We start from the raw sequence: 56,603 nt of genomic DNA, 5'->3' as shown, positions 1-56,603 counted from the left end.
GACCGAGTTCCCTAAGGTGGTGAAGAAATTAGAAAATAGTTTTGACGAATTAATGGTGATTTACCAGCTCCCAGAGGAGCTAAGGAAGCGTCTCCGGACGAATAATACAATTGAGTGGGTTAATCAAGAAACCCGTCGTCGTGATCGTGTAATCCGGATATTCCCGAATGATCTAAGCGTCTTGCGACTAATGAGAGCACTACTGATTGAACAGAATGAAAAATGGGCTGCTGGTCTACGGTACTTAAACATGACCATTTACCACGGGATTGAAAAAGATGACAATTTAGAAGAAGCCGGTATGCTTAAGCTTGTGAAATGATAAATTCGCGGAATTTAATTTACACCAACATTTTGGACTTGACCCAAATTTTATTTAATGACAGTGATGTTGCTACTATTTGATATAGTGTATAATGCACATTAGATAATTAAGAGATAGAGGAAAAGTGAAAAAGAATGCATGATATACAAACTTATTTTGAACGGCATCAGTATGCTGGGAGAGTTGGAACTGCTTTTATTTATGGGATTATGGTATCAATTGCGTTAAATTTTTTTTGGACACCAGGGCATATTTATTCATCTGGATTTACAGGGTTAGCGCAATTGTTCGATACCTTGTCAAAAGGAATTTTAGGATTTAATGTGCCGGTATATGTCTTTTATTTTTTATTCAATGTACCACTAATTATTGCTGCTTGGCGTAAAATTGGACATCGTTTTGCGATATTTACAATGATTGCTGTATTTTTAGCTTCTTTAATGATTAGAGTAATTAATACACCAACGGCTTTAACGCATGACCCTTTAATTGATGCTATTTTTGGTGGCTTGGTTAACGGCTTTGCAACTGGATTAGCATTGCGGAATGGCATATCAACTGGTGGACTAGATATTATAGGTATTTTAGTTAGGCAAAAGACGGGTATGCGAATGGGGGTAGTTAATATGATATTTAACGCTTTTATTATGTTAGCTGCTGGTGTGGTTTTTGGTTGGCAATATGCTTTTTATTCTGCAATTGGCGTTTTTGTAAATGCTCGTATGATTGATACTGTGTACACGCGACAGCAAAAAATGCAAGTTATGATTATTACTGATCGGCCGAAAACGGTGGTCGATTCAATTCAAAATCATTTAAGACGAGGAATCACGATTATTCATGGTGCCGAAGGAGCGTATAAACATGATAAAAAAGAGGTTTTATTTACAGTAATTTCACAGTATGAACAATATGAGGTACGTGAAGCACTTAATGAGGCTGATCCACACGCTTTTATGTCAATATGGCGAATTGAACGCATTATGGGTAATTTTTACGAACCTAAGTTATGATAAGGTTGATAGAAAATACGAATTAAAAGGAGTTAGTAATGGTTTTAAGACTAGGATCACATGTTGGAATGAGCGGTAAAGCGATGTTGTTAGGTGCAGCACAAGAAGCAGCAAGTTATGGGGCAACAACTTTTATGATTTATACTGGTGCGCCACAAAATACGCGGCGGAAAGCAGTTGAAGAAATGAATATTGCTACTGGTCAAGCTTTTATGCAAACGCATAATTTAGGTGATATTGTGGTACATGCACCATATATTATTAATCTTGGTAATACATTAAAAGCAGACAAATTTGCATTTGGTGTAGAATTTTTACGAGCAGAAATAGTCCGTGCAGAGGCCTTGGGAGCAACGCAAATGACATTACATCCCGGTGCACATGTTGGTGCAGGGGCAAAAGCCGCAATTACTTCAATTGCTAATGGCTTAAATGAGGTGATTGAACCTGATCAAAAAATATCGATTGCAATTGAAACAATGGCTGGTAAAGGGACCGAAGTTGGACGTACTTTTGAAGAAATTGCAGAGATGCTCGACCAAATTAAAGAAAATGAACATGTTAGTGTTACGATGGATACGTGTCATATGAGTGATGCAGGATACGCAATACGAACAGATTTTGATGGAGTTTTAAATGAATTTGATCATATAATAGGGCTAGACAAATTAGGTGTGGTCCACGTAAATGATTCAAAAAATCCACAAGGTGCACATAAAGATCGCCATGAAAACATTGGCTTCGGCTATATTGGTTATCAAGCTTTACATGATATTGTTTTTCATCCCCAATTAGCAAACGTCTCTAAAATATTAGAAACACCATATGTTGGCTTAGATAAAAAGACAGCTAAAGCACCTTATGGTGTTGAAATAGCAATGCTGAAAGATGGTCACTTTGATAATCAAATGCGTGAAAAGTTAGTTTCGGATTGGCAAGAAGGTCCATTGCCAATATTTGCTAAAAATAATTAAATTATGATTGACCTTTATCATCTGTTTTGGCATAATAGAAGTTGAGCATTCGAACAATAATTAATTTGTAATGATGTTACATATAACCGAGAGGAGGTGTATTTTTCATGGCAAAGACAGTCGTTCGTAAAAACGAATCTCTTGATGATGCACTTCGTCGTTTTAAGCGTGGCGTTTCTAAGGATGGTACTTTACAAGAATTCCGTAAGCGTGAATTCTACGAAAAGCCATCTGTTAAGAAGAAGCTTAAATCAGAAGCTGCTCGCAAGCGTAAAAACAAGAAGAGTCGCTTCTAATTATCAAGTAGACTGTAAATAAAAACCAATTGATTAAATCAGTTGGTTTTTATTTTTTTATGCTTATTAGCAGTACTAAAAAATAAAAAAATTAAATTTTACCTTAAATAACGCTGATTACGTAATTATATATAAGGTCCTTCTTAAGAAGAATTGCTTGTATTTTTGAATAAACAATAGTAATATATATTGATAGAATTTTAAAGAAAGTGAGCTGATGCTTGTGTTAAACCGTACAAAACAATGGTTACGTAAGAATGACTTTGGTTACAAGAAAGCCTATATTCGGCCGATGATGGTTCCTGAACACGTTTATGTGTTAAAGTTCGGTCGTGACAAGAAAATCAACTCGCGAGTTATTGTGAAATATCAACATTCACTTTTGGGTCGTTTAAAGATAAAAGAACTTGACTTGCGACTTCATGGGCAGCATAATCCACGTATTTTTAAAAGCGAGGATGAGCTTTTAGTATATCTAGATGATCATCTAGATAAAATTAAGCTTGATGCATATAAACACCCAGAAAGACTTTTAGATGTTCAACCAGATTAATTTTTATCATCTAAAAAAGGGCTATGATGTAGTAATACATACATCATAGCCTTTTTTATTATTTAAAATTTTGTTTTAAGCTAATGTTGCTAGAGTTTTAGTGAGTTCATCTAAATTAAGGTTTGTAAATATGGGCCCCTTATGATAGTTCTTAAATGTTTTAACAAATGGTTTTTCAAAGGCGATCCAGCTAATATCAGTTGGTAGTTCAACTAAGTGGGTTAGACTCTCAAGAGTATAACCGTGATTAAGCAAAATCAAGGCTAATCGTGTTTCAAGAGAAAACTGACTATTTTGTAACGCATGTGATAATGTAACAGAATCAAGCATAAATAAAAATCCTTTACTAATAAGTTATTGTTTTTTTCTAGGCAATAGTGGTTTACGAGGCCGATTATACGTAAAGCCTTCACCAAGTGTTTCTTGGACATTTAAGATAGTAGTAAAGGCTCGTTGATCAATACGTTCGATTAATTGCCGTAATTGATGTAATTCACTTGGAGAAACAACAACATAAACTGTTAAACGAGGTTCACGTGTATATGAACCTTCAGTGTTGAAGTAGCTAGCCCCACGATTCATTTCCTTAAAGACAGCCATAGCAATTTCTTCAGGTTTATCGGTCATAATTAGGACCCCACGAGCAGCATATGCGCCTTCCTGTGTGATTGCAACAAATCGCGAGAAAACATACGAGGCTAATAAAGTATACATCATTTCACGAATATCAATATAGATTAATGATGAAAATAGTACTAGGACATCTAATGCAAATAATGAACGCCCCATTGGGATTCCAAAATTTTTTTCAAAAATCCGTGCAAGGACATCAGTACCACCCGTTGTTCCACCAAAACGATATACTAAACCAGAGCCAGCTCCAGCAATTGTTCCGGCGATAATCCCAGCAATAAACATATCGTGATGTAATCCTAGACTGACGGGGACCTTTTGCCAAATCCATATCCAAACTGACAATGAAATAATGCCATAAATAGTATAAATTAGAGCGCGTTTTCCTAAAATACGCCAACCAATTAAAATGAGCGGTATATTTAATAAAACAGTCGTATAAGCGGGATTTAAGCCAAATAAAGCTCGTAAAATCAAAGTTACACCAGTAATTCCACCTTCAGCTAGGTGATTGGGAATATTGATATTAACTAGGCCCCAACCGTATAAAGCTGTACCAATTGTAAACATCAGTAAATCAATTAGTCGGATTTTTTCATTTTTTTGCACAATGGCTATTCCTCCATAAATAAATCATTAAAATTTATTTTAGCAGTTTTAAGAAAAAATGTCTTAAAAATTTTTTAGGATTAAGGTTTTATCATGAGAAAGCAAATAATAAATGGTCTATTCGTGATGAATGTTCAGGTGTCTAAGCTTAGTAAAATTTAAGTGGTTCTGGTGAAAAAATAATAAAGAGAATTATTTATCACATTTTGATGCTCATTACCATACTAGCTTGCCAATAATTCGTTCAACAATCAACCCAATGTATCACAAAGCCTATTTTATTGATTTTGCATCAGAACCTAATTATCTAGGCAATCCACACCATACGTAAGAAAAGGGCTTATCGCGTTAATACGTAGTCTATTTACAACATTGGCCTAGTAATGCACTTGTTAGCTCAAATCGATTTTGGATAAATGCACCACGGATTAGGGTAGCGTTTAATCACTTAATATTTTTTGAATAGCGGCTTGTTCTGTAGGTGATGCGTACATATAACGTTTCTGTAAATCATAGTTAAATTGGGCCCTTGCCCTAGCTGCACCCAAGCCATTAACATGCTTAGCTTTTTTATATTCTGCAATGTCTACGCTAATATGCTCTGAATTAATTGTTTGTAGCCGAATAGTTGCTAATGCTCGCTCTTCCTGGTATTTCGTATGACCTATGATGATCATAAGATCATTTTCAGACACATCCGGATGAGATATCACTTTTTTCAAACCATATTGCTCTAATAACATAAAGCGCAATTCTCGATTAAAACCTGTTGTTGTATCCATAAAATTCTCCTTGTTTAACGTCACTGGGACATGGGTACAAAAAAACCGCGCTCGGAATACGAACACGGTTAAGTGACGTATATCCGTTTACAGTGGAGCACCTTACTTCATAAAGTAGGTTGCTGCTAGGTCAAAGTGTGTAACCACTCGCTAGCTCTTGATATAACACGTGATTTAATTGCTAAATAAATCATAGCATACAAGGACTCAGATTGCTATAAAGATCGATTATGATACTTAAATTATTAGCTTACATGTCTTATGATTTGGGCGTTTGGGATGGTATAGTCCAACTAAGTATTGTTACACTATAGAGATCTAAATACGCAGTAACATAGGCTCGTTTTTGCATACTTTGAGGGCCCTAGCGAACTTTAGTGACATCAGTAACAATCTTTTGAAATGGGTGGTCAGTTATAAAGCGACGCTTTAATTTGTGCTTAGCGACTGGCCCAACGTGACCTTTGTAAGAGTTGTATGTCCGAGCTTGTTTATCATAAGCAGTATACTGTAAATTATATTCTTGCATAATTCGTTGTACTTTGTTGTGATTAATTTTGATTCCATTGTTGTGTAATGTTAATACGACACGGCGATAGCCGTAATCTTTACATTTCATAATAATATTTTTAATTAACTCAATGATTGTAGCATCAGTTTTCTTGTAAACATGGTTAATTGCATAGTGAAAATTACTACTTGAAATGTGGGCTACTTTCAAGAATATTGCCAATTTAATATTTAATTCCCGCTTTAATTCGACTACTAATTGGGCTTTTTCAAAGTTTGAGATTTCTTCTTTTGAATTAAAGCGTCCAATTTTTCCAAGTAAGCTATCCGTGCCCGTAGGTAATCATTCTCATTTTATAGTTCTTTCTTGGTTTTCTCTGGTTTATTTTGCATTTTGGCAGTACTTCTTTTATTCGGTCTAAGTCGCCTCGTAAATAAATCTTGTTCCCATCACTAAATTTGGGCAGGTGTTCGTATCCGAAACTGCTTAGCAGTTTTAAGAAACGAAGATTTAGTTTTGAGATGCCAATTTAATACTTTACGTTTAAACGAATAATCAAGACGTGTCTTTACTTTTGGACGATTTAAACCAGAAATTCCAAATTGTTCTAATTTACGAAGCCATTCATATATGGTTACCGAACCTTTTATCTGATATTTACGCATTAAGTCTGAAATTAGACCACCATTTTGATATTTAAGAATTGCGTTTAATTTTGTTTTTTGAGAAAAATACATAAGAAAACCCCCTCGATTGGATTTATTCCAATTCGAGGGGGTCAGGGCAAGGCCCGATTTTACTAAGACATGTTTAATTGGACGATGATCTTATTCAATCAAATTATTACGATATTTATAACATTGGTGATTTGCTTTCGCCAATAAGCCATCTTTAACGTAATAAGGGCAGACTACCTGTTAATTTGTTAATCTCCTTTTTTGAGCCATATAAGCCAAACCCTAAGTAAGTTAGATCATCAGTTGTGATTTTTTTGGATTTTTTAATATAGTCTTCATAGGTTTTACATTGTTGAGCCAAATCTGTAAATTCAACTACTTCTACATCGTTATATTTTTCCTGTGTTAGTGTTCTTCGCAATTCTTGTAACTTTTCTTTGGTTGATTTCAGAATGGGCACTGGTATATAAACTATCCCCGCATGTTTAACATTATTTGCATCAATTGTGTTTGCTCCAACTAATTTGTCATTGTTTCTACCTAAGGTGATACCTAAAATCGTTGCTGTATTCGCAATTACTCCTAACGGTAACTCATTGTCAATTAAAATAACACATTTATTTTCCAAAATAATATCCCCATTTCACTTAAAAATTGCTTGATATTGTTTGGGAGTAACACCAATTAACATTTTAAAAACACGTGTAAAATGACTTTGATCAGAAAAACCAACGCTTAATCCTGTTTCGGATAAATTACTTCCTTTAGCTAGTAATTCTTTAGCTGTTTTAATCCGCATTGTTTGAACATATTGATAGGGCGTTAAACCAAATTGCTTGGTGAATGTACGGATTAGAGTATATTTATTTAACCCACTTAAATCGCTTAAAGCTTCAAGAACAATTGTTTGAGAGCAATTTATTTCCAAAAACTTTTTAATCTCGTTTAGCTTGATTTTATACTTATCTGTGATTGAAACTGACGGAATTTCAACTAGATTTGCTAATAATTCACTAATAAAGAAATAGAATAACTCAGTTTTACTTAAAGTAGTTTCTTTCTCTAAAATAGCTGAATGTAAAGCTTGAAAACCAGTGCTTAAAAAATTATCCTGGATAATTGGTTCTGAGAAAATTAAGGATTCTTTTGAACCAGTAATACTTTTAAATAGTTCTTGCATGCGTATTTTAGGAATATTTAAGGTACGATAGATTAGTGGTTCTTCGTTAACCGGTGTACAACCATGGCTACCTCGCTTTTTAGGCTAATTACACTCAAAATAAGTTTAACTGAAAGTTTTTACACCAAAACCATGTAAATATTATCGACATAGTTTTTGGAAATTACTTGGTTATTTAGTATGATAGGTATAGCAAGAAAAGTTCGGGACTAAATGAAATGGAGAGAGCAATGCATATTGAGAGTTTGCCAAGTGAATTTCAAAAAGCACTACCAATTTTAACAACCATTGTGGAGGCAGGTTACGAAGCCTATTTTGTAGGAGGTAGTGTTCGTGACATGCTATTAGGGAAAGCAATACATGATGTGGACATTGCTACAAGTGCTTACCCATCAGAAATTAAAGCATTATTTGAAAAAACAGTTGATACTGGTATCGAGCATGGAACAGTTATGGTTTTAGACCATGGGGCAGGCTATGAAATAACTACTTTTAGAACGGAAAGTGGTTATACGGATTATCGCCGACCTGATGAAGTGATTTTTGTTCGTGATTTACGAGAAGATTTAAAACGTCGTGATTTTACGATCAATGCTTTAGCTATGAATAAAACAGGTGAAATTATTGATTTATTTGACGGACTGCTAGATTTAGATAAAAAGGTAATTAAGGCAGTTGGCAATCCTTCTGAGCGATTTCACGAGGATGCACTTAGAATGATGCGAGCCATTAGGTTTAGTGCTCAATTAGATTTTGTTATTGAAGATAAGACACTACTAGCGATTAACAAAGAAGCACCTTTATTAGAAAAAATAGCAATTGAACGAATTAACGTTGAGTTTACTAAAATGTTAATGGGGCAAGCAGCTGCTAAGGGCTTGTTTGCTTTTACAAAAACAGGTCTATATAAATATCTGCCAAATATTAATATTGAACGTGAATTGGATTTGGTTGCTGCAGGATTAGCTTTAAAACATAAGCAATTAATGACACCAGCAGTTGCATGGACATTTTTAATTGTGCAACTTGGCTTGGATGATAAACGAGCAAAATTATTTTTAAAGCAGTGGAAACATGGTAATGATTTAATTAATATGGTTACTAGTGCTAATCATTTTATTCGTTTGTATAAACGCCAAACAATGGTTACAAATTGGGATTTGTATCAACTAGGTAATAATGTGGCGATAGTAAACGCTGTTTTAGCTGTAATTATGGAAGATTTTGATGAAAATGAATTAAATAAGCGCTATGACATGTTAACAATTAAAACAAAACGAGAATTAGCAATAACCGGGGCAGCTTTGATAAAAAGTGGGGTTGTTAAACCAGGACCATTAATGGGGAAAATATTGTTGCAACTAGAACAAGCGGTAGTTGCCAAGACACTTGATAATAATGCTGCTAAATTATTAGCACAAGCGCAAGTGATTGTAGAAGGAGAAAGTAAATAAATTATGCAACAATTACGTGTAGAAGAGTTAACCAGTACATATGGTGAAAAAACATTGTTTAAAAATATTGAATTTTTAATTAATGAACATGATCGCATTGGTTTAATTGGTGTTAATGGTTCAGGAAAAACATCATTGTTGAATGTGATTGCAGGCTTAGGATCACCTGATAGCGGTAAAATTATTAAACCAAATGATTATCGAATAAGTTATTTACAACAGCAACCAGTTTTGGACGAAAAATTAACAGTGATGGATGCCATTTTTGCTGGTAGCCAACCTGTATTTAAAACTATTCGTAATTATGAAACAGCCTTAACTGCATATAGTGTAGAGCCCACCAACGAAAAACTACTAGAAGAATATACACGTGCAGAAGCGTTAATGAATCAAGAAGATGCGTGGCTTGCAGAAGCAGAGGTAAAAGCAATTTTAACACAGTTACATTTACCAGATTTGCAACAAACGATTAGTGCTTTATCAGGTGGGCAAAAGAAACGGGTGGGGCTAGCACAAGTTTTAATTCAAAAACCGCAATTGCTAATTTTAGATGAACCAACCAATCATTTGGACTTTGACTCGATTACGTGGTTAGAAAAATACTTAGCTAGTTATAAAGGCGCGGTTTTGATAGTAACACATGATCGTTACTTTTTAGATCAAGTTACCACAAGAATTTTCGAATTATCATTCGGCGAGTTACACGAGTATCAAGGTAACTACCAAGCCTTTGTCGAACAAAAAGCTCAAAAGGTGCAAGCAGCAATTGTTGCTGATCATAAACAAGAACAGTTATATAAAAAAGAATTGGCATGGATGCGAACTTCTGCTCGCGCACGAACGACTAAACAAAAAGGCCGAGAAAATGCGTTTGCTAGTTTAGAAGAACAAAGGGGTACTTTACAAATTGCTCAAGATGTTGAGGTTAATTTGGGACAACAACGGCTTGGGAAAAAAGTTATTAATATTCGTCATGCTAATTTGGCTTTTGCTAAGCAAACAATTTTAAAAGACTTTAATTATTTAATTCAATCTCATGATCGTATTGGAATTAGTGGTGCTAATGGTGCTGGTAAGTCAACTTTTTTAAATGCAATTGCTCAACGAATTCCCCTTGATTCTGGGGTAATTGAAATTGGTGAAACTGTTAAACTAGCTTTTTATACACAACAAATGGAAAACATTCCGGAAGATAAGCGAATGATTGCTTATTTAAGTGATGTAGCAGAGTCTATTAAGGATAATGATGGTAATGATATTAGTGTTGCGGATTTATTAGAACAATTCTTATTTCCAAGATTTATGCATGGGACTTTGATTCGTAAATTATCTGGTGGTGAAAAACGACGGTTATATTTATTAAAGTTGCTAATGACACGTCCAAATGTTTTATTTTTAGATGAACCAACTAATGACTTAGATATTGGTACATTAACTGTTTTAGAGGATTATTTAGCAAGCTTTAATGGGACTGTTATCACAGTTTCACATGACCGTTATTTTTTAGATAAAGTCGCTGATAAATTATTAATTTTTGATGGTGAAGGTATCATTGAACAAAAAAATGGTTTATTTACCGATTATTTAGCAACTACTAGTCAAAATATTAAAACGAATAACTTAAAAGATAATAAAGTAGGACATACTAAGAGTGATAATAAACAAAAACTAAATAAGAAAAAGATGACTTATAATGAAAAGAAAGAATGGCAAACGATCGAACAAGATATTGCACTGCTTGAAGAACAACAAACCACAATTCAAACAGCGATGAATGAAAATGCTGCTGATTTTGGAAAACTCTCTGATTTACAACGAAAATTAGAGGATGTTGAAACAGCATTACTTGAAAAAATGGAACGTTGGGATTATTTAGCAGAATTGGTTAATTAAAAAATAAGAAAGTAAGTGAATAATTAGAATGACGAAAGCAGATTTGATTTTTAAACAAAATATTAAAAATATTTTAAATAACGGTGTTATGTCAGAACATGCACGGCCACATTATAAGAATGGTCAACAAGCCAATAGTAAATATATTACTGGTTCTTTTGCTGAATATGATATTAGTAAAGGTGAGTTTCCAATTACTACTTTACGACCAATTGCGATTAAAGCTGCAATTAAAGAAATTTTTTGGATTTATCAAGATCAAAGTAATGAAATTGATGTGCTTGAGAATAAGTACGGTGTTAATTATTGGCGTGATTGGGTAATTGAGGATGGTCACACAATTGGTCAACGTTATGGCGCAACGGTGCGAAAATATCATATAATTGATAATCTTTTAGCAGGATTAGCTAAAAATCCTTGGAATCGGCGCAATATTATTAATTTGTGGCAGTATGAAGATTTAGCTTCAACAGCTGGTCTACTACCGTGTGCTTTCCAAAGCATGTATGATGTGCGTAAAGTGGGTAACGAAATATACCTAGATGCAACGTTGATTCAGCGGTCCAATGATATGCTAGTTGCACATCATATTAATGCTATGCAATATGTAGCCTTACAAATGATGATTGCTAAACATTTTGGTTGGAAAGTTGGTAAATTTTTTTATTTTATTAATAATTTGCATATTTATGATAATCAATTTGACCAAGCTGATGAATTATTAAACCGAGTACCAAGCGATGAACAACCAATGTTAAAGTTAAATGTTCCTGATGGAACAAATTTTTTTGATATTAAGCCAACTGATTTTATATTGGAAAATTATCATCCAGTTAAACCACAACTAAAATTTGAATTAGCAATTTAACTTATTTGGATAGGAGAAAAAATATGATTAATATGGTTTGGGCACAAGCCAATGGACGTGTTTTAGCAAAAAATGGAGGCATTCCATGGTATCTACCAGCTGATTTAGCCTTTTTTAAAGCACAAACAATTGGGCACCCAATCGTTATGGGCCGGAATACTTTTTTATCTTTTAAAGGACGTCCATTACCGCAACGACGGAATATTATTTTGACACATGACCATGATTTTAAAGCACCGGTAGATTTTGAAATTATGTATTCAGTAGCAGAAGTTTTAGCAGAAACCGTAGAGAAAGGCGATGATTTATCAGTAATTGGAGGGAGACCAATTTTTGACTCCTTTATGTCAGTTGCTGATGAACTAGTTGTGACTGAAATAGATGCCGATATTGAAGGTGATGTCTTCATGCCAGAGATTGATACAAATACGTGGCAGTTAGTATCATCTAAGGTAGGGGTGTTGGATGAAAAAAATAAATTACCGCATGTTTTTAACATTTATAAAAGAGCAGCTAAAATTTCGGCTACAGAAATAATGGCTGATTAAGATAATTATTGGGCTAGTTAATAGTATAGAACCGGAAAAAGAGCAGAATTGAAGGGACCCCCGATATCGGATCAAAATCCAATATCGGGGGTCCCTTCAATTCCGTTCTTGCCAATAATAATTATTGTATATATTTTAGTTCTTTACTTGTATGTGTGAAAGTGTCTGCACCATCAGTGGTAACTACAACACAATCTTCAATTCGGACTCCGACTTCACCAGGAATATAGATACCAGGTTCAATAGAAAAAGTCATACCAGACTGTAAAACAAGATTATTTCCTTCCATGATGGAAGGAAATTCATGTTCACTGGTACCCATTCCATGACCAAGTCGATGGATAAAGTACTTACCATAGCCAGCTTTTGTGATAATATCACGAGCTATTTTATCAAGCTGAGCAGCAGTGATACCTGGTTTAACAGCGGCTTGTGCGGTTAATTGTGCTTCTAGAACAACCTGATAGACATCTAATGCTTTTTGATTGGGTTTACCAAAAGCAACTGTTCTTGAAGTATCAGAAATATAACCTTGGTAAAGGGTTCCTAAATCAAATAAGACTAACTCATTACGATGTATTTGCAAGTTAGAAGTGGCCCCATGAGGATCAGCAGCGTGAGCCCCGGCTTGAATTAAAGTATCAAAACTCATACCTGTTACGCCACGTAGTTTTGATTGATATTCTAATTCCGCCGCAATTTGTAGTTCAGTTTTACCTTCAGCAATTGCTTTAAAACCAACTTCCATTGCAAAATCAGCATCTTTACCTGCTTGATGTAATTTGGCAATTTCAGCAGGGGTTTTAATTAAGCGCATATTTTGTATGTATGCAGTCATATCAATGTTATATTGAGCTTGTGGAAAATACTGTCCAAGTGTTTCAAGATGATCAACTGTCAAAGTTTGTTTTTCAATCGCCCATATGTTTGTGTTGTGAGTCCGCTTCTTGATGTAGTCAGCAATCATTGCAAATGGATTTTCATGATCTTGGTAACCATAAACATCATATGGCCAGCCAGTTTGTTTGACAACTTCAACTTCAAGTGCTGGGGCAAAAATAAAGGGTTGAGCATCCTTAAATACAAATAAGGCTAAAACACGTTCAATTGGATCAGAGCCAAAACCAGTTAGGTATTGAATTGATTCAAAGTTAGAGAAGTAAGCTACGTCAGCTTGCTTTTCTTCAAGCCAAGTACGAATTTTATTCAATTGGGAATATTCCATAATAATAGAGCCTCTTTTCACAAAAATAGAATCATTAAATTTAATTTTAACACTATTTCTAAAAAATTTATTTATTTTTTAGATGTAAACGTTTGCAAACATATGGTAATTTCTGTACACTTAGTGTATTATGAAAACAGTATGAAAACAAGCAGTGACAATGTTTGTTAAAAATTTGAGGACTAAATAGAATATGGAAAAAGAAAGTGTAACAATTTATGATGTTGCTCGTGAAGCAGGGGTGTCAATGGCTACCGTTTCACGAGTTGTTAATGGTAATAGTAATGTTAAGCAAGTGACTAAGGATAAGGTTCAAGCTGTTATTGAACGCTTGGACTATCATCCAAACGCAGTAGCACGAGGACTTGCTTCAAAGAAAACAACCACTGTTGGTGTGATCATTCCTGATGTAACTGATGCATATTTTTCAGAACTAGCCCGTGGCATTGATGATGTTGCTAACATGTATCACTACAACATTATTTTGGCTAACTCTGATGAATCTGGCTCGAAAGAGTTAAAAGTATTAGAAAACTTATTAGCTAAACAAGTTGATGGTGTAATTTATATGGGAAACGGATTAAATGCTGAGTTACGAAAAGCTTTTCGACATGCGAATGCGCCAGTCGTTATTGCTGGTTCAGTTGATGATGAGGAAAAGCACCCAGCAGTTAATATTGATTATGTTGCAGCAACGTGTGATGCGGTTAATAAACTAATCAGGACAGGACATGATAAAGTTGCTTTTGTTTCAGGCGATTTAAAACAACCAATTAATTATAAATATCGGCTTAAAGGTTATCAAAAGGCTTTAGCAGAGGCAAATATTACTTTTGATGATTCATTAATTTTTACTAGTGAGTACTTTTATGCAGCTGGCTATGAACTGGCTAAAAAAATTCAAGCAAGTGCAGCAACAGCAGCGATTATTAGTGACGATGAATTAGCAGCTGGATTATTAAATGGGTTAACTGATGCCGGTGTCAATGTCCCAAATGATTTTGAGTTAATTACTGCCAATAATACAAAATTAACACAGATTACACGGCCAGAATTAACATCCATTACGCAACCAATGTATGATATGGGAGCTGTTTCGATGCGGATGTTAACTAAGTTAATGAATAAAGAACAGCTTGATCAAACAACGGTTGTTTTACCGTACGGAATTATTGCGCGAAGTTCCACGAAATAATGTTTACCAACCAAATAAGATATTGATATAACCTGAGCATACGAGTATACTGTTATCGTTATGAGGTTTAATACTTAATACAAAAAAATAAATAAAAAAGGAGTACTGAAGATGTCAGGACACTCAAAATGGCATAATATCCAAGGTCGTAAAAACGCCCAAGACGCAAAGCGTGGTAAGATTTTCCAAAAAATTTCACGGGATCTTTATACAGCAGCAAAAACTGGTGGTGCTGACCCTGATGGTAACCCATCATTACGTTTGGTAATGGATAAAGCAAAGGCTGCTAATATGCCAAAGGATAACATCCAACGGGCACTTGATAAAGCGACAGGTGCTAATGGGGCAAACTATGAAGAAGTTGTCTATGAAGGCTATGGTCCTGCTGGTATTGCCGTATTAGTTGAATCATTGACTGATAATCGTAATCGGACAGCCGCTTCAGTTCGTTCAGCATTTACGCACCATGGTGGTTCGTTAGGAACCAGTGGTTCTGTTGCTTTTATGTTTGACCGTAAAGGTTTCATGGTTGTACCTCAAAATGAAGATGCGCCACTTGATGAAGATACAGTTTTTGAAGCTGCAATCGAGGCAGGTGCGGAAGATATGCAAGCTACTGAAGATGGGTTTGAAATTATTACCGCGCCATCAGATTTTGAAACAGTAAGAGATGCTTTGGTTAAACAAGGCTATGAACTTACTCAAGATGAAGTAACAATGCTTCCTCAAAACACAGTGGAAGTTCCTGAAGATAAAATGAGTCAATTTGCTGGCCTAATTGAAGAATTAGAAGACAATGATGATGTTTCCGCTGTTTACCACTCAGCTGATTAATAAACTATCTTAAATATAAAGTACAGTTAATGACAAATATTAACTGTACTTTTTTACTGAAATAAATAAAACCATGTAATGGCTAACCAGTAAGGTTTATTTTTTATTGCGGATATTTAACGTAAATTAACAAGAGTATTTCAAAGCCCTAACAAACTTGAAATACTACCATCTAGTTTAATGGAGTATGCTACTATTAACATTAACAGTTAATATCGTATATTTTAAAATTAAGCGAAAGAGGGTAATATGAGTATTATAAAATCTTTAATAAAGCATGGCGTAATTGTTTTTACCTTGGTTGGAATATTTTTTGGTAGCCAACAAACAATAAATTATTTGGTCACACCAAAACATCCAATTCAAATCAAAGTATCCAAAGGGCAATTAATAAATATGCAAGCAATAGACATGCTTGGCCACTAGGAAACCTATTATAATAAATAGGTCGTAAAACTAGCTATAGGTAACTAACTGCGATAACAGTTAGCTTTACTGTGCTTAAAAGATTTTAGATAAAAAGCCATATTACACGTAAAAGTGTTATAAGCTATTGCAGTCTATGCTAGATAGCCTTGTAGTAATCCTTAGGATAGAGACTTGTTGTTACGATATTTCCAACGTATACTTAAAGGTATAGGTAAAAGGGGATGTGTAGCATGAATAAAGAAAATTTTAGTTATCCGTTAGATGAAGGGTGGTCAACTAAAGATATTATTAAGGTGACAGATTTGTACTCAGCAATTGCCCAAGCAAATGAAAAAGGTATCGAGCAAGTAAAGTTAATCGCGGCTTATAAAGCGTTTAAAACAGTTGTTCCAATGAAATTTGAAGAAAAACAAATTGATCGTGCTTTTATGCAAGCAAGTGGTTATAGTATTTATCAAACACTTAAACTCGCATATGAGTCAAAGGCAAAAATAATTAAAATTAATAAATTTTAAAGGTCGTTTATGATGATGGAAGAACAAGATTTATTAAGATTTGATAAAACTGTGCAACAGTGGTTAGTGGATATTCGTCAAACTCTTGAAAAGAATCTGTTAGCGAATTTGTTGATAAGTGAAAAAAAGGGACGCCGTGATCTAGTAACAAATGTCGATAAAAATGTTGAAAAAATTTTAACTGAAAAAATTCATATTTTGGACCCAAAAGCACAGATATTAGGTGAAGAAGGATTTGGTGATGCTGTTAGAACAATGCGGGATCATGTTTGGTTTATTGATCCAATTGATGGTACGATGAATTTTATTAAGCAACGTGATGATTTTGCCATTATGCTAGCACTCTATATTGAAGGACAAGGTACATTAGCGTGGATTATGGATGTTGATAAGGGCATTATTTATCATGGAGGTCCTAAAATAGGGATATTTGCTAATCAGCAAAAATTAAAAACACCACAAAATATACGCTTAGAGGATGGATTGATTGAGGTAAGCGGAGGACGCTTACTAAATCAGCAATTAAAATTAGTTGAAATTGGTCGTAAGTCATTAGGTATTAGAATTATTGGTTCTGCGGGGATGTCTTTCATTAAGGTTATTGAAGGAAAAGCCGTTGGATATGTTTCAAAAATGCAGCCATGGGACTTTGCGGCAGCAAAAGTTTTATTAGAAAGTTTAAAAATGCCGTTCACAACAATTGACGGCACCGAAATTGATATGTTATCATCAAATACAGTTTTAACTGCAACTCCGTGTGCGCATCAAGAAATTGTGCATCTTGAGTTGACCTAAGTTCGTATGTCGGGCCTTGGCCCGATTTTTTAATGGATAATTAAATAAAGACGAGCTAACAATAATAAGATAGTAATCTTAGAGGAGAATAGAATTTTGGCAAAACGTGAAGATATTCGTAATATTGCAATTATTGCGCACGTTGACCATGGTAAAACAACTTTGGTTAATGAATTATTAAAACAATCTGATACTCTTGATAGTCGAGTAGAAATCTCAGATCGTGCAATGGATACAAATGATATTGAAAAGGAACGTGGTATCACAATCCTTTCAAAAAACACTGCCGTTAAGGTTGGTGATAAGCAAATTAATATTTTAGACACACCTGGACACGCGGATTTTGGTGGTGAAGTTGAACGAATCATGCGCATGGTGGATGGTGTATTATTAGTTGTGGATGCTTTTGAAGGAACAATGCCACAAACACGATTTGTTTTGAAAAAAGCTTTCGAACAAAACTTGACACCAATTGTTGTGGTAAATAAAATTGATCGCCCTGGTTCACGACCTGAAGAAGTTGTTGATGAAGTTCTTGATTTATTTATTGAATTAGGCGCTGATGAAGAACAACTTGATTTCCCAGTTGTTTTTGCTTCTGCAATGAATGGAACATCTTCATTGGATCCAGATCTTGATACGCAAGAACATACAATGAAACCAGTCTTTGATAAAGTATTTGAAACTATTCCAGCCCCAGAAGATAATGCTGATGAACCATTACAATTCCAAGTTGCAATGTTAGATTACAACGATTTTGTTGGTCGTATTGGAATTGGTCGGGTAGCACGAGGGACAATTAAGATTGGTGACAGTGTTACTGTTATGAAGCTTGATGGTACCAATCAATCATTCCGTGTTACCAAATTATTTGGTTTCATTGGTCTTGATCGTGTTGAAATTGAAGAAGCTAAAGCTGGTGATTTAATTGCTGTTGCTGGGATGGATGAAATTAATGTTGGTGAAACTGTAGTTGCACCAGATACATTAGAAGCATTGCCAGTTCTTCGTATTGATGAACCAACGCTTCAAATGACTTTCCGGACCAATAACTCACCATTTGCTGGCCGTGAAGGTAAATTTGTTACTGCTCGTCAGCTAGAAGATCGGCTTCGTCGTGAATTGCATACTGATGTCTCATTACGTGTTGAAGATACCAATGAAGCAGGTGCTTGGTTAGTATCAGGTCGTGGTGAATTACACTTATCAATTTTAATTGAAACATTACGCCGTGAAGGCTTCGAATTACAAGCTTCACGACCACAAGTTATTTTCCGTGAGATTGAAGGTGTGTTATCAGAACCATTTGAATCTGTTCAAATTGATACACCTGACGAATATACTGGTTCAGTCATTGACTCACTTTCACAACGTAAAGGTGAAATGCAAAATATGGAGTCAGTTGGTAATGGTCAAACACGTTTGACATTCCTTGCTCCTTCACGTGGTTTAATTGGATATTCAACTGAATTCCTTTCATTAACACGTGGTTACGGTATCTATAACCATACTTATGATTCATATGGTCCAGTAATTAAAAATTGGGCGCCAGGCCGTCACAATGGTGCTTTAGTTTCAATCAACCAAGGTTCAACAACAAACTATGCTATCATGGGTGTTGAAGATCGTGGAACGATGTTTACTGGTGCTGGGGTTGAAGTATATGAAGGTATGATTGTTGGAATGAACTCACGTGACAATGACATTTCAGTTAATGTTACTAAGATGAAACCACAATCAAATGTTCGTTCATCAAATAAGGACCAAACTGCTTCAATTAAAACACCACGCGTTATGTCATTGGAAGATTCACTAGAATTCTTGAATGATGATGAATATGTTGAAGTAACACCAGAGAATGTTCGTTTACGGAAACAAATTTTGAATACTAATGAACGTGAAAAAGCTGCTAAACGTAAAAAGCAAGCAGGTAGTATCTAATTACATACTACTAATAATTGGTGATACGATGCGATAAAAGGGTAGAAAATTAAATTTTTCCACTCTTTTTTTGTATCTAATACCCTAAAAATTGGCTCTTTGTCAAATGGTACTGATAGACTAAATAATTAAATTAATTTATTAGGCAACTAATTCATAATTTGGATTAGTTGTTTTTTTTGTAATTTATCGCAAAATATTAACTTTTAAAGCTAATTAAAATACGATGTCTGAAGTTTTCAAAATTTTTAAAACCATATGAAATACGACTAATAACTTTTATTTTATTGTTGATTCCTTCTACAGGGCCATTAGAAAATCCGTATTCAAAACTATTAACAATTTCATTAGGGTTTTTGAAAGTATTATTGATTTTTAAATTTGGGTTTTTTATGTGAGTGATATTTTGAGATAATTATCCATGGAGATTTCCTTTCTGCTTGATGGTGGTGGGTTATCTCTTTTTTTACACCTTTTTTAAAAAATGAAAGAAAAAAAGATACTAATAGACCCAATTTATGAGAATCAGTGCATTATCTTTTTTATGATGTTAGTTATAGCATGACAACTATATGAAGTATATTTCATGGTAGTTAATAACGAAAGTAACGATGATTATCTTGACAAATCCACTCAGTGAGTATATACTCATTTTTATAAGGTGAGTGAGTAATTACTCATTTAATCAAAGGAGGAGACTTTATGCAAACCAATATCTTAGAACTAGAACATTTAGCTAAAAGCTTTGGTAAAAAAAGGGTGTTAGCAGACATCAATTTAACGGTAATACCTGGTGAAATAATTGGGCTAATTGGGCCATCAGGTGCAGGGAAATCAACAGTAATTAAAATTGCATTGGGGATGGAAGTTGCAACGAACGGGACGGCCAAAATTTTTCAAAAAGAAATGCCTAATCGGCAATTGCTTAGTGATATCGGCTATATGGCACAAACGGATGCGCTCTACATGAGCTTAACCGGGTATGAAAATTTGCACTTTTTTGGCGTTATGAAAGGCCTTAAAGCATCCAAATTAGCAAGTGCAATCGAATACGTCGCAGCCGTGGTTAATTTAACGGCAGACTTAAACCGGCGTGTTGTTGAATATTCAGGAGGAATGATGCGGCGTTTATCCTTAGCGATAGCGTTGCTGGGGGACCCACAATTATTAATTTTAGATGAACCAACGGTCGGGATTGACCCGGCCTTACGGCAACAAATTTGGGCCGAATTAGGCCGGATTAAAATGACTGGGCGCAGTATTTTAATCACCACGCACGTGATGGATGAAGCCGAGTTAGTCGATCGGGTGGCTTTATTATTAGATGGAACGGTCATGGCCTTTGATACACCGCAAAAACTAAAACAGCTTTATCAGGTTGATAGTGTTGAAAAAGTCTTTTTAAAAGCTGAGGGGGTTGAAACATGCGAATCATAGCGATTATTGAACGGATTTTAAAAGAACTATTTCGTGATAAGCGGACGTTAGCTTTGATGTTTATCGCGCCCATCTTGGTAATGTTATTAATGAGTGTTATTTTTAATACTAATTCTGTTACTAACGTGACAGTGGGGACGGTTGGGGTGAGTTCCAAGGTAACTAATGAAATCAAAAAAATTAAACATGTACATCTTAAAACCTATCAAACGCAAGAAAAGGCTAAACACGCATTGACTAAGCAAAAAATTGATGCAGTTATTAAGCAAAATGGGCATAATTATCACATCATGTATGCTAATACCGATGCAACGAAAACTGCTAAAGTGAAATTGGCCTTTCAAAATGCGCTAACTATTTCAAATGTTAAAGCGCTCAAACAAGCTTTAAGCAAAAGTACACAAGCTAATACTCAACTAAAAGCTCAAATTTTAGCGCTTGAACAAAAGGTAACCCAGCAAAAGGTTAAGAAGCAGAAAGCAGCACAATCGCCACAAAGTCAAAAGGCAGCCAAAATAAGTAATACCTATGTTTACGGTGATCATAATACTGGTTATTATGACAAAATTTTACCAATTTTAATGAGCTTTTTCGTCTTTTTCTTTGTCTTTTTAATTTCAGGGATGGCGCTATTAAAAGAACGTACCAGTGGTACTTTAAACCGACTATTAGCGACACCGGTCAAGCGCTCAGTAATTATTTTTGGCTATATGTTAAGTTACGGTATCTTAGCAGTAATTCAAACGATCCTGATTGTCTTGATTGTAGTATGGTTATTGGACATTGAAGTAGTTGGAAGTATGATCGCAGTGGTTATTATGAATTTATTATTAGCCTTAGTTGCCCTAGCTTTTGGTATTTTACTTTCAACCTTTGCTAATTCAGAATTTCAAATGATGCAATTTATTCCGTTAGTCATTGTGCCCCAGATTTTCTTCTCCGGGTTAGTTCCGTTAGATACGATGCCTACTTGGATTAAAGCACTGTCATATCTTATTCCGTTGAAGTATTCTGGCGAAGCAATTAATGGGATTATCCTACATGGGACATCAATTTTCGATTTAGGTTTTGAAATTACGATGTTATTATTATTTTTAGTTATTTTGACAAGCTTAAATATTTGGGGCTTACGGCGTTATCGTAAGGTATAAAAAAATTTGATGAAACAGGTGATTACGCATGCAGATTAATAGTATTGAAAAGTTACTGGCACAAACATTAGCTGAGACAGATTTATCTAAAAAGCAACAAGCAGTTCTTAATGCAAGTTTGAGTTTGTTTGCGCAACAAGGATTTGAACATACAACGAGTAGTGAAATTGCACAGCAAGCCGCGGTTTCAGAAGGGACGGTCTTTAAGCAATTTAAAACAAAGCAAGGAATTTTAAACGCTTTGTTAGAACCGTTCATTGAAAATGTTTTTCCGAGAGTACTTAATGAATTCACTAACAAAATTACGGGGCAACAATATCATAACTTTGAGCATTTTTTGTGCTACGTCGTTAAGGATCGGCTAACATTTGCCATGGAAAATCAAAAACAATTAAAAATTTTTTTGCAAGAGATTATTCGTGATGAAACAATGGTAAAGGTGATGTATGATAAGTGGCAAGTTCTTTTGGACGAACACATTACGCCCTTGTTTATTACATTTCAAAAAAATAAGCAACTTATTGATTGGCCAATAAGTCGCATTATGCAATACATTGTTAGTATTCTGGCTGGTTACATTTTACCACGTATTCTAACTAATTCGATGGCAACGTTTGATATTGACCAAAGCAGTCAAGCTGCTAGTGATTTTTTATTACGTAGTCTTACTCCATTAAAAGATTAGTAACTAAGATGGGTCTGAACAAAGTAATCAGTTGGTGTGCTTACTGGCTACTTTAAGAGCTTGCTTGGTGGCTTTAACTTTAGCTAAATGCGCATCATCGACTTTAACGCTTAAATAAATAAGTGCTAATACCACAATACAACTGACACCTAATAATAGGACAGTGAGTGAAAAAGAGGTTAATAAGATGATTGAAAAACCAATGGTGCTAAGGCCGATTAAATAGTAGCGTTTTTTAACGTTCGCGCACCCAGTTGCCAAATATTGGACGAAACTCATGAAAACGGTAAGTTCACTTAAGAAAAGATAATCACCAGTTAAGAAAAGGCAAATCGCTCCAACCGTGGTGAGAATAACAGCCCAAGTCGGCGTGTTAAAGGTTGTCGCTACAATGACTCCAAGAATGGAAATACAAATACTACTAACAAACAGTGGAATACCAATGTGGCCAACAATTTTAGCAAAAATCGTGGCTGCGGGGACAATCGTATTTGGTAATGTTGCACCTAAGACACCAATGGTTATACTTTGGATAATCAAATAGACGCTGATACATGATAGCATTACAAGTGATATCATTTTGGGTAAATTTTTAGTTGGATTATTCATTTTTTCGGCATTAACTGGTAAAAAAGAAAAGCCCGTAAAAAAGAAAAAGACAGTTCCATACGCCACTAAAAATCCTTTCAGGGTAAAATGATGTGTAATATTGGTTAGTGGTTGTTGACTGATAAAGTTGGTAACTTTGGCTAACCAAATACTAGTAACAACAAACACGATCACGATTAGTAACTTTAAGATGGCCGTGATATTATCTAGATTGGCAATTAATGATGAGCCAAAATACGATAAAAACCCTAAGCTTAGTAATAAGCTGACCCCCACGATGGTCGTGGGTAATGTGGGGAAAATCATTTTCAAAGCAGTTAATAAGGCCGATACTTCGGTAGCAAGAGTGACTGTCCCTAGTAACCAAGTCACTATTCCGATAATAAAACACATGAACCGGCCAAAGACACGGCGAGCATAGATGAACGCTCCACCATTTTCGGGATAAAGCTTACTCATGTTAGCATATGAAAAAGCAATCGTGAATAAGGAAAAGCCAGCCAATAAAATGGCTAAAAGGCTCCAATTACCAACATTACGATAAATTTTACCAGCTAGTAAAAAAATTCCAGAGCCGATAATGGAGTTAATACCGAGTAAATAAATAACCAGTGGTGAAAGTAATTTTTTATCTGCCATCTGAATGTCCTCTGATTTATTATCGCTTAATGTAATAAAGACTGGAAAAAACAATGTTAGTTACGTTGTCTTTTCCCAGTCTTTTTTAATTAAATATTCACTTGTGTTTTAAATAGCACTATTCATGAATTTTTTGATCTAAGTCATCTCCAAGCTGATCAATTTTCTTGGCAGCAAAAATGGTGCCAGCAACGAGAATGCCACTAATGATCAAGGTCGAAGCAACTGCAAATTTTAAAACTGGTTTTAAAGTATCCATAATTAATAAACCCCCCATGTTATTTATGTTTGTTACGCTTAAGTTGTTTGAGCTTTTTAAGTTTTTTAACGCCCATTATAATTAACTGAATGAGGGCAATTAGTGATGATATTTTAGCCCAAAGACTAGTTGAATTACGTTTACGAACTTTTTTAAACATATGCTTTCCCCCAAAAGATTAAGATTTAAAAAGGTGCTTGGCATAGCGATAAGCCTTTCTTTAACTATACTATTTTTTGCCCCTAATAGATAACGTAAAGCCCTAAATTTCAAATTTAAGATACGTACGATCATCAAAAGACTGCTGTTTACTGTTAAAGCCCTTGGTTGACTTATAAGTATGAATTAAAAGTGGATCAGTATTTTTTAGCTCACTAAGTGTTGCCTCAGTTTGCACTAAGCTATCTTTTAAAATTGGATAGCCATCACTAGCTAAAATGATGCTGTGAGCATGGGTTGCGTCTAAAACCTTAATTTTGTCAGGACAGTTACCAAGACCATCTAAGACTAAATAACCAAATTCATTATCCGTATTAGCTAGATTAGCCTCTAGTTGTAAAAAGGGCCAAATCGCATTACGACCAATGTCATTATCGCGCGTAATCGTGTTATCGATGGTATCGGCGGCAAACACAAAAGAGCGGACTTCACTTAACAAGTTATCAATTTTTTTGACATTTTGATGATAAGTGTTATCAATTAAACAATGACAGTCACCCATAAACCAGACTTCTTGATGATAGGCACTATAAATGATGGCATTAGCCTGTAAACGTTGTTTAGCATTTTTAGTAAAGTAATTAAGGTTCGGGTATTGTTTGGCTAGTACTTGGTTTAAGTAATGATATGCGTTTGTCACGGTAAATGTGCTAGGCATGGTCCTAAGCGCATCAAGGAGGACGTTTTTAGTGAAAACGCCAGGTGACGGCCGCCAAATACTGTGACTAGCCTTATTAGTAACCCCATCAATCACGGCGACATATGCATCATTATAGAAAATCCCATCCTCATTTAAAGCATGATTATTAATTTTACTTGCAGAAAACGCCTCTATGATTTGCATAAAATTTTTGCCTTTCAACTTAAATTTATTAAAAGTTACTATAAGTTAATTTTAACAAAATTAGGCGTGAAAAAGTAAATTGCAGTTTGGTGCCTTACTGTAAGGTACAACCAATAGTTAGTAAAAATGGTAGTTTTATTAAGAAAATACTCCCTTTAGTGAGAAAATAATGAAAGTAAGGGGACATTAAGTAAAAATAAATTGCCAATTACAAACTAAATTTGATATGCTTTTTAAGTTAATTATAAAAAAAGGAGTTAGTATGTGGATTATCAAGTAAATGAAAAACATAAATTTGGATTAATTGCACTTATTCTATTTGGTATCAACGGCATAATTGGTACAGGGATTTTTTTAATGCCTAATCAAGTGTATAAATTAGTCGGCAATGGGGGAATTATTGTCGCCTTGCTCGATGCAATCTTAGTTTTAACAATTGCCTTATCGTTTGCTGACATGAGTTCACGTTATGGGAACAATGGGGGCGCCTTTTTATATGCTAAGGCTGCTTTCGGTGAGTATATCGGTTATGTAGTTGGTTTTATGACGTACCTAATTAGAATGATTGCCTGGGCGGCGATGATTGCGGGATTAACAACGGCGTTGGGGAGTACGTTCCCCGTACTAAATACGCCGCTTGCTAGTCATAGCACCTCGCTAGTAATTGTTGTCTTACTAACAATTATGAACTTGACCGGCGTTCATCTTGTGAAGGCGGTTAATTCGATTGCAACAGTTGCTAAATTAGTACCACTATTTTTATTTATTTTTATTGGTATTTTCTTTATTAAAAGTGGCAATTTAGTACCAATCATTAATTATAGTACGAATTTTAGTAATTTTGGTTCGGCTGCGGTCATGCTGTTATATGCCTTTACGGGTTTTGAAACCATGACAATTGCTGCTGAAAATTACCGTAATCCGGAAAAAAATTTACCACGGGCAATTATTATTGCGATTAGTATTGTTGCTTTTATCTATGTAATGACAATTGTGGTTAGTAATGGTATCTTAGGAGCCCATGTTGCCAATTCAGTCGTACCCATTCAAGCTGCCTTTCGCCAAATTACCGGTGACATTGGGTATGCGATTATTGCGACTGGGACGCTAATTTCAATGCTAGGAATTGTGATTCATGCCTCCTTTGAAACACCACGAGCTGGCCAAGCGATGGCTCAACAAGGGGCATTACCCCATAAATTAGCACAAGTTAATAAAAAGGGGCTCCCGACCTTGGCGATTATTATTACGGGGATTTTAACATTACTATTAACGTGGTCTGGTCAATTTGCCGTCCTAGCGCAAATGTCAGTTGTCGCTCGTTTTGTCCAATATATTCCCACAATTTTAGCTAGTATCTATTTTTATTTTATCAAAAAAGGCCAACCAGGAACGTTAAAGCTCCCACTAGGCCCGGTAATTCCAATCGTTGCTTTACTTTTGAGTGTTTGGTTATTAAGTCAAGCTGAAACTAAATTATTATTATTTGGGTTAGCTGGTTTAGTAGTAGCAAGTTTATGCTATCTCCTTACTAAGGCAGTCAAAAAAGTTAAGTAAAATAATTGGTTGGTTTTAAAAAGGAGCGCTCTTTTTCAAAAAGGGCGCTCTTTTTTTGTCAATTTGATTTTTGAAAATGTTATGAGTTGATAGTACAACAGAATTAGCAACTATGTTCTAGTATTTTAGGTATGGTTAATGACTTTAAATAAACCATTATTATCCATTATGTTATACCTGTAATAATTTTTATGCAAAGCTTGGGTATCAGAGTAGTTTTAAAGTAAAATAGGAAGACCTAATGATTAATGATTGCCAAAATGAAGATGAAATATGTTTTACTGATTTTAATCTAAAAGAAGGCTAAAAATTGCTTCGCCTGTGTAGGTAGCTTGTACGCCTAGAATTATTAAAAATGGTGCTTATTGTTGAACGTTGTGACAACACCCTATTACTTAAAATTGGAGATATGCTTATGATTAGAAATTTAAAAATAGATGATGCAGACGTTTTACAAGTTATCAATAAAGAACAACTCGGTTACGATTTCCCACTTGAGGCAACAAAGAGCCAGTTAGCTAAGTTACTTAAGGATTTTAGCCATCATTTCTTTTTGGGATTTAAAGATGAACTGACGCAGCAAATTATAGGATACGTGCATGCTGAAGTTTATGAAGCGATTTATGCTAATTCATTATTTAATATATTAGCCTTAGCAGTTTCTAAAGATAAGGTAAACCAAGGTATTGGGTAAGAATTAATGACTGCTTTGGAAAAAGAAGCAAGACTGAGAAACTATGCAGTAATTCGCTTAAATTCAGGCGTGAAACGCGTAGAAGCGCATCAGTTCTATGAAAGAATAGGCTATAAGAATGATAAAATGCAGAAAAGATTTATAAAGCGGCTTGATTAGTTACTAAATGATACCGTTAACGGCTAAATTAACTACCAAAAAAGACTGAATTTGAGAAAATTCAGCCTTTTTTTCAGTTATAGTTGTGGTTCAGGGTTGTTATTAGCCAATCTTACGAGACCGTGGTTAAAGGGAATGCTTGTTTGTGCTTTAAAATTGCGTTTAATTAAAATGACGCCAGTCTCGATCAAAGATGACCCGGGCAACAAATAAACCGAGTGGTAAAAATAAAATAATTAAAATGGCATGCGTGAGCCATAAAGCCCCAGTTCCAATCTGATTAATCCCAATATTATAAACAGCGCGATAAATAAATAAACCTGGGACCATAATGACAATGGCGGGCACGGTTAATGAAATGCGGGGGAAACCAGCAAAGCGATTGAGCAATGAGGCTAAAATACCAGCCACTAAAGCACCAATGAAGGCCGCCGTACTAGGTGGTAAAGTGGTAAAATCAACTAGCTCAAGACGGAGGGGGTTAGCAACGGCACCAATACAGGCTGCTGCTAAAGCCATTTTTTTGGGACTATTAAACATAATTGAGAAACCAAAAACACCACAAAAACTAGCTGGGATCCGCAATAATAATAAAACCAGTGGGGATAGACCAAGTGGCATAAAATTTTCAGGCTGTAAATGAACGGCCAAGGCAACTAGCCAGCCAACTAAACTAGCAACACCCGTAATCATAATAGCAAAATTTAAACGCTCTAACCCAGAGCGCATATCGAGTTTTGACAAATCTAAAAAACTCGTAATAAACGGAAAACCAGGGATAACGAATAACATAGCCCCAATATAGCCGGCTTCGTGACCGTGGGCAATATGGAAAAATTGGGATAAAAGTTCAAAAGTTAGTAAATAGGTGATACACGCGGTGGCTACACTTAGGGCTAATCCAACCAGCGTGGTAATGCGAAAATCACTTAATTTACACCGAACATAGTTACCAAGGCCCGCCCCAACAAAAACACAAAGCATTTCTGGTAGGCCACCACCTAACAGAAAAATAAAACTGGCACAGGCTAAAGCAGCTGCCAAAGCAACGTGGATTGCTTGATAATTACCAGGTTTATTTTGAATATTATCTAAACGAGCATGGATATTTTGAAGTGGCACTGATAGCTTAATTTTTGCAAAATTTTGAACAAATAACTCTAAAACCTGTAAACGATCGGTGTTAACACCACTGGCGGGTAACGTTAAAATTTGGGTATAGCTATTATTATCATCGAAACATGTATAATGAATGGATGTAAAACCAATATCAGCGGTACAAACTAAATCAAGGCGCCACGCAATGTGGTTCATAGCATCACGGACACGCCAAGCACCAGTTCCACACGCTAACATCATAATGCCAACCCGACCAACAAGCAGTGTTTTTTCACGCAATGTGACGGCCTGTAAAGCGGCCTGCTGATTTTGGTCATTTTGAAACCATTTAATCGGCATATGATGGGCTTTTAAAGGGGATACTTGCTTAGGCATTTCAATTTTATCTGACATACTTACCTCACAAAGATATATTTTAGTTAAGGTCATGGGTGACTTTATTTAATATATTACGCTTGAATAAAATTCAATTAAAGCGTGTTTTTATAAATTTACAAAAATAAATACGTAAAATGGATAATGGTTTGGTATGATAGTAATAAAGACAAATGGAGGAATAATGAATGTCTAAAGCAAAACTAGCCCAGTGGTACAACTATGTTTTAGGAATTGCAATGTTGATTTTAGGGTTATTGATGATGGGCTTCTTCATTAAAGAGGTTGCCGAGTTAACGATATTATTATTTGACGGTCAATTAAAAATTGAATTTTATAAAGTGTCAGAAATTATTTTAGAAACGTTTATGTTTTTTGAATTTGTTGTGTTAACGCGTGAATATTTTATGCAAGATCATATTTCATTACAAAATTTTATGTACATTGGGGTAACAGCCATGTTAAGAAATTTATTAGTGTATCACGATGATACGATTGGTATTTTAATTCAAACTAGTGCGATTGCTATTTTGATTTTGGTGTTAATTATATACCGGCTTTCACGGCGCTATATTGAAGATCGGCAACATGCCGATCAACGGCAAATGCAAGCCTTCAAGGAGGAGCATCACGGTGCATAGGTGCATAATAAGGGCTAAATCATAAATTGGAGTGATGGTTTAAACGATTAATTGGATAGCATGGTGCTGGTATTCAAACGGGCTCATGTCATCCAATTTTTTAATTTGGCTATTATCGTAAAGTAAGAAAGCATTGAAACATAAATTTTACGATATAATGACGGCTAATAAGAAAAATAAACGGAGGTGGATATTGACTAATCAATTGGGAAGTTCTTTAAAGGAAATACGTAAACAACAGAAACTTTCACAAAAAGAAGTTGCTAATGGGATATGTGCCCAGTCAATGTTATCAGCGATTGAAACTGGTAAATACATGCCAAATGCGCGCTTATTACTTGCTCTATGTGATCGATTAGCTATCAGTTTAGATGAAATTAGCCTAAATAGTAATTTTACAATTTCAGCAAGTCAAAAATTTAATAAGACACTTTCAAAATTATGTAATGAGCATAAATATGTGGGATTAAAAACCTTTTTGTTAGATCCAGTAACTATTGACAATGTTCAAACAGCAGTAGAAGTCCAAGCATATTACTATTATTTAAGTGTTACTAATTTTCAAGTCGACGCTGATTTGAGGTTTACTGAGCAAAATTTAAAGTTGTCGCTATCAAATGACGAAAAAGGAACAATGCAATCAACTTTAACTAGGTTAGGGTTAGCCTCATTAGGTCTTATTCAGGCTAAAAAAGGGTTATCTACTTCAGATACCACCTTAGTAATTAAGGCCATGACAAATATTGAGCAGGCAAATTATGTGGAGAACCTAAATATAATTTTCTATTTAGTAGCCTTAACTAACTATGAACTTAAAAATATACAAGGGGCTTTAAAGTGGGTCACAAAAGGCATTGCGTATATAACGGGCCATAACTCACATTATATGTTAGCAAATTTATATCGATTAGTTGCACAAATTGCAAAAGAGAATGAACAAGCTGATCAACAATTAGAAGCTCAACAACGTAGTAACTTCTTAAAGAATTTATTTAATGAAAAAATCAACGAGAACTTTTAAATATCAGTATACTGATTATCAATAATTACAAAAATTCGGTAAATTAAGACTAGCAAATCGAGGAGGTCTTAATTTATGCAAAAAAAGTCATTTTCTAATGTAGTAATAGCGCGGGCTACGCAGAAAGATGTTTGGCAAGCTTTAGTAGAACTGCAGTACTTGCTAGAATGGGTACCTGAAATTATGATAGCAAGACAAAGTAAAAATCGGATTAGTATCACTAGAACTGGTCCATCCATTAATCAGCATGAGATAGTTAGTATTGAAGAAATAACAAACGGTATTAAATATACTAGTACTGAAGGTCGAATAGAATACGAAGTTGTTTTTTTAATAAGTGGTGTAGACAAGTGTGTGATAATTCAAGAAGATGTTTATGTTTTAGAAAAAACAGCTTTGCATCTTCCACTAAAACTCTTAACACCGATTGCTAAACATGCTTTTGCGGTTAATTTAAATAATTTAGTCACAGTAGTCGAAAAAAGAACTAGGCTAGCAAAATAGTATTATAAAGAGAGGGAAGACAGTTCAAATAATTTGAGTTGTCTTTTTATAAAATCAGATTGTTATTGGTAGTATGCGTGGGAATACCGATTAACACAAAAAGACAGCTTTAACAAAGCTGCCTAAAAACATATAAATTTAAATTGTTATTTATTAACTTGTCCTACTGACTTACTCGATTAATCTTTAACTATTTTGCTAAACTAATGGTGTAATTGGCACTTTGACGTAAAAGTTGGGAAACAGGACAACGATCTTCAACTTCAGTAACCATTGCTTGGGCTAAGGCGGGCGCTACACCGGGAAGGCTCACTTCAGCATGTACTAAAAATTCATAGTGCGCCTTACTACCAACAAAGGCCACTTTAACATAGACAGCCGCTGTATGTGGTAAAGCATGTTCACGTTCAATTGCTTGGAGCGTTGCCTCAAGACACGTACTTAGGGACATGCCTAATAATTGCTCTGGATTAGTACCCGGATTGCTATTTAATGGACTACTTGTTTTTAACTTTAAACCGTTTGGCACATACGTATGACCTTCAAGGCCTTCATCATTGATTACTTCAGTTATATATAAAGCGTCTTGCCATCGTTTATCTATCATTATGCAATTATCTCCTTTAGTTTAAGTTATTTAAACAACAAACCGCCCCATAATTACTATTAGGCACAGTTAAAAATTAAGTTACAGTCATAATTTAATCGCGTAGTTAGCGCTAATTAAATTTTACCACATACTAACCTTTTGATAACTTAATAACTATAAATGATACGGAGTGGTTATTATTTAAATTGTGCGGAACCACCCTTTAACACTAAAGAAGGCGTAGAAATCGTTTAATAAGAACACACTATAACTAAAAATTAACGCAAAATTGCCATCACCAGCGAGCATGGTTTGTGACCATAAAGCAATCGTAAAAATGGAGGCGAGTGTCCAAATATAATATTGTTCCCGCTTCCGGTTAAGTTCCATTAATGAACCAGTAATTGCCATCGCCAACGTTAAGCTATCTAAGAATACACGGGGATCACTAGTTAAACTAAAGATATTAAAACAAGCTAACCAAGTAATTAAGAAGAATAGGCCATAACCCAACCATTCTTTTTTACTTTCAATTTTAGCGGCTTCCATCGTACTATTCCATTGTGGATCTAAGATACAAAAGATATCAAGAAAAATGATGTACCCAAGTTGTTCGCAAACAGTAGCGAAATTACCAGCTAAATAAGCGGCCCAAGCAATACATAGGGCACTAATTAAACCGGCCCATCCTTGAATACCAGAGCGATTGGAAATACCAATAACACAGGCAACCGATAAATTACCACCGATAAAAGTAATAATTGCTAAGAGGGGATTAGCGTTGAATGAAGAAAAAACCGAAATAAGCTGTAAAATAAAATTAAAGGCGAGGAGGGCATAACTGAAAGTCCCCCAACCAAGGCATTGTTTGATTAACCATGGAAGGTAATCTTTACGGAAAATGTTGTGACTATATGCTGGTAAATTTGTTAGTACTTCATAATACTTATTAAACATAAAACATCCTTAATATTTTGATTTCCAATATATATATATTGACAAACTATTCTATCGTCATAAAACAGCAAAAACCATTATACCGACTTTTAGCAGCAATAATCAACATATAGTGCTAAATTATCGTAAAAAAATATTAAAGCACCATATATAGTATTTTTGATAAATAATAGTGGTATTAGACCAATTTGTTTTGAAAGATAGTTTATTACATCACAAGAGCTAAAAATCTTTTTAGGATTTTTTATCGAAATATTATATAAACAGGTTAATTTAGGTCAATAATCTCAAGGAAAACGATAACAAAATCGTTAATATTTTTTGATAAACGTTTGACAACTACTTTGAATGGTGTTAATATTTTCACATAATCAAATGATAAACGTTTGACAATAAAGGAGAATTAACCATTGGAAAATAATGCGCTTGTTTTAACTAATAAAAATGAAGTTAAGGTGCAGGTTTTGGCAATGCCACAACCTAAGGCTGATGAAGTGGTCCTTGAAATTGCATATGCCGGAATTTGTGGTACAGATAAACACTTGTTTGCTGGGCTTCCCGGTTCAGCAGATGTTACGTATCCGCGGGTGTTAGGTCATGAAAACTCAGGGACAGTTGTCGCAATTGGTGAAAATGTCCAAAAGCTTGCTGTGGGTGATCGGGTAGCGATTGATCCAAATATTTACTGTGGTGACTGTGACTATTGTCGAGCACAAGAACCAGAACTATGTGAAAACTTATCTGCTGTGGGTGTCACTCGTGACGGTGGTTTTGAAAATTATACAACTGCACCAGCCAAAGTCGTTTATAAAATTGCAGATAATGTCTCATTAAAGGCTGCTGCGATGACAGAACCACTATCATGTGTGGTACATGGAATTGATTTACTAACATTAAAACCCCATCAAAAAGCGATCGTACTAGGGGATGGCTTTATTGGTCAAATGTTCATTCAAGCCTTAAAAGCATATGGTGTTCATCATGTTGCGGTCTCATCAAGAAAAGTTAGTGACGCTCAGCATGTCGAATTACTTAAAAGTATGGGTGCCGATACAGTTGTGGATGGTAATGCCAAAGAATTTGCTGATAATTACCATATTGTTATCGAAGCTGTGGGAAGTTCTTTCACCCAAGAACAAGCTGTTGCCAATGCGGAAAAAGGTGGTCAAGTCCTAATGTTTGGTGTTGGTAATCCAGATCAAACCTTTACCATTTCATCATACGCCGTTTTCGCTAAACAACTTAAAATTCAAGGTTCATTCATTAATCCGTATAGTTTCCAAGATTCATTGGCACTATTGGCAAGCGGTAAAATCGATGTTGAACGTTTGATTAGTCATGAATTGTCATTTGCCCAAGTTCCAGCCTATTTAGCAAATAAATTTGATGAATCGGTTAACAAAGCAGTGATTAATTTACAAAAAATTAACGGATAATAGGTAAGCCGAGGGGTAAAAAATTATGAATAGTCGTGATTCGTTTATTACAAAAATTGCTTTTCTATCAGTTTCCTTTGTTTTAACTAGTGCCTACGCAATTCAAGGTGCTTTACCGCAAATGAAAGCAGCTTTAAATATTAGTCAAACCCAAGCTGAGTATCTAGCAACTAGCCCAGCGTTTCTCGTAATATTTTTTGTAATTGCTTCCCCATTTATTGCCCGACTGTGTCATTTATCAGATAAAAAAGTTATTCAAATCGGTTTAATTATCGTTGGTTTAGCCGGCATTGCCCCATTTTTTATTAGTAACTATTGGTTAATCTTACTGTCGCGGTTAATTTTAGGTGCTGGGTTTGGTTTATATAATTCACAAGCCATTGCGCTAATTTCGGTTTGGTATGCGGGTAATGATCGCTCACAAATGTTAGGTTGGCGTGCAGCTGCTGAGCAATTAGGCCAAGCCTGTACCTTAGTTATTGCGGGCGGCTTATTAACTTTTAGTTGGCATGCACCGTTTTTAGTTTATCTTCTAGCCTTTGTCGCTTTAGCTATCTTTTCATTTAGGGTACCAGATGATGAGCACCTTGAGGAACAAGCACAAACTACTAACGTAACGTCACAAGACGTTGAACCAACAACGCATCGTAGCGTAACTAAAATTAGCCCCATGGTTGGCTTGTTAGTGGCATTTGCGTTTATCTTAGTAGTTGATTATGTTGGTATGAATAATCGTTTTTCAGGATTAGCGGTGGCCATTAACGGGCAAAATTATCAAGGAGCATCGCTGTTTTTATCCTTGATGCTAGTTGGTGCGACATTAGGGGGCATAACGTATGGTACAATCCAAAAACACTTAGGTTTTAACACGGTTTACTTAGGTTTAGGATTAATGGCAATTGCCAACTTTTTATTTGGCTTAGCTGGTAATAATTTCGTAGTAATGGTGGTGGGCTTGCTATTAATCGGTTTTCCACTTCAATTGGTGTCACCACTGATCTTTAATTTATTACCTGATTTAGCACCGCTTAATAAGCAACCATTAGTGACATCATTAGTATTAATCGGTTTCAACTTTGGTGCGTTTTTCTCACCAACTGCGGCCGAAATCATTAACAAACTACTCAATAAACCCATGAGTGGCTTGGGCTTAGCAGCACCATTTCCCATTTATGGTGTCATCTTATTAGTAATTGCAGGAATCATTTTTATTACAAAACAAAAAAATAACAATTAAAAAAGAGGAAAATAAAATGCCAGTTCAAAATAAAGCAATGTTGATTACTTACGCGGATTCAATGGGTAAAAATCTAAAAGAAGTTCAAGAAGTATTAGATCAATATATCGGTGATGCCATTGGTGGTGTCCACTTGTTACCTTTTTTCCCATCAACTGGTGATCGTGGTTTTGCACCTTCTGATTACACCAAAGTAGATAGTGCATTTGGTGATTGGCAAGATGTTGAAGCGCTTGGTGAAAAGTATTACTTAATGTTTGATTTCATGATCAATCATATTTCACGTGAATCAGTTATGTATCAAGATTTTAAAGCGAAACATGATGCATCAGAATATAAAGATTTCTTTATTCGTTGGGAAAAATTCTGGCAAGAAGCAGGTGAAAACCGACCAACGCAAGCGGATGTTGATCTAATTTACAAACGAAAAGATCGGGCACCCATTCAACCAATTACGTTTGCCGATGGGACAACAGAAAATCTTTGGAACACCTTTGGTGAAGAACAAATTGATATCGATGTTAAAGCGACAGTTGCAAAAGAGTTTATCAAGCGGACACTAACCGAAATGGTTGCGCATGGCGCTGACTTAATTCGTTTGGATGCATTTGCGTATGCTATTAAAAAAGCAGATACTAATGATTTCTTCATTGAACCTGAAATTTGGGATTTATTAAATGAAGTGCGAGATATTTTAGCACCGCTTCAAGCTGAGATTTTACCTGAAATTCATGAACACTACTCAATTCCTAAAAAAATTGCAGACCATGATTTCTTTATCTATGACTTTGCCTTACCAATGACAACCTTATATACAATGTATTCTGGTAAAACTAACCGCCTAGCTAAATGGTTGCGTATGTCACCAATGAAACAATTTACGACGCTTGATACGCATGATGGGATCGGGGTTGTTGATGCGCGTGATATTCTTACTGATGCAGAAATTGATTTTGCGTCAGAGGAGCTATATAAAGTAGGAGCGAATGTCAAGAAGACATACTCATCAGCTTCATATAATAACTTGGACATTTATCAAATTAATTCGACCTATTACTCAGCTTTAGGTAATGATGACAAAGCGTACTTATTAAGTCGTGCTTTTCAAATTTTTGCACCGGGGATTCCACAAATTTATTATGTTGGACTATTAGCCGGGGCAAATGATATTGAATTGCTTGAAGCAACTAAGGAAGGCCGTAACATTAATCGGCATTACTATTCTAAAGCAGAAGTAGCCCAAGAAGTAAAACGCCCAGTGGTAGCTAAGTTGTTACAATTACTGGCATGGCGTAATGAATTTGCAGCGTTTGACTTAGCTGGTTCGATTGAAGTAACTACGCCTACGGCAGAAACAATTGTGATTACGCGTAAAGATAGTGATCAACAAAATGTGGCAGTGTTAGAAGCTAATGCCGCTGACAAGACCTTTAAGATTACTGCTAACGGTCACGAAGTAATGAGTCAAACTGTAGCTGACCAAACCCAACTATAAAGATTAAAAAAACACTGGCAGGTTTGGTACTTTTCAGTGTTTTTTTAGTATACTAAGAAGGAGTGTGAATTACTTTGATGCAATTGTTCTTTTACTAGGGACTAGTTATAACAGGACTAATGCCAAAAATTAACAGTTAAAACTCAAGTAAAACGTGGGGTAAAACACACCGACCTAAGAGGGGTAAACGAAGGCTAAGCATAATGCTTAGTCAAATAGAAAAAGGGGGTAATATGGTTGCAAAATTACAAGATGTGGCACAGTTAGCCGGTGTTTCTGTGACAACAGTTTCGCGCGTAATTAATAACTATGGGTCATTAAGCCAAAAAACCATTGATAAGGTGCACCAAGCAATGCACGAGTTAAACTATCGCCCGAATGCATTAGCACGTGCAATGCAAGGTAAGGCATCCGAGTTTATCGGTTTAATTTTTCCAAATTTAACTAATCCTTTTTTTGCAGAATTAGTTAATGCCTTAGAACGGCAATTATTTCAAAAGGGTTATAAAGTCATTATTGCTTCATCAGCTGAAAATGAACAAATTGAGCATGAATATTTGGGCATGTTAATGGCTAATCAAGTAGAAGGTATTATTTCCAGTTCGCATAACTTAGGCATTGCTGAATATCAAAAAATATCAGCCCCACTGGTTGCGTTTGATCGTTATTTATCTGACAATATTCCCATCGTATCAGCTGATAACTATTTAGGTGGCCAGCTCGCAGCTCAGTATATGCTTAGTAAACAAGTTAAGCGCGTGGCAATTTTGATTGATGAGGACACATCAACCTCACCAACATTAATGCGGGTTCAAGGAGCAGTTGATGAATTAACGGCGCATGGCATCGACTATGTGCCTTTGGATTTAAACTATCAAAGTGCAATAAGTTTGTTTCCCGGTGATTTTGATGGGGTGATTGCCAGTAATGATATTATCGCATTAGAAATTGCGCAAATTATCAAGAATGCTGGGCGAAAACCCTATGAAGATTTTTATATTACCGGTTATGATGGTAGTAAATTAATTCGTCAATTGGCGCCGCAATTACCAACAGTCATCCAACCAACCCAATTAATTGCAGCAAAATTAATTGCAACTTTATTTGCGCGGATTAAGGGGCGTACCAAGCAAGAAACCGGACGACCGTTAGAAGTTATGTTTTATGCGGGCACCGCAAATGGTAAAATAAAAGAGTAAAAATAACTTATAGATAGAAGTGAGGATTTAACGTTTATGACATGGCAAGAAACGATGGCTACATGGCAAGCAGCAACATTACCAACTGACCTAGCTAGTGAATTGGCAACATTGAATGAAAATCAACAAGAAGAAGCTTTTTATCAAGATTTAAAATTTGGTACGGCGGGGATGCGTGGTTTGTTGGGCGTGGGCCCCAATCGTATGAACATCTTCACGGTACGAAAAGTAACAGAAGCACTAGCACGCTATATTGACTCATTAGGAGCAGCAGCGCAACAAGCCGGGGTAGCAATTTCTTATGACTCACGGCATTATTCACCAGTATTTGCAAAGGAAGCCGGACGGGTGCTCAGTCAACACGGGATTAAAGTATATCTTTTCTCGAGTTTGCGGCCGACACCAGAGTTGAGTTTTGCCGTGCGTAATTTAAAAACTGCAGCGGGCATTATGATTACTGCTAGTCATAATCCAAAGGAATACAATGGGTATAAGGTTTATGGCCCTGATGGTGGGCAAATGGCCCCAGAAGCCGTCAAGGTAATTGTTGATCAATTAGCGGATCTTAATCCATTTACGGTTGCGGTAGATGCTGCCGATACAACTATTCAAATCATTGATGATGACATTGACCAAAAATATTTAGCAGCAATGAAAAAAGTGTCAGTTAATCAAAAATTAATCGACCAAGAAGGTGCCAAACTAAAACTAGTGTATTCACCACTCCATGGGACTGGTCAATACATTGGCGAATTAGCGCTCAAACAAGCTGGCTTTACTAATTATACGATTGTTAAAGAACAAGCCGTGATTGACGGTGATTTTCCGACCGTGGCTAAGCCCAATCCTGAAGAAAAAGAAGCCTTATCTTTGGCTATTAAATATGCAACTGAAGAGGGCGCAGACTTAGTTGTGGCATCTGATCCAGATGCGGATCGGTTGGGAGCGGCTGTGCGTTTAGCGGATGGATCGTTTAAAGTATTATCGGGGAATCAAATTGCCGCAATTTTAGTTAATTATTTATTAACAGCTAAAGCGGAGACTAAAACTCTGCCTACTAATGGAGCCATCGTAACGTCAATTGTTTCATCAAGATTTGCCCCAACAGTTGCTAAAAATTTTGGTGTTACAACTTTTGATGTCTTAACTGGTTTTAAATATATTGCTGAAACGATTGAACGTTTTGAACGTGATCAAGATCATGAATTCTTATTTGGTTTTGAAGAAAGTTTTGGTTATTTAGTTAAACCATTTGCCCATGACAAAGATGCAATTCAAGCGCTAGTATTGTTTGCAGAGGTGGCAGCATACTATAAATCACAAAACATGACGGTTGCAGATGGCTTAGCTGCGTTGTATGCAAAATATGGTTACTTTGCTGAAAATACACTCAGTCTAACCTTTGAAGGTATTCATGGTGCAGATGAAATGGCTCAGGTTATGGCTAATCTACGGCATGACCACCCAACCCATTTTGGTGGCCTAGCAGTCGTTAAAGCTGAAGATTTTGATAGTGGTTTAGTAACTGATGTAAAAACAAACACCATTAGTAAGTTAACACAACCCCAAGCCAATGTTTTAAAATACTGGTTAGCTGATGGTTCATGGGTGGCAGCCCGACCATCTGGTACCGAACCTAAGTTGAAATTATACACTGGTGTTGTGGGTGAATCGCAAGTACTTGCTGATAAAAAACTAGCAACAATTGAAGCTGATTTAAAGGCGTTGGTTTAAAAATTAAGGATGGCCACAAATGTTTTTGGTAAACCAAGTGTGAAGGTGGTCTCCTAGTATCAACATGTACTGTTAATTAAGCAGTATGTTTGCTCAAAAAAGGTCTGAATTTATAGCAATTCAGGCCTTTTTTGTTGTGTGTTTGGGTGTGTGGTTAACTTAGTTACTTTTAATAATACATGAATAGTAATTGATTGCTAGATAATTAGCACAAGGATGGAAATGCTAGTACACAGCATTAGTATATGGTATAACATAGCTAGTTAAGCTAAATAATATCCATTATTAATATAACGTGAGGTGCTTCATATGTTGAATATCGTTAAAATTAACAAGCAAAACTTATTAGTTGTGCCACAAGGTCTTAGTAAACTTGCTGCTTTGAAAAATAAAATAGTTGTGCCCATAGAACACGTAGTTGGGGCTAAAATTGAGCCAGCAATTTTAAACGAAAGTAAAGGACTCCGTGCACCAGGCACGGCGCTACCAGGTTATTACTGGGCCGGGAATTTTCGTAAACATGGCACAGAAAGTTTTTTCAATATTAATAAAGGAAATACACCGGTAGTGATTCAGCTAAAAAATGAAAAATATACGCGGTTAATAATTGGGGTTGCCGATCCCGAAAATCTTGTCGCTTTAATTAATAATAATCGGGAAACCTGGGCTACGGACCAATAAATTCAAAAGAGCTTGGACAAATCAAGTTGGTGTAAAAAGCCTCAATTTAATTGATAGGAACTTTTAAACATTAAGTAGTCAGTTTAAATTTTAAAATAAAGGGGGCAATTAGGGTGATAATAATAATGGCCGCAATTACTGTAGAGTAAATCGTGTTTGAGATCAAGTTGGCATTGGAAACAATTTGCGCAATTACCAATGCCATTTCACCACGCGCAATCATACCCGCACCAATAATTAGGGCATCATCAGTTGAAAACTGCATTAGCTTTGCACCTAGACCGGCCCCCAATAATTTAGACAAAACACCTACTAACACTAAGCAAATTAGCAACATAAGATCATTTAAAAGACCTTTGAGCTGCATATTTAAACCAATGCTAATGAAAAAAATCGGAATGAATGAGGTATAACCAATAATGGAAATATTATGAGTAATATTTTTACGACCTTGTGTTTTACTGATAATAATACCAGCAAAAAAGGCACCGATAACCGCACTTAAACCGACTGCTTCTGCAAAGGCCGCAATGGTAAAACAAATAATTAAACTAATAATAATTTCTGAGAAGGGAAATAATAGATTATCCGCTAATTGCAATAATTTCGGTATCAGATATTTTGCACTCAAAATAATAATAATAAAGAAAGATACTTGTTTAATGGTCAATAACAGTAAGAGATTAAGTTGATTAAAGCTTAATGGATAACGAACTAAATTAGTAGCAAGGCTTAAAATGATAATGGCTAAAATATCATCAACCACAGCGGCCCCTAAAATCGTCGCACCAACCGGTTTAGCTAGCATATTCATATTTTTAAGTACTTCGACTGAAATTGAAACTGATGTGGCTGAGAATATGATGCTTATAAATAGTGTGGCTACGATATTAAAATGCCACAAATAACCGAGAAGGAAGGTTGCCATAAATGGAATGACAACACCTAAAACGGCCACGGCTAAGCTTGGTCGTAAATACTTCTTTAATTGTGTGATATCACTTTCCAAGCCCGCAATAAATAGGAGTAAGACAACGCCGATTTCACTAAAAAACGTAATAAAATGATCATACGTAATGATATTAAAAATGGCTGGTCCAATGACAACACCGACTAAAAGTTGCCCAATAACCGAGGGTAAATTGAAACGATTACAAAAATGATTTGCTATAGTGATAAAAAATAAAATAATAGTAAGTTTGAGAAATAAATCCATCTAAAATAAATCCTCCTAAAAATAAAAAGAACTTTGGTTCAAGAAAAAACTTAGCAACCCAAACTAAGATATTTTTCTTGAAAGCCAAAGCTCCAACCAAAATTATGTAATTTATAAATTAAGGATAGCTCATTTTCGACAATTAGACAACCAATTTTAGCTATGAGAATAAAAAAAGCAATCAAAGCTGGGCTTTTCCCAGTATTTGGTTGCTTTTTATGACCAAATTTTAAATCTTTTATGATAAACCCAAGACAATTATGGTCCCCAAACGGTTAATCAAACATTTTCTTAGTTGCGCGTATCAAAGTTTTAATATCTTTGTCGTAACGAGGTGTTTTAACTAGCCGATTCATTGGAATACCAGCAAAATGATAAGCAGCAATTTCACCAGAACGAACAGCACTTTGTTCCGTAAAAATCATTTGGTAGGGTTGTTCAACAAATTCACCAGTAAACGCTAAGTTAGTCGAATGATCGGGAATAACTTCAGGGCGATCAGTTTTAGCACGGTTATTAAATAATGCTGACGCATAGGGCATATAAACAGGAATATTATTAATAATACTATCCAAAATCTCTGTTTGCCGGTCTTTAATATTAATTGGTCCAGGATCAACTTTAGATAGTTGGCCAATTAACTCTAGAGCCATGTCTTTCCCAGTCATTTCAATATAAGGTTTGTCTACAAATTCACCATGCCGCCGTGGATATAAGAAATAGCCCCATAGCACCGTTTCATTAGGTTTTTGACTAGTAAAATGAGGTTGATGATGAACAACAATCGACATATTAACGTCCTTTTGATTTAAAGGAGTGATTGGTTCAGTAGAAATAAAGGAGTTAAGAGCATTACCAGGTAATTGATTAGTAATGCGTGTTATTTCATTTAATAATAAATGATTCTTAGTGGTTAACGTAAAACTTACCCATTCACTTGCATCACGATCTGCAAAAAATTTATCAGGATTACCTAAATTATAAAAGTGGTTAGTGGCTTGTTTCCAAAGACTTGACGCAGCCCCATAATCCATGTTTTCTGGCGCGGCATGATCATAATCACCTAAGGTTGCTGAATCGGTAATCGAACCATTTGTGAAAATCACCGCAGTATCATTATCAATCTTAATATTTTCAACTTCGTTTGTTTCTGTATTGGTCATTTTCAAACCAGTTACCGTAATTTCATCATTCATTGGTGTTTCTTTAAAGATAAAATCAGTTACGCGACGATTTAAAATAAGTTGACAGCCTTGTTCTTTTAAATAATTAATTAGGGGTAGCATAATACTTTCATATTGATTGTACCGCGTACGATTGACCCCTACTAAATGTTCAATTTGCGTAAATTCATAAATCATTTGATGCATGTAGCGCCGTAATTCTTGCGCGGAACTTTTAGTTCTAAATGCAAAGGTGGTTTCCCACATGAACCAGAAGTTAGTTTCAAAGAAGTGGGGATCATCTTGAAAATAATCAGCAATCGTAACGTTATCTAAGACCGTTTCTTGCGAATCAGGCATCATAATTAATTTCGTTAACAGGAGCCGATCGGTATTATTAAAGCCTAATTTACCACTTTCTAAAATACCACGACTACCTTCAAGTAAGCGTGCTTTATCAAAGGTGCGGTGTTTAGCATCAAAATCACGCGTATCTTCAGCAGCAGTCATACCTTTTTCTGTTGCAGATGGAATTCGATCAAGTAAATCCATTAAATCAACATAGGTCCGATAATTTAACATCCGCCCACCACGTGCAACATAGCCCTTAGTGTTTTCCATTGGATGATTTTTATTCCAATATTCATCAGTGACTGCATCAGTCGTATCACCGTCATTTGAGCCATGCTGATCGAGTGCATAAAAGGTAATTGCATCTCCAGACCAGTGACCTTCTTGAATTAAGTAAACTGCAGCGGCCATGTTAGCCAGGCCAGCACCAATCATTACGGCTTTATTTTTACGCATAATAGTTCTCCTTTTAATTCTAAATTTAGACTAATAAATAGGAAAATAAAATTTAATTAGCAGTGTCGAATTTAGCATAATCAGCTGAATCATCAGTTTTAAAAAGGTCCATTTTCTTTGCTAAGCAACAACTACTAATTAGAGTTGCCCCACCAAGTAGTAGAATTGAGATACCAAATACTTTTTTCATAATTTAGTCCATCCTTTCAAAATACAACTAATTAAATATCGCTTACTAGCTTTATTATAGGCAGAAAAACTAGAGATGTCTTTGGACAAAATTACAATTTTGTTTAGAGTAAGGTTACTTATGTGTGTTTTTGTGAATAACAAACTCGATTGTGCCATCTAAAATGGCAGTGGCGCGCGAGATTAGCACGTTTTTTGGTGTTTTTAAATCATCTAATAGCCACTGGAGGACTTGTGAGGCGATCGCACCACCATAAAAATTGATTAAATCACAACTTAAATGGGGATTGATTTGATCATCAATATCTAAAACGACCGATTTTACCATTTGAGTGCCTAATTCAAAAAGAAAATTTTCTAAAAGATCACGGCGTTGTGAATGCAAACTTTCAAGGCAAAAATGGCGATTGGTTGAAATATAATCAAGGGTAATTTGGTATTTAGAAGGCCAATTTTTAGCAGTTAAATTACGTTTCACTTGAATGATGATATCCTGTTCAAAAGTCCAATCCAATAAGTCATAAATATCGGCAAAATGATAGTAAAACGTATTACGATTTAAATCAGCTAGTTGCGTTAATTCATCAATGGTAATCTTGTCGAGAGGCTTTGTTTGCATTAAGTTTTTAAGGGCATGCGCTAGACGTATCTTAGCAATAGAAGACATTAACTACTCCTTTAAAGCATTTCTTGCAATTATTGAATAATAAATTTTTAGTTAGTTTAATTGTATTAGGTTTAAAGGAATAACGGTACCATTAATTCACATTTTTAAATGAAAATAAAAATTAGAAAAATTAGAAAAATCGCGTTTTTTATCAGAAAAAAGTGCTAATATTAAATAACAAGCTATGCTAGCTTAAAAAATATTATCATGTTTAAGTTACAGAATTGGAGAATTTTAAATGCAAAACATACCAAGTATTGCTGAACTTTCAGCGATGGCCCCAAGCTTTGAGTTTACAAAAAGTGTTGTTTCAGAAGAAGTCGTACAAAATAATAATGCTAATCAAGAATTTACATGGGTAGCAAACCCATTTAGTGCTATTCGTACGCTTATTTTAGATGAAGGCGTAAGTTTTAAAGACTTACCAGAAGGTGCAAGTTTTAACGCATCTGTCGGTATCTCAGGCATTCGGTGGGCTATTACACGTGAAATCCAAACTGATGAAGATGGTAATGAAGTTACGATGTTTGTCTTAAATGATATGGGTGAATCTTTCTTCAAGATGTTTACCTATTTACAAGTAACGGCACCAGAAGTAACGATGGATGAAATTTTTACAAATGAAAATTTTGCTAATTTTTTGAAAAGCTGGGATATTTTAGAAGCAGCCAATATTTTGCCTGTTAATGATCAAGCAGATGATGCAGAGGGAATTTTGGGATTACGTTTTGGTATCACAGAAGAAGAATTCTTTACTGAAGGGGGTCTTAATGGCGTGGTAAACTATGCTGACTCGATTGTCGTGGGCTTACAAGCCGCCATTATCACGATTGCGCAAGGACTTTCAAAATAAATTTTTGTGGGGTAAAATTATGGAAGTAATTAATGTTGAACTACAAGTTAAGGATGAAAAACGGGCAGATTATGAAAAATTTGTTAGGGAGTTAGTAAATAAATCACTAGCCGAAAAGGGGAACTTAGCCTATGCACACTTTAAAAAAATTGATTGTCAAGATACATATGAGATAATTGAACATTGGCGTGATCAAGCCGCAGTAGCAACCCATAATGAGACTGCGCATTTTAAGCGATTTTTAAGTGAGATAAATGATTATTTAGTAACACCACCAGCTATATTACGCATGACTGCTGCAAGTTAATACGTTAAAAATAATAAAGAGGGCTCAATTTATAAAAATTGAGTCCTCTTTTTAATTATTAATTAGTTGCGGAATTAGTATTAGTTTCTTTACCCAATTATTTTTTGCGTTTTAAATGACGAGCTAATTTATTGGAGCGTTCTTTTTTTAATAATTTTTGCCGTTTTGTTGGTGACATGACTTTTGTATAATTTAATTTTTTGGCAGCTTTAAAGTATTTTGTGAATAACTGACTATTGGTCCCCCAATAGAAAAAGCCTAACGCAAGAATAATTATTACTAAAAAGTCATAAGGATAGGCAATTAAACCAATTCCATTAAATTCGGTACTTCCAAGGTATGAAAGTAGTGACAATACTAATAGATAAATGATTAACCACCAACTACCAGTAATATGATCTTTGGTTTTTGGAAATCCTTTTTGCCATTCATAATAGAAGTATATTGGCATCCCTAATAAAATAATCGAAATGACTTCAATGGTAGTTGGCCACATTGCCCAGTAAATCGCTAATGAAGCTAAGACAAATGCAAGTGGTGCGGTAATATTCACCTGATTGTTTTTAATTGGACGGCTAAACTGTGGCGCCATTTTTCTAAACGCCACCAAAGTAACCGGGCCGGTTAAATAGGCAATGAGCATTAACGTGGAAATAACTGTGGCAAGCGTCCCCCAAGAGTGAAAAAGTGAAACCATTATAATACTAATTAAAGCATCAACGGTCATAGCGATGCGTGGGGTACCATATTTTTGATTCATTTTACCTAAAATCTTAGGCATATGTTCATTGTCAACCATTGCAGCTAAAGCCCGTCCAGTTGAAGCCACGGTTGACACCCCAGTTCCAAAAGGTGAGATGAACGCATCCATGTACAGTAGAACTGCCAACCAATAAATTCCTAATAGAATGGCAAGATCAGCAAATGGTGAGGCAAAGTTGATACCAGCCCAACCATATTTTGCAATTGAACTGGGAGCTAAAGCGCCAATGAAGGTAATTTGCAATAAAATGTAAATGATACTACTAATAAGTAATGATAAGTTGATTGCTTTTTTAATATTTACCTTAGGATTTTCAATATCACTACCAATATTAATAATTGTTTGAAAGGCATTTAACGAAAAAATAATACCGGCCGTCGTGGTGGCTTTAAAGATTGCCGATGAGCCATAGGGCATAAAAGAACTGACATTATGGCCCAAATTACTTACATGAAAACCACTAAGCATTAACATAATGATTGTAATTAGGGGAATACCAATTTTAAAAATCGAAATAAAACTAGTAAAGCGCGTTAGTAAAGTTACTGACCAATAGTTTAAGAGAGTGAAAATGATAATAAATAGAAAAACAACTAATAAACCGATAGTTGTTATCTGGTTATTGACCATTAAATGATCTGTAAATTTAGCCCAATGCCAGGGCCAATTACTCATATATTGCACAGCTGCAACGGCTTCAATCGGGATAATCGTGATTAATGAAATCCAATTAGCCCATGAAGAAATAAAACCAATTAAAGAACCATGGGTATATTGAGCGTATTTACTAATCCCACCATTTTCCGGTAACATTGTCCCTAATTCAATATAATTATAGGCAATAATCGCGGTAATAAAAGCACCAATAATCCAAGAAACTATGGCTGAAGGACCACTAACACGGGTTGCCTCCCACGCACCAAATAACCAACCTGAACCAATAATGGCACCTAAACCTAACATTACTGCATTAAAAAGACTAACTTTGCCTTTTACTTTTTTACTCATATAAACCTCGTTTCATAATAGTTAGGAGCTACTATTTTTATTAATGTCACTCCTAGTTAATAAATCTATGGCATATAGATTATTTTTAACCATTAGCTAGCATCATAACATAATAAATAAATAATGTCAGATTAGTAATGTTGAAATGAGTAAACCAGTATGCGGAGTTAAATTTAGTTGTTATATGCAAAAATTTGTTATAGAGCATAAAATATCGGTTGCCCAAGAGATATGTGTTAACGTATGTTAAAATTAATGAGCTAGCGGAAAATCAGAAAATTTTTATTAAGGGTAATATTTAGTAGGTAAATTAAACAAACTATGGTATATAATTTTATATAGTTTTAAGTTATATATAAGAATAAGAGGTTTCTTGGAGGGAACATGCGATTAAAAACATTTAATATTTACGGTGCTATTATTTACATTGGGTATGCCTTGTTAGTTACTAAAACAAAATTATTTAGTGGATTAGATACAGTTATCATTAAAATGGTAAAAATGTTGCCAATTGAATTTATAAGTAAAACATTTTCAACAATTTTTGATCCAAAATTAATATTAATTTATTTATTAATTTTATGTTGCTATTGGTTGCTCTTTAAAAAAGATCTTAGTGGGGCAATCATTTTGGGGCTATATACAGTGTTAGGATTTGCTATTAATTATATTTTAAAAGATGGTTTACAACGGGCACGCCCAATTGGTCATTTAGCAAGTGATAACGGATTTAGTTTTCCTAGTGGTCACTCCTTTGGCGTTGTTCTCTTAATGGGCGCTATTTTACTAACCTTTTTCATGGCTAAAAATACACTTATTAAAACGATCGCAGTTGTAATTATTATTTTAGTAGGGTTAGCGCGTATTTATATGGGGGCACATTATCCAACCGATGTTATTGGCGGGATAGCGCTAGGTTATCTAATTTATCAAAATATGAAACGTACTAGCTTAGGCTATGATTATACGAAATAATTAAGGTAACTACTCAACATTATTGCCTATTAGACTTATTATAAGAGCGCTTATTTGGCAGGTTACTAATTGCCAATCATAAGAATTACAAAATTGTTAGTGGTAGCAGGTTAAATGTAAGTAGTTAAAATAACTTGGTAATAAACATTTTGTTATATACAATTAAAAAAGATGATTAATTAATTCTTGCAAAAAATAAATAACTATGCAAAAATTAGCTTGTTCGAAAAATTAAAAGGAGCGTTTAATAACATGGCTAAACTAATTCAAAAAAATCTTGTATGTTGTTGTAGTATTGCACGTTTTCAGTGTGATACTATGTTTAGCGTACAGTTTATAAAGAATTAGGTAAGTTCGAGACGCTGTTTAAAAATAGTATTTATGAAGACGTATGTAAGCCAATCAGGTTTGATACGTCTTTTTTGTATAATGTCATTAAAATTTGAGGAGTAAAGATGCTAGTCAAAAATGTTTCAGCATTAATTGGAAATACCCCATTGATTGAGTTACCAATTGAGGTGCCAAAGCAAAGTAAAATATTTGCCAAGTTAGAGATGTATAATCCGGGTGGTAGTATAAAAGACCGGTTAGGCGTGCACTTGCTAGCAGATGGCTTTGCCAAAGGGTTAATCAATGAGCAGACAACGATTATTGAACCAACCGCTGGTAATACTGGTATTGGCCTTGCATTAGCAGCTGGGCAACGTAATTTGAAAACAATCTTAGTTGTTCCAGAAAAATTTAGTTTTGAAAAACAAGAACTCATGCGGGCTCTTGGAGCTAAGATAATTAATACCAACTCTGATTTAGGTATTAAAGGGGCGATTGCAAAAGCACAGGAATTAGCACGTGAAATTGAAAATAGCTATGTACCAATGCAATTTGCTAATCCTGCTAATCCTGCGGCCTATTATACTAGTTTAGTTCCTGAAATTATAAGTGATATGCAAGGAATGTCAATTGATGCAATTGTTGCTGGTGCTGGTAGTGGTGGTACTTTTGCGGGAATTGCTAAGGGTTTACATGAATTTAATAATGCGATAAAAACCGTTGTCGTTGAACCGGCTGGGTCAATATTAAATGGCGGGCCAGCTCATGGACACAAGACTGAAGGCATTGGCGTTGAATTTATACCACCATTTTTTGCAGAGATAAAAATTGATGAGATTATGACGATAAGTGATGAAGCAGCCTTCAAGCAAGTCAGACAAGCCGCTAGTAAACTAGGCTTATTCATTGGTAGTTCAAGTGGTGCGGCATTACAAGCTAGTTTACAGATGGCTGAAAAACTACCGGCTAATAGTAATATTGTGACTATTTTTCCCGATAGTAGCGAAAGATATATGAGTCAAGATATCTATGGTAAGTTATAAAAAATAAATTAAAAACAGAAAAGAGGATAAAAATGAAATTTGAAACCCAATTAATTCACGGTGGTATTAGTATTGACAAAACAACAGGGGCTGTCTCAGTACCAATTCATATGGCATCAACGTTTAAACAAACCAAAATTGGCGAAGCAAAATATGAATATTCACGGTCAGGTAATCCAACACGAGAAGCACTTGAGCAATTAATTGCAGAATTAGAAAATGGGATTAGTGGTTTTGCTTTTGCTTCCGGTTCAGCAGCTATTAGTACTGTCTTTGCGCTATTCTCTGCCGGAGATCATATTATTGTAGGTAACGATGTTTATGGCGGTACCTTTCGATTAATTGATAATGTGCTAAAGCGAATGGGCTTAACTTTTACTACGGTCGATACGCGTGATTTAGCAGCGGTAAAAGCAGCTATAAAACCAGAAACTAAGGCAATCTATTTAGAAACTCCCACTAATCCATTGTTAAAAATCACTGATATTAATGCGATTGCGACAATTGCAAAGGACCAAGGTTTATTAAGTATTGTTGATAATACATTTGCGACGCCTTATATTCAAAAACCATTAGATTTAGGTGCTGATATTGTGTTGCACAGTGCTTCAAAATATTTAGGTGGACATAGTGATTTAATTGCCGGGTTAGTTGTAGCTAAAGACAAAAACATTGCAGATCAAATTGGTTACTTGCAAAATGCAATTGGAGCTATTTTAGCACCACAAGAAAGTTGGTTATTGCAACGTGGGATTAAAACGTTAGCCTTGCGTATGAAAGCACATTTAGCGAATGCTCAAGCGGTATTTGAATACTTAAAGGCACAACCAAAGGTTAAGAAGATTTATTTCCCTGGTGATCCAAATAATGCTGATTTTGCATTAGCCAAAAAGCAAATTAATGGTGCTGGTGCAATGATTTCATTTGAGCTACAACCTGGTTTAAATCCCGTTACGTTTGTTGAAAATCTACAGTTAATTACGCTAGCTGAAAGTCTTGGTGCTTTGGAAAGTTTAATTGAAATACCAGCCGTAATGACACACGGTGCAATTCCAAAGCCAGTTAGACTGGCAAGTGGCATTCAAGATGAGCTAGTTCGCCTATCGGTTGGTGTAGAAGATATTGATGATTTATTAGCAGATTTGGAACATGGTTTCGCACAACTTTAAAAGGAATACAATGTAATTAATCGCTGGTAATTAACTCCTGTTTAGTTAAGATGGTTAATATTTAGTTAAAATACTAATTTTAATCCATATTGTAGCGTACAATTTGCCTAAAAAACTTGTTATTTTTAGCTAAAAAGAATAAAATTAATACTTATCTAAATTAGGCTAAGTGAGTTAGGTGATAATGAATATTTTTACAATATTATTATTAATAATTTTGATTTATCTTGCAATTAAGGATGAAAATGGGCGAATAAATCGCAAAAGATTATTAATATTTAGTTTATTTGCATTAGTTATGGGAATTTTATTCTTGATTATGGTGTTACCAGCTATTCTTGCTAATAAATAAAAAATTAAGTACAAAAAGCAACTATTTTTATCTTGATTTAATCTCGGCTGGTTATATTATATACATCCCTTAAATAAACATCTTTTCATAGATAATTTCCTAAAAAATAGTATAGTAAAAAACTTTAGCCTCCCAACTAAAGTTTTCAGTAAGCGATTAGCGTAAGCTAGTTGCTTATTTTTTTATTTAAATTTTTAGGCTTCATTCATCTAATGTGCTAGCAATACTTTGTTTCATTGTTTGGGTATATTGTTTGAGATAAGGTGGGGCCATTTTTTGATATTTCGCGACAATTTGGACACAAGCACTACCAACAATAACACCATCCGCAAATTTAGCCATTGTTTGTGCTTGTGTAGCAGTATGAATGCCAAAACCAATGGCGGTGGGAATGGCTGAGACGTTTTTAATTTGTGCAATAACATCAGCTAAATTTTGATCAAAATTAGCACGTAGTCCAGTAACACCTAATGATGAAACAACGTAGATAAAACCACTAGCTGCTTGAGCTATTTTTGCAATACGAACCCCAGAGGTTGGGGTGATGAGAGGAATTAAAGCAAGATTTGCCTTATCAGTAAAATGTTTTAGTTCAGTTTGTTCTTCAAGGGGCATATCGGGAATAACTAAACCATCAATCGCTAATGCAGCACATTTTTTACAAAAGGCGGCATACCCATATTGAAAAATGATGTTTGAATAGGTAAGTAACACAATTGGAATAGCAGTAGTTAGGCGGACTTTTTTAACAATATCAAAGACATCGTCCATCGTAAGATCTGGCTTGTTTGTTAATGCTCGCATATCGGCGGCTTGGATAACCGGCCCATCTGCAACGGGATCAGAAAAAGGAATCCCAAGTTCAACAATATCGGCCCCCCCTTCAGCCAAAGCAATGATATTAGCAACCGTAGTATCAAAATCAGGGTCACAAGCAACGACAAAGGGGATAAATGCTTTATTATTTTTAAAAACGTTGTTTAAATTACTCATTAATATCAACTCCTCTATACTTGGCAATTGCTGCTACATCTTTATCACCACGCCCAGACAGGGTACAGATTATGATGGCGTTTTTGGGTAATGTGGGGGCTAGTTTTTTAACATACGCAATTGCATGGCAACTTTCAATGGCAGCGACAATTCCTTCGGTTTGAGCAACATATTCAAAAGCATCAACTGCTTCATCATCTGTAATGCCAACATAATCAGCCCGCTTTGTTATCGCTAAATTAGCATGTTCAGGGCCAACCCCAGGATAGTCCAAACCTGCAGAAAGTGAATATACAGGATTTATTTGACCAGTCTTGTTTTGGAGAAAAATCGATTTCATGCCATGAAAAATACCATCAGTTCCACGTTCAATTGTGGCTGCAGTTAAAGGGGTATTAACGCCTTTACCAGTTGCTTCAACACCAATTAGGTGAACAGCTTGGTCGTCAATGTAGTTAGCAAAACTACCAATAGCATTGCTACCACCACCGACACAAGCAACAACATAATCAGGTAATTTGCCTAATTCAGCTAAAATTTGTGTTTTTGATTCTTGACTAATAATGCTTTGAAAATCTCTAACCATCAAAGGATATGGATGTGGACCAGTAGCAGAGCCCATAACGTAGAACGTATCATCAACGCGCGTTGCCCATTCTTGTAGGGCGGCATTGATGGCATCCTTTAGGACCATTGAACCACTGGTGACTGGATGAACTTTAGCACCTAATAATTCCATACGGTAAACATTTAGTTTTTGCCGATCTGTATCTTCTTTGCCCATAAAAATTTCACATTCTATCCCAAAATAGGCCACCATATTGACCATAGCGTCCCGAATTGTTTGCGTTAAGGTTTAAGTTTAGTTCTGTCATAATCAGTATTTTTCTTTCAAATGTCATTGTAGATTATGTGCGGTATTAATAATTTCAGTAATTTTATGCAAGTCTTTAATACCATCAGTTTCAACACCACTTGAAACATCCACAATTGAGGGATGTGTAAGTGCGACTGCTTCAGCGATATTAGTATTGGTTAAACCACCTGCTAATATCCAGGGACGGTGAATAGCTGGTAGGTGGTGCCAATCAGGTGTGATACCTAAACCATTACTACTATCTAACATGACATAATCAGCGATACTCTTTAAATTGGACGCGTGATGGACAACATTAATGACGTTGCTACCCATATTTTGTAAAGTTTTAATTGTTTCTTCTGATTCATTACCATGTAGTTGAAGATAGCTAATTGCACCACTGGTATATGCATTTTTCATAACAGCCAAAGGGGCATCAATGAAAACACCAACAGTGGGGATGTTAGAATCGAGCTGTTTTCTTAACTTTAAGGCTTCATTAAGTGAAATTTAGCGTCGACTCTTTGCAAAAATAAAGCCGACGAAATCTGGTTTTACCTTAATTAATTGTTTAGCAGAAATTGCCCTAGGAAGAGAAGCCACGCCAGCAGATGTGGCAGATGTTGTTAGTTGGTTTGTTTCAGATCAGGCAAAATATATAACTGGGCAATCATTACAAGTCGACGGGGGGATGCGTTATCATTAAGTATTAATTGGGGATGCTGCCTAATGTATGCAACATTGATAATAATCAACTATACTTATAGAGATTATGGATATCAGTTTTTTATGCAATAAAGGAGTTAAAAATGCCAAAAATATTAATGGTACTAACAAATCAAAGTCGCTACGGCGAAACTGGACATGCAACGGGATTGTGGCTAGGTGAAGCTACTGAATTTGTTGACATTGTTAGTAAAGCTGGTTTTGATATTGATTATGTTAGTCCCAAAGGGGGCTATGTACCGATTGATCCACGCAGTTATAAATATGCAACCGTGCGGGATTTACAAATTTACAACTCATCAAAATTTGCGCAAGCAGCTTTAGCTAATTCCAAGCATCCTGATGAAATTAAGGCAGATGAATATATCGCTATTTATTTTGCTGGCGGGCATGGTGCAATGTGGGATTTCACACAAAATTTAAAACTACACAAAATTGCAGCCAATATTTATAAAAATAATGGCTTTGTGACATCCGTTTGTCATGGAATTGCTGGCATACTATATATTAAAGATAATAATGGTAAGTTATTAGTTGCTGGTAAAAAGGTTACTGGCTTTACAGGAATGGAAGAATTTTTAAGTGGGAAAAAATACATTGTCCCATTTTTAAATGAAAAAATTGCTAAGCAACAACAAGCTAACTTTAAAAAAGCACGGGCTTATAAGGCATTTGTTGTTCAAGATGGGCACTTAATTACTGGCCAAAATCCTTTTTCAGTGCGATTAGTAGCAGAAAAATTAGTTAAAAATTTATTAGGGGCATAGTAGCTCCAAAAAATTATGAGCCAACGCGATTGTTATACGATAAAAATACCTAAAAAGGACTAAATTCTTCTAAATTTAGTCCTTTTTAGGTATTTTCAGGTGACAAGGGGTGCATTGTCGGCGGTGATTTTTATTCCATCGTTATTATTTATTAACAATTGCGTTTAAAGGTATAAACCTTTAAACTTAAATTAATGATGTTGATTTATTTATTGGGAGAATAGCAAGATGATAAATGAGATAGAGCAATCTTTTATAGCACAGCAACAATGGTTCCAAAAGCATCGGCAATTAACCGCCCAAGAACGAAAAAGAATATTAAAAAAATTAGCAAAAAATATTATGAAATATACTGATGATTTATATTTAGCATTTGAACATGATTTAGGTAAGAGTAAAACTGAAGTATATACAACAGAAATTGGCTTAATACTAAATAATATTCGTCATCTATTAAAAATACTTCCTAAATTTGTGCAGGATAAAAAAGTACCAACACCACTAAGCTTACTTGGCGCAAGCAGTTATATTAAATATGAGCCATATGGTACAGTTTTAATAATTGGTCCATTTAATTATCCTTTTCAACTGGTTTTTGAACCATTAATTGGCGCAATTGCTGCTGGTAATACAGTAATCGTGAAACCATCTGAGTTAACACCTAATATTAGTCAGGTAATCAGTAATATCTTAAAGTCCACTTTTATTGAACAGCAGGTGATATGTATAGAAGGTGGCATTGTGATAACAACACGTTTACTGAAGCTTAACTTTGATTATATCTTTTTTACTGGTAGCGAGCAGGTGGGGAAAATAGTAATGCAAGCAGCTAGTCAACATTTAACACCATTAACTTTGGAGTTAGGGGGTAAAAGTCCAGTTATTGTAACCAAGCATGCTGACATCAAGTTAGCGGCTAGAAAAATTGCGTGGGGTAAATTTATGAATGCCGGTCAAACCTGCGTTGCACCTGATTATGTTTTAATTGATGATACAGTACAATCAAGCTTTATCGCAGAATTAAAGAAAGTAATTAATGATTTTTATGGTAGTGATCCAGAGCAGAGCCCCGATTTTACCCGAATTATAAATGACAAAAATTGGCAACGTTTAAATAATTTATTAAGCTCAGGTGATATTTTAATAGGTGGCCAGGCAAACAAAGCTAACCGATATATTGCGCCAACTGTGATGAATGTTAATTGGGATAGTTTGATTATGCAAGCAGAAATTTTTGGCCCAATTTTACCAATCATTACATTTGCTAGTACACAAAGCCTAGAAGATGCAGTGATAACACCGCTTAATAAAAAACCGAAACCATTAGCATTATATATTTTCTCAAAAAACAAAGCAGAACAAAGGCAAGTAATAAATGGTATCAGTTTTGGTGGTGGTGCGATAAATAATACGATTATGCATATGATAAATGAAAATCTACCTTTTGGTGGCGTAGGTGCTGCGGGAATGGGTAGTTATCATGGAAGGGAAAGTTTGAAAGTATTTTCGCACGCTAAGTCAATTTTGAACTCATCAAGGGGAATTGATTTTAAATTTATTTATCCGCCATATTCAGTTAATAAACTTAAAATTATCCAAAAAATATTACACAAATAAAATTGAATCTAAAAAAAGCCGATTGTACTGACCATCTCGAATTCGAGTAAGTTCAATCGAGGTTTTGGTTATGTATTTTTCTCAAAAAACAAAATTAAACGCAATTCTTGAGTACCAAATTGGTGTTTCGGTTTCAAAAGGAATGCGTAAATATTGAATAAAAGATTTATTAAAGTACTTGCAAGTAATTGTACTTTAATAAAAAAAGCATTGTGAACTGACCCCCATAAATTGGAGTGATGTTTTAAGCGATTAATTGGATGGCATGTTTCCGGAATTCAACCGGAGTCATGCCGTCCAATTTTTGT

At 35.2% G+C, this 56,603-nt stretch carries 58 protein-coding genes and 4 pseudogenes; 38 read left to right on the top strand and 24 right to left on the bottom strand.

What is annotated here, in order from left to right; translation table 11 throughout:
- The 5 genes from JOC59_RS05120 to JOC59_RS05100 form a co-directional block, all read left to right on the top strand.
- On the top strand, positions 1-322 hold a 322-nt coding region (locus JOC59_RS05120; RefSeq protein ID WP_205143721.1), incomplete at its 5' end, for a transposase.
- Positions 323-459: 137 nt separating this feature from the next.
- Complete coding sequence (locus JOC59_RS05115) at positions 460-1,338, top strand: YitT family protein (protein WP_205143720.1); 879 nt, start codon at positions 460-462, stop codon at positions 1,336-1,338.
- 38 nt (positions 1,339-1,376) lie between these two features.
- The gene (locus JOC59_RS05110) at positions 1,377-2,312 is read left to right on the top strand and encodes a deoxyribonuclease IV (RefSeq protein WP_205143719.1); all 936 of its coding nucleotides are present in this window, start codon (positions 1,377-1,379) and stop codon (positions 2,310-2,312) included.
- A 107-nt stretch (positions 2,313-2,419) separates the two neighbouring features.
- The gene (rpsU, locus tag JOC59_RS05105) at positions 2,420-2,608 is read left to right on the top strand and encodes a 30S ribosomal protein S21 (RefSeq protein WP_133364230.1); all 189 of its coding nucleotides are present in this window, start codon (positions 2,420-2,422) and stop codon (positions 2,606-2,608) included.
- A 214-nt stretch (positions 2,609-2,822) separates the two neighbouring features.
- Positions 2,823-3,161 (top strand): hypothetical protein, encoded by a 339-nt coding sequence (locus JOC59_RS05100; RefSeq protein WP_205143727.1) that lies wholly within the window; start codon positions 2,823-2,825, stop codon positions 3,159-3,161.
- 75 nt (positions 3,162-3,236) lie between these two features.
- Here the strand turns inward: JOC59_RS05100 and JOC59_RS05095 are convergent, their stop codons facing one another.
- The 7 genes from JOC59_RS05095 to JOC59_RS05060 all read right to left on the bottom strand — a co-directional run bounded on the left by JOC59_RS05095 (position 3,237) and on the right by JOC59_RS05060 (position 7,553).
- Entirely contained in the window at positions 3,237-3,491 is a 255-nt protein-coding gene (locus JOC59_RS05095; protein ID WP_205143718.1) for a hypothetical protein, read from the bottom strand.
- A 24-nt stretch (positions 3,492-3,515) separates the two neighbouring features.
- Complete coding sequence (locus JOC59_RS05090) at positions 3,516-4,403, bottom strand: YitT family protein (RefSeq protein WP_205143717.1); 888 nt, start codon at positions 4,401-4,403, stop codon at positions 3,516-3,518.
- Between the two features lie 440 nt (positions 4,404-4,843).
- Positions 4,844-5,185, bottom strand: a complete 342-nt coding sequence (locus tag JOC59_RS05085; protein ID WP_205143716.1) for a hypothetical protein — start codon at positions 5,183-5,185, stop codon at positions 4,844-4,846.
- A gap of 364 nt (positions 5,186-5,549) precedes the next feature.
- A complete protein-coding gene (locus tag JOC59_RS05080) occupies positions 5,550-5,918 on the bottom strand; it encodes an IS3 family transposase (RefSeq protein ID WP_205143715.1) in 369 nt (122 codons plus the stop codon).
- 230 nt (positions 5,919-6,148) lie between these two features.
- Positions 6,149-6,433: a helix-turn-helix domain-containing protein gene (locus JOC59_RS05075; RefSeq protein ID WP_205143714.1), complete on the bottom strand. Its 285-nt coding sequence runs from the start codon at positions 6,431-6,433 to the stop codon at positions 6,149-6,151.
- A 154-nt stretch (positions 6,434-6,587) separates the two neighbouring features.
- On the bottom strand, positions 6,588-7,001 hold the full coding sequence (locus tag JOC59_RS05065) for a DUF2000 domain-containing protein (RefSeq protein WP_205143713.1): 414 nt from the start codon (positions 6,999-7,001) through the stop codon (positions 6,588-6,590).
- 15 nt (positions 7,002-7,016) lie between these two features.
- Positions 7,017-7,553, bottom strand: a complete 537-nt coding sequence (locus JOC59_RS05060) for a helix-turn-helix domain-containing protein (protein WP_205143712.1) — start codon at positions 7,551-7,553, stop codon at positions 7,017-7,019.
- A gap of 230 nt (positions 7,554-7,783) precedes the next feature.
- On the opposite strand from JOC59_RS05060, the gene JOC59_RS05055 reads away from it, so the two are divergent.
- Genes JOC59_RS05055 through JOC59_RS05040 form a run of 4 tightly spaced genes read left to right on the top strand, consistent with a single transcriptional unit; the run spans position 7,784 to position 12,316 of the window.
- On the top strand, positions 7,784-9,007 hold the full coding sequence (locus JOC59_RS05055) for a CCA tRNA nucleotidyltransferase (protein ID WP_205143711.1): 1,224 nt from the start codon (positions 7,784-7,786) through the stop codon (positions 9,005-9,007).
- 3 nt (positions 9,008-9,010) lie between these two features.
- Positions 9,011-10,900, top strand: coding sequence for an ABC-F family ATP-binding cassette domain-containing protein (locus JOC59_RS05050; protein ID WP_205143710.1), 1,890 nt, complete (start codon positions 9,011-9,013; stop codon positions 10,898-10,900).
- 28 nt (positions 10,901-10,928) lie between these two features.
- Positions 10,929-11,768, top strand: a complete 840-nt coding sequence (locus tag JOC59_RS05045) for a thymidylate synthase (RefSeq protein WP_205143709.1) — start codon at positions 10,929-10,931, stop codon at positions 11,766-11,768.
- A gap of 23 nt (positions 11,769-11,791) precedes the next feature.
- On the top strand, positions 11,792-12,316 hold the full coding sequence (locus JOC59_RS05040) for a dihydrofolate reductase (RefSeq protein WP_205143708.1): 525 nt from the start codon (positions 11,792-11,794) through the stop codon (positions 12,314-12,316).
- Positions 12,317-12,437: 121 nt separating this feature from the next.
- Here the strand turns inward: JOC59_RS05040 and JOC59_RS05035 are convergent, their stop codons facing one another.
- The gene (locus JOC59_RS05035; RefSeq protein WP_205143707.1) at positions 12,438-13,541 is read right to left on the bottom strand and encodes a M24 family metallopeptidase; all 1,104 of its coding nucleotides are present in this window, start codon (positions 13,539-13,541) and stop codon (positions 12,438-12,440) included.
- Between the two features lie 193 nt (positions 13,542-13,734).
- On the opposite strand from JOC59_RS05035, the gene ccpA reads away from it, so the two are divergent.
- The 6 genes from ccpA (at position 13,735) to typA (ending at position 19,250) form a co-directional block, all read left to right on the top strand.
- Positions 13,735-14,736, top strand: coding sequence for a catabolite control protein A (gene ccpA, locus JOC59_RS05030; RefSeq protein WP_205143706.1), 1,002 nt, complete (start codon positions 13,735-13,737; stop codon positions 14,734-14,736).
- A 111-nt stretch (positions 14,737-14,847) separates the two neighbouring features.
- Positions 14,848-15,570, top strand: a complete 723-nt coding sequence (locus JOC59_RS05025) for a YebC/PmpR family DNA-binding transcriptional regulator (RefSeq protein ID WP_205143705.1) — start codon at positions 14,848-14,850, stop codon at positions 15,568-15,570.
- A 249-nt stretch (positions 15,571-15,819) separates the two neighbouring features.
- On the top strand, positions 15,820-15,996 hold the full coding sequence (locus JOC59_RS05020) for a hypothetical protein (RefSeq protein ID WP_205143704.1): 177 nt from the start codon (positions 15,820-15,822) through the stop codon (positions 15,994-15,996).
- A 233-nt stretch (positions 15,997-16,229) separates the two neighbouring features.
- Positions 16,230-16,514 (top strand): UPF0223 family protein, encoded by a 285-nt coding sequence (locus JOC59_RS05015; RefSeq protein WP_205143703.1) that lies wholly within the window; start codon positions 16,230-16,232, stop codon positions 16,512-16,514.
- A 9-nt stretch (positions 16,515-16,523) separates the two neighbouring features.
- A complete protein-coding gene (locus tag JOC59_RS05010) occupies positions 16,524-17,309 on the top strand; it encodes an inositol monophosphatase family protein (RefSeq protein ID WP_239517026.1) in 786 nt (261 codons plus the stop codon).
- 96 nt (positions 17,310-17,405) lie between these two features.
- Positions 17,406-19,250 (top strand): translational GTPase TypA, encoded by a 1,845-nt coding sequence (gene typA, locus JOC59_RS05005; protein WP_205143702.1) that lies wholly within the window; start codon positions 17,406-17,408, stop codon positions 19,248-19,250.
- Positions 19,251-19,449: 199 nt separating this feature from the next.
- Here the strand turns inward: typA and JOC59_RS09335 are convergent.
- Positions 19,450-19,596 (bottom strand): annotated as a pseudogene (locus tag JOC59_RS09335) (transposase); the annotation flags it as partial.
- Between the two features lie 356 nt (positions 19,597-19,952).
- Between JOC59_RS09335 and JOC59_RS04995 the strand changes: the two are divergent.
- From JOC59_RS04995 to JOC59_RS04985, 3 genes are read left to right on the top strand one after another with little or no spacing between them, the layout of a single operon-like run.
- Positions 19,953-20,687, top strand: a complete 735-nt coding sequence (locus JOC59_RS04995; protein WP_205143701.1) for an ABC transporter ATP-binding protein — start codon at positions 19,953-19,955, stop codon at positions 20,685-20,687.
- A complete protein-coding gene (locus JOC59_RS04990) occupies positions 20,675-21,838 on the top strand; it encodes an ABC transporter permease (RefSeq protein WP_205143700.1) in 1,164 nt (387 codons plus the stop codon). The genes JOC59_RS04995 and JOC59_RS04990 overlap by 13 nt, the downstream gene beginning before the upstream one ends.
- 28 nt (positions 21,839-21,866) lie before the next feature.
- Positions 21,867-22,523 carry a TetR/AcrR family transcriptional regulator gene (locus JOC59_RS04985; protein WP_205143699.1) on the top strand — a complete coding sequence of 219 codons (657 nt, stop codon included), beginning with the start codon at positions 21,867-21,869 and terminating at the stop codon, positions 22,521-22,523.
- Between the two features lie 27 nt (positions 22,524-22,550).
- Here JOC59_RS04985 and JOC59_RS04980 read toward each other — a convergent pair whose 3' ends face one another.
- From JOC59_RS04980 to JOC59_RS04965, 4 genes are all read right to left on the bottom strand, one after another.
- Positions 22,551-23,771, bottom strand: coding sequence for an APC family permease (locus tag JOC59_RS04980; RefSeq protein WP_205143698.1), 1,221 nt, complete (start codon positions 23,769-23,771; stop codon positions 22,551-22,553).
- Between the two features lie 118 nt (positions 23,772-23,889).
- Positions 23,890-24,030 carry a hypothetical protein gene (locus JOC59_RS04975; protein ID WP_205143697.1) on the bottom strand — a complete coding sequence of 47 codons (141 nt, stop codon included), beginning with the start codon at positions 24,028-24,030 and terminating at the stop codon, positions 23,890-23,892.
- Positions 24,031-24,049: 19 nt separating this feature from the next.
- Positions 24,050-24,190 carry a hypothetical protein gene (locus JOC59_RS04970; RefSeq protein ID WP_205143696.1) on the bottom strand — a complete coding sequence of 47 codons (141 nt, stop codon included), beginning with the start codon at positions 24,188-24,190 and terminating at the stop codon, positions 24,050-24,052.
- Between the two features lie 102 nt (positions 24,191-24,292).
- A complete protein-coding gene (locus JOC59_RS04965) occupies positions 24,293-25,093 on the bottom strand; it encodes a hypothetical protein (protein ID WP_205143695.1) in 801 nt (266 codons plus the stop codon).
- A gap of 264 nt (positions 25,094-25,357) precedes the next feature.
- Here JOC59_RS04965 and JOC59_RS04960 point away from each other — a divergent pair, with 264 nt between their 5' ends.
- Together JOC59_RS04960 and JOC59_RS04955 are read left to right on the top strand one after the other, a co-directional pair.
- Positions 25,358-26,650, top strand: coding sequence for an APC family permease (locus JOC59_RS04960; protein ID WP_205143694.1), 1,293 nt, complete (start codon positions 25,358-25,360; stop codon positions 26,648-26,650).
- A gap of 415 nt (positions 26,651-27,065) precedes the next feature.
- Positions 27,066-27,503 (top strand): annotated as a pseudogene (locus JOC59_RS04955) (GNAT family N-acetyltransferase).
- 162 nt (positions 27,504-27,665) lie between these two features.
- Here the strand turns inward: JOC59_RS04955 and JOC59_RS04950 are convergent.
- A complete protein-coding gene (locus tag JOC59_RS04950) occupies positions 27,666-29,015 on the bottom strand; it encodes a threonine/serine exporter family protein (protein WP_205143693.1) in 1,350 nt (449 codons plus the stop codon).
- A 170-nt stretch (positions 29,016-29,185) separates the two neighbouring features.
- On the opposite strand from JOC59_RS04950, the gene JOC59_RS04945 reads away from it, so the two are divergent.
- The 3 genes from JOC59_RS04945 to JOC59_RS04935 all read left to right on the top strand — a co-directional run bounded on the left by JOC59_RS04945 (position 29,186) and on the right by JOC59_RS04935 (position 31,163).
- A complete protein-coding gene (locus tag JOC59_RS04945; RefSeq protein WP_205143692.1) occupies positions 29,186-29,638 on the top strand; it encodes a phosphate-starvation-inducible PsiE family protein in 453 nt (150 codons plus the stop codon).
- Between the two features lie 193 nt (positions 29,639-29,831).
- Positions 29,832-30,659, top strand: coding sequence for a helix-turn-helix transcriptional regulator (locus tag JOC59_RS04940; protein ID WP_239517025.1), 828 nt, complete (start codon positions 29,832-29,834; stop codon positions 30,657-30,659).
- A 75-nt stretch (positions 30,660-30,734) separates the two neighbouring features.
- Positions 30,735-31,163 (top strand): SRPBCC family protein, encoded by a 429-nt coding sequence (locus JOC59_RS04935; protein WP_205143691.1) that lies wholly within the window; start codon positions 30,735-30,737, stop codon positions 31,161-31,163.
- A 190-nt stretch (positions 31,164-31,353) separates the two neighbouring features.
- Here the strand turns inward: JOC59_RS04935 and JOC59_RS04930 are convergent, their stop codons facing one another.
- Both JOC59_RS04930 and pnuC read right to left on the bottom strand, forming a co-directional pair.
- Complete coding sequence (locus tag JOC59_RS04930) at positions 31,354-31,770, bottom strand: OsmC family protein (RefSeq protein WP_205143690.1); 417 nt, start codon at positions 31,768-31,770, stop codon at positions 31,354-31,356.
- 183 nt (positions 31,771-31,953) lie between these two features.
- A complete protein-coding gene (pnuC, locus tag JOC59_RS04925; RefSeq protein ID WP_205143689.1) occupies positions 31,954-32,709 on the bottom strand; it encodes a nicotinamide riboside transporter PnuC in 756 nt (251 codons plus the stop codon).
- A 470-nt stretch (positions 32,710-33,179) separates the two neighbouring features.
- On the opposite strand from pnuC, the gene JOC59_RS04920 reads away from it, so the two are divergent.
- From JOC59_RS04920 to JOC59_RS04895, 6 genes are all read left to right on the top strand, one after another.
- The gene (locus tag JOC59_RS04920) at positions 33,180-34,145 is read left to right on the top strand and encodes a zinc-dependent alcohol dehydrogenase family protein (protein WP_205143723.1); all 966 of its coding nucleotides are present in this window, start codon (positions 33,180-33,182) and stop codon (positions 34,143-34,145) included.
- A gap of 25 nt (positions 34,146-34,170) precedes the next feature.
- A complete protein-coding gene (locus JOC59_RS04915; RefSeq protein ID WP_205143688.1) occupies positions 34,171-35,382 on the top strand; it encodes an MFS transporter in 1,212 nt (403 codons plus the stop codon).
- Between the two features lie 16 nt (positions 35,383-35,398).
- Positions 35,399-36,877: a sucrose phosphorylase gene (gtfA, locus tag JOC59_RS04910; RefSeq protein WP_205143687.1), complete on the top strand. Its 1,479-nt coding sequence runs from the start codon at positions 35,399-35,401 to the stop codon at positions 36,875-36,877.
- A 233-nt stretch (positions 36,878-37,110) separates the two neighbouring features.
- The gene (locus JOC59_RS04905; RefSeq protein ID WP_205143686.1) at positions 37,111-38,076 is read left to right on the top strand and encodes a LacI family DNA-binding transcriptional regulator; all 966 of its coding nucleotides are present in this window, start codon (positions 37,111-37,113) and stop codon (positions 38,074-38,076) included.
- Between the two features lie 36 nt (positions 38,077-38,112).
- A complete protein-coding gene (locus JOC59_RS04900; protein WP_205143685.1) occupies positions 38,113-39,810 on the top strand; it encodes a phospho-sugar mutase in 1,698 nt (565 codons plus the stop codon).
- Between the two features lie 309 nt (positions 39,811-40,119).
- A complete protein-coding gene (locus JOC59_RS04895; RefSeq protein ID WP_205143684.1) occupies positions 40,120-40,491 on the top strand; it encodes a hypothetical protein in 372 nt (123 codons plus the stop codon).
- 70 nt (positions 40,492-40,561) lie between these two features.
- On the opposite strand, the gene JOC59_RS04890 is transcribed toward JOC59_RS04895, so the two are convergent.
- The 4 genes from JOC59_RS04890 to JOC59_RS04875 all read right to left on the bottom strand — a co-directional run bounded on the left by JOC59_RS04890 (position 40,562) and on the right by JOC59_RS04875 (position 44,533).
- Positions 40,562-41,707, bottom strand: coding sequence for a cation:proton antiporter (locus tag JOC59_RS04890; protein ID WP_205143683.1), 1,146 nt, complete (start codon positions 41,705-41,707; stop codon positions 40,562-40,564).
- 275 nt (positions 41,708-41,982) lie between these two features.
- The gene (locus JOC59_RS04885; protein ID WP_311734499.1) at positions 41,983-43,680 is read right to left on the bottom strand and encodes an oleate hydratase; all 1,698 of its coding nucleotides are present in this window, start codon (positions 43,678-43,680) and stop codon (positions 41,983-41,985) included.
- A gap of 49 nt (positions 43,681-43,729) precedes the next feature.
- On the bottom strand, positions 43,730-43,867 hold the full coding sequence (locus JOC59_RS04880) for a hypothetical protein (RefSeq protein WP_205143681.1): 138 nt from the start codon (positions 43,865-43,867) through the stop codon (positions 43,730-43,732).
- 114 nt (positions 43,868-43,981) lie between these two features.
- Positions 43,982-44,533, bottom strand: a complete 552-nt coding sequence (locus JOC59_RS04875; RefSeq protein WP_205143680.1) for a TetR/AcrR family transcriptional regulator C-terminal domain-containing protein — start codon at positions 44,531-44,533, stop codon at positions 43,982-43,984.
- A gap of 238 nt (positions 44,534-44,771) precedes the next feature.
- Between JOC59_RS04875 and JOC59_RS04870 the strand changes: the two genes are divergently transcribed.
- Together JOC59_RS04870 and JOC59_RS04865 are read left to right on the top strand one after the other, a co-directional pair.
- Positions 44,772-45,386 carry a hypothetical protein gene (locus tag JOC59_RS04870; protein WP_205143679.1) on the top strand — a complete coding sequence of 205 codons (615 nt, stop codon included), beginning with the start codon at positions 44,772-44,774 and terminating at the stop codon, positions 45,384-45,386.
- A gap of 19 nt (positions 45,387-45,405) precedes the next feature.
- Positions 45,406-45,693, top strand: coding sequence for a putative quinol monooxygenase (locus tag JOC59_RS04865; RefSeq protein ID WP_205143678.1), 288 nt, complete (start codon positions 45,406-45,408; stop codon positions 45,691-45,693).
- Positions 45,694-45,790: 97 nt separating this feature from the next.
- On the opposite strand, the gene JOC59_RS04860 is transcribed toward JOC59_RS04865, so the two are convergent.
- Positions 45,791-47,464: an APC family permease gene (locus tag JOC59_RS04860; protein WP_205143677.1), complete on the bottom strand. Its 1,674-nt coding sequence runs from the start codon at positions 47,462-47,464 to the stop codon at positions 45,791-45,793.
- A gap of 384 nt (positions 47,465-47,848) precedes the next feature.
- Between JOC59_RS04860 and JOC59_RS04855 the strand changes: the two genes are divergently transcribed.
- From JOC59_RS04855 to JOC59_RS04840, 4 genes are all read left to right on the top strand, one after another.
- Entirely contained in the window at positions 47,849-48,439 is a 591-nt protein-coding gene (locus tag JOC59_RS04855; protein WP_205143676.1) for a phosphatase PAP2 family protein, read from the top strand.
- A gap of 455 nt (positions 48,440-48,894) precedes the next feature.
- Positions 48,895-49,812 (top strand): PLP-dependent cysteine synthase family protein, encoded by a 918-nt coding sequence (locus JOC59_RS04850; RefSeq protein ID WP_205143675.1) that lies wholly within the window; start codon positions 48,895-48,897, stop codon positions 49,810-49,812.
- A 32-nt stretch (positions 49,813-49,844) separates the two neighbouring features.
- A complete protein-coding gene (locus JOC59_RS04845) occupies positions 49,845-50,981 on the top strand; it encodes a trans-sulfuration enzyme family protein (protein WP_205143674.1) in 1,137 nt (378 codons plus the stop codon).
- A 184-nt stretch (positions 50,982-51,165) separates the two neighbouring features.
- Positions 51,166-51,333, top strand: coding sequence for a hypothetical protein (locus tag JOC59_RS04840; RefSeq protein WP_205143673.1), 168 nt, complete (start codon positions 51,166-51,168; stop codon positions 51,331-51,333).
- A 201-nt stretch (positions 51,334-51,534) separates the two neighbouring features.
- On the opposite strand, the gene trpA is transcribed toward JOC59_RS04840, so the two are convergent.
- From trpA to JOC59_RS04825, 3 genes and pseudogenes are all read right to left on the bottom strand, one after another.
- Positions 51,535-52,326 carry a tryptophan synthase subunit alpha gene (gene trpA / locus JOC59_RS04835; protein WP_205143672.1) on the bottom strand — a complete coding sequence of 264 codons (792 nt, stop codon included), beginning with the start codon at positions 52,324-52,326 and terminating at the stop codon, positions 51,535-51,537.
- A pseudogene (gene trpB, locus JOC59_RS04830) lies at positions 52,319-53,140 on the bottom strand (tryptophan synthase subunit beta); the annotation flags it as partial. The gene trpA and the pseudogene trpB, both read right to left, overlap by 8 nt.
- Before the next feature lie 84 nt (positions 53,141-53,224).
- Positions 53,225-53,695, bottom strand: coding sequence for a phosphoribosylanthranilate isomerase (locus JOC59_RS04825; RefSeq protein ID WP_205143722.1), 471 nt, complete (start codon positions 53,693-53,695; stop codon positions 53,225-53,227).
- A 55-nt stretch (positions 53,696-53,750) separates the two neighbouring features.
- Between JOC59_RS04825 and JOC59_RS04820 the strand changes: the two are divergent.
- The 3 genes and pseudogenes from JOC59_RS04820 to JOC59_RS04810 form a co-directional block, all read left to right on the top strand.
- Positions 53,751-53,891 (top strand): annotated as a pseudogene (locus JOC59_RS04820) (SDR family oxidoreductase); the annotation flags it as partial.
- Positions 53,892-53,994: 103 nt separating this feature from the next.
- Positions 53,995-54,678, top strand: a complete 684-nt coding sequence (locus tag JOC59_RS04815; RefSeq protein ID WP_205143670.1) for a type 1 glutamine amidotransferase domain-containing protein — start codon at positions 53,995-53,997, stop codon at positions 54,676-54,678.
- 228 nt (positions 54,679-54,906) lie between these two features.
- Positions 54,907-56,295 (top strand): aldehyde dehydrogenase, encoded by a 1,389-nt coding sequence (locus JOC59_RS04810; protein WP_205143669.1) that lies wholly within the window; start codon positions 54,907-54,909, stop codon positions 56,293-56,295.
- The last annotated feature ends 308 nt before the right edge of the window (positions 56,296-56,603 follow it).

It is taken from the genome of Periweissella beninensis, assembly GCF_016908275.1.
Taxonomy (GTDB): domain Bacteria; phylum Bacillota; class Bacilli; order Lactobacillales; family Lactobacillaceae; genus Periweissella; species Periweissella beninensis.
Note: the sequence above shows the minus strand (reverse complement) of the source record. Positions and strands in the feature narration are given on the sequence as shown.

Coding starts and splice junctions, on each gene's coding strand:
- JOC59_RS05115 (WP_205143720.1), top strand. CDS start 460: ATGCATGATATACAAACTTATTTTGAACGGCATCAGTATGCTGGGAGA.
- JOC59_RS05110 (WP_205143719.1), top strand. CDS start 1,377: ATGGTTTTAAGACTAGGATCACATGTTGGAATGAGCGGTAAAGCGATG.
- rpsU (WP_133364230.1), top strand. CDS start 2,420: ATGGCAAAGACAGTCGTTCGTAAAAACGAATCTCTTGATGATGCACTT.
- JOC59_RS05095 (WP_205143718.1), bottom strand. CDS start 3,491: ATGCTTGATTCTGTTACATTATCACATGCGTTACAAAATAGTCAGTTT.
- JOC59_RS05085 (WP_205143716.1), bottom strand. CDS start 5,185: ATGGATACAACAACAGGTTTTAATCGAGAATTGCGCTTTATGTTATTA.
- JOC59_RS05075 (WP_205143714.1), bottom strand. CDS start 6,433: ATGTATTTTTCTCAAAAAACAAAATTAAACGCAATTCTTAAATATCAA.
- JOC59_RS05060 (WP_205143712.1), bottom strand. CDS start 7,553: ATGCAAGAACTATTTAAAAGTATTACTGGTTCAAAAGAATCCTTAATT.
- JOC59_RS05055 (WP_205143711.1), top strand. CDS start 7,784: ATGCATATTGAGAGTTTGCCAAGTGAATTTCAAAAAGCACTACCAATT.
- JOC59_RS05050 (WP_205143710.1), top strand. CDS start 9,011: ATGCAACAATTACGTGTAGAAGAGTTAACCAGTACATATGGTGAAAAA.
- JOC59_RS05045 (WP_205143709.1), top strand. CDS start 10,929: ATGACGAAAGCAGATTTGATTTTTAAACAAAATATTAAAAATATTTTA.
- JOC59_RS05040 (WP_205143708.1), top strand. CDS start 11,792: ATGATTAATATGGTTTGGGCACAAGCCAATGGACGTGTTTTAGCAAAA.
- JOC59_RS05035 (WP_205143707.1), bottom strand. CDS start 13,541: ATGGAATATTCCCAATTGAATAAAATTCGTACTTGGCTTGAAGAAAAG.
- ccpA (WP_205143706.1), top strand. CDS start 13,735: ATGGAAAAAGAAAGTGTAACAATTTATGATGTTGCTCGTGAAGCAGGG.
- JOC59_RS05025 (WP_205143705.1), top strand. CDS start 14,848: ATGTCAGGACACTCAAAATGGCATAATATCCAAGGTCGTAAAAACGCC.
- JOC59_RS05020 (WP_205143704.1), top strand. CDS start 15,820: ATGAGTATTATAAAATCTTTAATAAAGCATGGCGTAATTGTTTTTACC.
- JOC59_RS05015 (WP_205143703.1), top strand. CDS start 16,230: ATGAATAAAGAAAATTTTAGTTATCCGTTAGATGAAGGGTGGTCAACT.
- JOC59_RS05010 (WP_239517026.1), top strand. CDS start 16,524: ATGATGATGGAAGAACAAGATTTATTAAGATTTGATAAAACTGTGCAA.
- JOC59_RS04995 (WP_205143701.1), top strand. CDS start 19,953: ATGCAAACCAATATCTTAGAACTAGAACATTTAGCTAAAAGCTTTGGT.
- JOC59_RS04990 (WP_205143700.1), top strand. CDS start 20,675: ATGCGAATCATAGCGATTATTGAACGGATTTTAAAAGAACTATTTCGT.
- JOC59_RS04985 (WP_205143699.1), top strand. CDS start 21,867: ATGCAGATTAATAGTATTGAAAAGTTACTGGCACAAACATTAGCTGAG.
- JOC59_RS04980 (WP_205143698.1), bottom strand. CDS start 23,771: ATGGCAGATAAAAAATTACTTTCACCACTGGTTATTTATTTACTCGGT.
- JOC59_RS04975 (WP_205143697.1), bottom strand. CDS start 24,030: ATGGATACTTTAAAACCAGTTTTAAAATTTGCAGTTGCTTCGACCTTG.
- JOC59_RS04970 (WP_205143696.1), bottom strand. CDS start 24,190: ATGTTTAAAAAAGTTCGTAAACGTAATTCAACTAGTCTTTGGGCTAAA.
- JOC59_RS04965 (WP_205143695.1), bottom strand. CDS start 25,093: ATGCAAATCATAGAGGCGTTTTCTGCAAGTAAAATTAATAATCATGCT.
- JOC59_RS04950 (WP_205143693.1), bottom strand. CDS start 29,015: ATGTCAGATAAAATTGAAATGCCTAAGCAAGTATCCCCTTTAAAAGCC.
- JOC59_RS04945 (WP_205143692.1), top strand. CDS start 29,186: ATGTCTAAAGCAAAACTAGCCCAGTGGTACAACTATGTTTTAGGAATT.
- JOC59_RS04935 (WP_205143691.1), top strand. CDS start 30,735: ATGCAAAAAAAGTCATTTTCTAATGTAGTAATAGCGCGGGCTACGCAG.
- JOC59_RS04930 (WP_205143690.1), bottom strand. CDS start 31,770: ATGATAGATAAACGATGGCAAGACGCTTTATATATAACTGAAGTAATC.
- pnuC (WP_205143689.1), bottom strand. CDS start 32,709: ATGTTTAATAAGTATTATGAAGTACTAACAAATTTACCAGCATATAGT.
- JOC59_RS04920 (WP_205143723.1), top strand. CDS start 33,180: ATGCCACAACCTAAGGCTGATGAAGTGGTCCTTGAAATTGCATATGCC.
- JOC59_RS04915 (WP_205143688.1), top strand. CDS start 34,171: ATGAATAGTCGTGATTCGTTTATTACAAAAATTGCTTTTCTATCAGTT.
- gtfA (WP_205143687.1), top strand. CDS start 35,399: ATGCCAGTTCAAAATAAAGCAATGTTGATTACTTACGCGGATTCAATG.
- JOC59_RS04905 (WP_205143686.1), top strand. CDS start 37,111: ATGGTTGCAAAATTACAAGATGTGGCACAGTTAGCCGGTGTTTCTGTG.
- JOC59_RS04900 (WP_205143685.1), top strand. CDS start 38,113: ATGACATGGCAAGAAACGATGGCTACATGGCAAGCAGCAACATTACCA.
- JOC59_RS04895 (WP_205143684.1), top strand. CDS start 40,120: ATGTTGAATATCGTTAAAATTAACAAGCAAAACTTATTAGTTGTGCCA.
- JOC59_RS04890 (WP_205143683.1), bottom strand. CDS start 41,707: ATGGATTTATTTCTCAAACTTACTATTATTTTATTTTTTATCACTATA.
- JOC59_RS04880 (WP_205143681.1), bottom strand. CDS start 43,867: ATGAAAAAAGTATTTGGTATCTCAATTCTACTACTTGGTGGGGCAACT.
- JOC59_RS04875 (WP_205143680.1), bottom strand. CDS start 44,533: ATGTCTTCTATTGCTAAGATACGTCTAGCGCATGCCCTTAAAAACTTA.
- JOC59_RS04870 (WP_205143679.1), top strand. CDS start 44,772: ATGCAAAACATACCAAGTATTGCTGAACTTTCAGCGATGGCCCCAAGC.
- JOC59_RS04865 (WP_205143678.1), top strand. CDS start 45,406: ATGGAAGTAATTAATGTTGAACTACAAGTTAAGGATGAAAAACGGGCA.
- JOC59_RS04860 (WP_205143677.1), bottom strand. CDS start 47,464: ATGAGTAAAAAAGTAAAAGGCAAAGTTAGTCTTTTTAATGCAGTAATG.
- JOC59_RS04855 (WP_205143676.1), top strand. CDS start 47,849: ATGCGATTAAAAACATTTAATATTTACGGTGCTATTATTTACATTGGG.
- JOC59_RS04850 (WP_205143675.1), top strand. CDS start 48,895: ATGCTAGTCAAAAATGTTTCAGCATTAATTGGAAATACCCCATTGATT.
- JOC59_RS04845 (WP_205143674.1), top strand. CDS start 49,845: ATGAAATTTGAAACCCAATTAATTCACGGTGGTATTAGTATTGACAAA.
- JOC59_RS04840 (WP_205143673.1), top strand. CDS start 51,166: ATGAATATTTTTACAATATTATTATTAATAATTTTGATTTATCTTGCA.
- trpA (WP_205143672.1), bottom strand. CDS start 52,326: ATGAGTAATTTAAACAACGTTTTTAAAAATAATAAAGCATTTATCCCC.
- JOC59_RS04815 (WP_205143670.1), top strand. CDS start 53,995: ATGCCAAAAATATTAATGGTACTAACAAATCAAAGTCGCTACGGCGAA.
- JOC59_RS04810 (WP_205143669.1), top strand. CDS start 54,907: ATGATAAATGAGATAGAGCAATCTTTTATAGCACAGCAACAATGGTTC.